Origin of the sequence: Rhodococcus sp. ZPP, assembly GCF_017656075.1 — a bacterium.
GTDB lineage: Bacteria > Actinomycetota > Actinomycetes > Mycobacteriales > Mycobacteriaceae > Rhodococcus_F > Rhodococcus_F oxybenzonivorans.
Genome location: NZ_CP058638.1, coordinates 6,023,997 through 6,081,315, shown reverse-complemented (window position 1 = coordinate 6,081,315; position 57,319 = coordinate 6,023,997). Strand labels below are relative to the sequence as shown.

Below are 57,319 nucleotides of genomic sequence, written 5' to 3'. Positions count from 1 at the left end.
GCGACGAGGGCCGTCACCGCCGACGGCGAAACGGGATTTCCCAGCTCGTCCACGACGAAGCAGCGGTCGGCGTCACCGTCGAATGCCAGACCGATGTCGGCACCCGTCTTCCGCACATGCTCCTGTAGATCGACCAGATTGGCGGGGTCGAGCGGATTCGCCTCGTGGTTCGGGAATGTGCCGTCGAGTTCGAAGAACAGCGGTTCCAAGGTCACCGGCATTGGCTCGAGCACGGCAGGCACAGTGTGCCCGCCCATCCCGTTCCCCGCGTCGACCGCGACCTTCAAAGGTCGCATGTCGGCGAGATTGACCAGGCCGCGGACGAAGCTCGCGTACCGCTCGAGTACGTCCTCGTCCGTCACCGCGCCGGGCGCTCCGTCGAACTCGGGAACTCCCTCGATTACCTCGGCGGCGATCGTCGCCAGGCCGGTCTCCTGACCGACCGGCTTGGCTCCGGCACGGCAGAGTTTGATCCCGTTGTACTCGGCGGGATTGTGGCTCGCAGTGAACATCGCACCCGGGCAGTCGAACAACCCCGACGCGAAATACAACTGGTCGGTCGACGCCAGGCCGATGAGAACCACGTCGACACCCTGCGCGGTGACACCGTGGGCGAACGCTTTCACGAGGTCCGGGGAGGATGCCCGCATATCGTGGCCGACGACCACCTTTTTCGCCCCGTCGTCGCGCACGAGTCGCGCGAAGGCGCCGCCGACATCCTGAACGAACGCGGCATCGATGAGTTCACCGACCACACCACGCACGTCGTAAGCCTTGATCACGGCATGTACGGACTCGGCTGATCGCGCCACTTCTGTTTTCTCCTTTACGAGCACCAGTGCTGGCGCCAGCCTAATGCCTGCCCGGCGCGGGCACGTCCCGGCAACCGCGAGACGGCGCTCACGCCAAGGACGGACGAGCGGGAAGTCAGTTGGCCGGGTCGGGAAGAACCCGCAGGTGACCACGGCGACCGGTTCGGACCGGTGGAGTGTGCATGCCGGTGTCGGCACGTTCCTCGGCGGAGGCGGCTCGTTCGGAACGCCCGCGCTCGCCCAACCCAGCCTCGCGCACGGCCTCCGCCAACGCGGTCAGATCATCCTCGTCCGGCGTGCTCGAGGAGAATCCGCCCTCGTACCGGACCAGTTCCCATCCCTTCGGTGCGGTGATCCGCGAAGCGTGGGTGTCGCACAGATCCCAGGAATGAGGCTCGTCGACGGTGGCCAGAGGACCCACGACAGCGGTGGAATCCGAATAGACGTACGTGAGCGTCGCGACAGCGGGGTTCTTGCACCCGGGGCGGCAGCATCGACGCAGAGATCTCACAGCTAGGGAGCCTAGCCCACGGAGGCCCGGCACCTACTCGGACACACCGAGAGTGTGCGGCTGTCGTAATGTCCAGTCCATGTCCAGAGCACGACGCAGGCGTCCGGTGACCACCCGATCAGTCGACCGTCGGGGACGCGGAATTCGCGGGTCGGTGTTCCCGCCCGACGCGCCCGCACGGCGCAGTCGGGCGGAGAAATTCGATCTCGTGGTGCTCGAAGCGTTTGCGCCGATCGACGCACAGTGGCGTGAGCGCCTCACAAAGCTGGACATCGCCGTGGACGAGGTCCCGAAAATTCATGCGCTCGATCCGGATTCGGTGAACTGGCCGCCGGAGGTCGTGGCGGACGGACCGGTGCCGCTGTCGCGGCTGATACCCGCAGGCATCGACCGGCACGGCACCGCTACCCGCGCGCGGGTCGTCCTGTTCCGCCGTCCGCTCGAACAGCGTGCTAAAGACCCGGACGATTTGACAGACCTGGTGCACGACGTGCTCGTACAGCAGGTGAGCACCTACCTCGGCGTCGAACCAGAGATCATCGACCCCGATTTGCCGGGCGAGGAGGACTGACTAGACGATCCCCCGCTTGAGCCGACGGCGCTCGCGCTCCGACAGGCCACCCCAGATGCCGAACCGCTCGTCGTTGGCCAACGCGTAGTCCAGGCACTCGTCCTTGACCTCACAGCCCAAGCAGATTCGCTTCGCTTCCCGCGTGGAGCCGCCCTTTTCCGGGAAGAAGGCCTCAGGATCGGTCTGCGCGCACAGCGCGCGTTCCTGCCACTGATCCTCGATGGTCTCGAAAAGATGGTCGAAACCCGTCACCACGCTCAACGCCGGGCGAGTGCCCGTCGTCTCGATCTCCTGCGCGACGAGTTGTCGCACCGGATCCTCACTTACTTTGTCTTCTTGCACACAGACTTCTTGAACACAGACGCCGTCTGCTGCGCCTGCTTCGGAATTGGTCTGCGGTTCGTCGCTTACTGTGCTCCAGCGAGTCTCCGACTCGACCTGCTCATTGGGCATCGCTCCGCCTCCTCACCTGTGATAGCGCAGAAAATTTCGATCGTTCACGTACCCCGAACCGAACACCCCTGCCATCCGTTCGAACAACCGTTCGAATTGATCCCCGCTGCAAGCGATTCCACGCCCACAACGTCGGAATGACATATTTGTGATTAGACACGCCCAGCGTGTCGCGGTCAAGCTAAGCCCAAAATGTCCATTACTATTTCGCGCTCGAAATCGCGGGGGGAAGCGGCCGATCGCCTCCCTCGGAGCACCGCCTAGGCTTTGCTTCGTGAACGTGACTGTATTGGTTGGCGGAGTCGGTGGGGCTCGATTCCTGCAAGGCGTACGCAGACTCCTCGGCACCGACGGGGCGCAGGAGGACGACTCTCCCACCCCTCGGATCACCGCTGTCGTCAATGTCGGTGACGACGTGTGGATGCACGGCCTGCGCATCTGCCCCGACCTGGACACCTGCATGTACACCCTCGGCGGCGGCATCGACACCGAGCGTGGATGGGGTCATGCGGGAGAGACCTGGAACGCCAAGGAGGAACTTGCGGCGTACGGTGCCAAACCCGATTGGTTCGGTCTGGGCGACCGCGACATCGCCACACACCTGATTCGCAGCCAGATGCTGCGCACGGGGTACCCGTTGTCGGCTGTGACCGAGGCCCTGTGCAATCGCTGGCAGCCGGGTGTCGCCCTGTTGCCGGTCACCGACGACCGCAGTGAGACGCATGTCGTCATCACGGATCCGGAAGACGGTGAGCAGCGCGCAATCCACTTCCAGGAATGGTGGGTCCGGCACCGCGCCCAGGTCCCGACACACAGTTTCGCGCACATCGGCGCCGAGCAGGCGAAGCCTGCCCCCGGAGTGGTGGAGGCGATCGAGTCCGCGGACATCGTCCTGCTCGCCCCGTCGAATCCGGTGGTCAGCATCGGGGCGATCCTCGCCGTCCCGGGTATTCGCGGGGCCTTGCGCACGGCCGCCGCGAAGGTGGTCGGCGTCTCCCCGATCATCGGCGGAAAGCCGTTGCGCGGCATGGCGGACGAATGCCTGGACGTCATCGGGGTCGAGACGTCGGCGGAGGCGATCGGACGCTTCTACGGGGCGCGCAGCGGGACAGGAATTCTTGACGGCTGGCTGGTCCACGACACCGACACCGCCGACCTACCTGGGGTCGAGGTCCGGAGTGTGCCGTTGATCATGACCGACCCCGACGCGACCGCGGCAATGGTCCGGGCCGCTCTGGACGTGGCAGGGGTGCCGCTGTGAACGATCACGCACCGGGCGGCCCGCTCGAAATCCTGCCGGTCCTCGGTCTGCCCGAGTTCCGCCCCGGCGACAATCTCGCCGCCGCCGTGGTTGCGGCGGCATCGTGGCTTCGCGACGGCGACGTGCTGGTGGTCACCAGCAAGGTGTTCTCCAAGGTGGAGGGCCGCATCGTCGCCTCCCCCACCGATCCCGACGAACGAGACGCAGCCCGGCGGCGCCTCGTCGAACAGGAAGCCGTCCGCATCGTCGCCCGGAAGGGACGCACACTGATCACCGAGAATCGCCTCGGGATCGTCCAAGCAGCCTCGGGGATCGACGGTTCGAACGTCGAGGGGTCCGAACTCGCTCTTCTGCCCGAGGATCCGGACCGCAGCGCTCGTGGTTTCCGGGACGCGATCAAGGCCGCCCTCGGTGTCACCGTCGCTGTCGTCGTCACCGACACGATGGGACGGGCGTGGCGTAATGGTCAGATCGATGCCGCGATCGGTGCGGCCGGTCTTCCCGTCCTGCACGCGTATGCCGGGGCCCGCGACGGCCAGGGCAACGAGCTGATCGTCACCGAAGTGGCGATTGCCGACGAGATCGCCGCAGCAGGCGATCTCGTGAAGGGAAAGCTCGGCGGCGTGCCCGTCGCTGTCGTGCGTGGCCTCGACGTCGGCGACGACGGATCCCGCGGGGCGGATCTGATCCGGCGCGGACCGGAAGACTTGTTCTGGCTCGGCACCGCCGAATCGCTGGCTCAGGGCCGATCCGAGGCCCTTCTGCTGCGGCGCTCGATCCGGCAGTTCTCCGACGAGCCTGTCGACGCCGACGCCGTTCGCGCATCGATCTCAGAAGCGCTCACCGCTCCTGCGCCGCACCACACTCGCCCGGTCAGGTTCGTCTGGATCCGGACCCGCGCGATCCGGGACGAACTGTTGTCCCGCATGCGGGATCAGTGGCGGGCCGACCTCACCTCCGACGGCATGGACGCGGCGGCCGTCGAAGCCCGGGTGGCGCGGGGGAACATTCTGTTCGACGCCCCCGAGGTCGTCATCCCCTTCTGTGTTCCCGACGGCGCCCACAGCTATCCCGACGCGCGCAGGCAAACGGCCGAATCCACGATGTTCACCGTGGCCGTCGGCGCGGCTGTGCAGGGATTGCTCGTCTCCTTGGCCGTCAAGGGGATCGGCAGTTGCTGGATCGGCTCGACAATTTTCGCCGCCGACGTCGTGCGCAGCGTCCTGGAATTGCCCGCCGACTGGCAGCCTCTCGGTGCCGTCGCGATCGGCCATCCCCTGGAGCCGCTCGCGCCGCGAGATGTCCCCGACCCCGCCGACGCCCTTCTCGAACGGTGATCGCCGCGACATGAGCGCCGAATCTCTGCACCGGTCTGCGACCGAGGTTCTCGAGTCCTGGAAAACAGGGAGCGAGAACGACGAATCGCTACGCCACACCATGCTTGCGTTCCTCGGTTCCGCACCCCTCGGCTGTCTCCGCGAGTACGCCCCGGGTCACATCACGGCGTCGTCGCTGGTGCTGGACGAAGGCGGATGCCACGTCCTCCTCACATTGCATCCCCGTGTCGGCCGGTGGATCCAGTTGGGCGGGCACTGCGAGGCCACCGACGAGACCGTCGTCGACGCGGCCCTGCGCGAGGCCTGCGAAGAGTCGGGTATTCCGGATCTACGGATCGACCCCGAATTGCTTTCGGCGCACACACATCCCATCACCTGTTCACTGGGACAGCCGACCCGGCATCTCGATCTGCGCTTCCTCGTACGGGCCCGGCCCGACGCACACATCGTGCGCAGTTCCGAATCCACAGACCTGCGCTGGTGGCCGGTGGACGCGCTGCCGCCCGCCGCGGAGAAGTCGACGATCGACCACCTGGTCCATCTCGCCGGGCTGCGCTGAACAGGACTACCTGCGCCAGGCGGCGCAGTAATCCTGTGTGCCTACGCCTTTCACACGTCGGTGCTGAACCGCACTCCGCCGTCGGGAAGCGTCACACCCGGCCACACCCGCGCCCCACGCAACAGCTCACACCGGGCACCGATGTCGGCTCCATCGCCGATCACCGCATCGCGGACCAGAGCCCGCGGACCGATGCGCGCACCGAAACCGATGATGGACCGTTCCACGGTCGCCCCTGCCTCGACGACCGCACCGTCGAACAGCACGGCGCCGTCGAGGCGTGCACCCGCCCCGACCTCGGCCCCTCGGCCGACCACGGTGCCGCCGATCAGCAAGGCACCCGGGGCGACACCCGCTCCTGGGTGAACCAGGGATTCGCCGCGGGGCCCGTCGAGTGCCGGCGAGGGGGCAATGCCCCGGACGAGGTCCGCCGAGCCGCGGACGAAGTCCTCCGGAGTGCCCATGTCACGCCAGTACGACGAGTCCACGTGCCCGTAAACTCGGGCGCCGTCCGCCAGCAGAGCCGGGAAGACCTCGCGCTCCACCGACACCGGCCGTCCCGACGGGATCTGTTCGATGATGTCGCGCTTGAACACGTAGCAGCCAGCGTTGATCTGGTCTGTCGGCGGGTCCTGAGTCTTCTCGAGGAACGCCGTGACGCGTCCGTCTGCGTCGGTGGGAACGCAACCGAACGCCCGCGGATCGCCCACCCGCACGAGGTGCAGTGTGACGTCGGCTTCGGTGGTTCGGTGTGTGTCGAGGATCCCGCCGAGGTCGGTGCCACCGAGCACGTCACCGTTGAACACCATGGTGTTCTCACCGCGCAGTTTCGGGAGCACGTTGCGGATGCCGCCACCGGTTCCGAGCGGCTCGGTCTCCGTGACGTAGTCGATCTCGAGACCCAGCTTCGACCCGTCACCGAAGTATTCTTCGAACACCTCCGCTTTGAAGGACGTGCCCAGGACGACGTGGTTGATTCCCGCCGCCGCGATACGCGCGAGCAGGTGGGTGAGGAACGGCAGACCTGCCGTCGGCAGCATCGGCTTGGGCGCCGACAAGGTCAGCGGGCGAAGCCGAGTGCCCTTGCCCCCCACCAGCACCACTGCATCGGTCTTCTGTTCACCTGTCATCGGACGTCGCCCCCTCGTTGGTCATTCTTGTGTCGTTCGCGCACTGCCGCGGCCACCGCCAACCTCGACCGCACCGCCAATCCTCCCCGGAGGGCCCACCGCAACGGCGCCTGCCACCAATGCGGGTGCCGGTCTGCCTGGAAGCGATAGGCACTTTGGTGATGGGCGGGCAACATCAACTCTGGATGCTTCCCGGCTGCATGCCCCTTGGCGTGCGTGACCTCGGCGGACGGGACGTAGACGTTGAGCCACCCCGCCTTGCCCAGCCGGTCACCGAGATCGACATCCTCCATGTACATGAAGTAGCGGGAGTCGAAACCGTTGATCGAATCGAATGCCGCCCGGCGCATCAGCAGGCATGAACCGGACAACCAGCCGACCGCGCGCTCGCTGAGTGACTCGTTCTCCTGGCGGTAACCGGCGGTCCAGGGATTGGACGGCCACACCGTGCCCAATACCGCGTGCCCTGCCCCCGACACCAGGTCGGGCACCTGGCGCGCCGAGGGATACACGCTTCCGTCGGGTTCGAGCACGAGGGGACCGAGGGCTCCCGCCCGTGGCCACCGCTCCGCAGCCGCGAGAAGAACGTCGATCGATCCGGGCGCCCACCGAACATCCGGATTGGCCACGACGACGAACTCGATCTCTTCGTCGATCTCCGCCACAGCCCGGTTGACGGCACCGCCGTAACCGATGTTCCCGCCGGTGCGTAACAGACGCACATGGTCGTACGCCTTGTCCGCAGCCTCGGGAGCGCCGTCCGTCGAACCGTTGTCGGCCATCACGACCTGCGGCTCTTCTTTCGTCGCCTCGGCGAGAGTGTCCAGGAAATGCTCCAGATGCTCGCCTGGCGAATAGGTCACCGTCACCACGGCCAGCTTCGAACTCACGCGGGCAAGCGTAGCCGTTCCGGCGCGCTCCGCCTCACACGACCGTTGTCAGCGCTGCGCGCAAGGCGTCACGCCACGGCCGCATAGGTGTGAGCCCTGCGCCTACCCAGGCGTTCTGTGACAGAACAGAGAACGCCGGGCGCGGGGCGGGGCGCACGAACTGCGTACTCGAGCATGGGCGAACCCGCTCCGGGTCGGCCCCTGCCTCCTCGAAAACCGCCCGGGCGAGGTCGTACCAGCTGGCCTTCCCTGCGTTGGTGGCATGCAGCACCGGGACCGTGACATCGGTGCGGAGTACCAGTTCCAGGAGGGCAGCCGCGAGGTCCCCGGCGAAGGTGGGCGAACCCACCTGATCGTTCACCACGTCGATCGTGTCGCGCTCACGTTCGAGGCGGAGCATGGTGGCCACGAAATCGGCACCCGCACCGCTGTAGACCCATGCGGTCCGCACGACGTGGGCGGTGGGAAGCGCTGCGTGTACAGCGCGCTCACCCGCCAGTTTGGTGCGCCCATACGCTGTCGCCGGCCCGGTCGGAGAATCCACCTCGTACGGCGTGTCCGCCTGGCCGGCGAACACGTAGTCGGTGGAGATGTGCACCAGCCGCGCACCCGCACGGGCACACGCCGCCGCGAGATTCGCCGGGCCTCGCTCGTTGACGGCGAGTGCCGTCGCCTCGTCGGATTCGGCGGCGTCCACTGCGGTGTACGCAGCACAGTTGATCACGACCGATCCGCTCTCCACCTGCGCGTCCACGGCGCCGCGGTCGGTGATGTCGAGTTCGTCCGATCCCACGCCGCGCACCGCGATTCCTGCCGCCTCCGCGCATCGGACAAGGTGTCTGCCCAGTTGTCCCCGGGCACCGGTCACCAGCATTTCCGTCACGCGGTCAGTCTGGCACGCCGATCGCCGCGTCCCGACTCCGAACGCGCCGACCAGTAGCCTGGTTTGCGTGTCACACGAGCAACCCGTTCCGGGCGACCCCCCGAGGACGCGCCAGCATCCCGTCCACATCGCGGCGGCCGTGCTGTCGGTGCTCGCACTCGTCGTCACGGGCTTCGCGTGGCGGAGCATCGATTCGTTGCGGAACAATCTGGCGACGGCGGGCGGTCTCGGACTCGGCGGAAGCGCCGACGGCGCCGTCGACATCCTCATGGTGGGTACGGACAGCCGCACAGATGCGCACGGCAACCCGTTGTCCCAGGAGGAACTAGATTCACTGCGGGCCGGCGAGGAGGTGGCGTCCAATACCGACACCATCGTCCTGATCCGCGTCCCGAACGACGGCAGTTCCGCCACCGCCATTTCCATCCCCCGCGACTCCTACGTCAACGTTCCGGGAATCGGCAAATCCAAGATCAATGCGGCATACGGCGCCACCAAGGAAACGGAGCGGTTGAAGCTCGTCGAGGGCGGCGCGACCGATGAAGAGGCCGAGGAGCAGTCGACGGAGTCCGGCCGGGAGGCACTCATCAAATCGGTCGCGGATTTGACCGGCATCACCGTCGACCACTACGCCGAGGTCGGGTTGCTCGGATTCGTCCTCCTGACCAACGCGGTGGGCGGCGTCGACGTGTGCCTCAACGAGCCGGTGGACGAGGACATGTCCGGGGCACATTTCCCCGCTGGTGAGCAGTCGCTGAAGGGCGCCGACGCGTTGAGCTTCGTCCGGCAACGCCACGACCTTCCCCGTGGAGACCTCGACCGCATCGTGCGCCAGCAGGTGTTCATGGCGTCGCTCGTCGGCAAGGTTCTGTCCGCGAAAACTCTCAGCGATCCGGGCAAGCTGAACGAACTGAGCGCTGCGGTCCAGCGTTCCGTCGTCCTCGACGACGACTGGGACATCATCGAATTCGCCACCCAACTCCAGGATCTTGCCGGTGGCAAGGTGCAATTCGACACCATTCCGGTGGCCGATCTCAACGGCATGACCGACTACGGCGAGTCCATCGTCGAGGTCGATCCGAAGGCCGTGAAGAAGTATGTGGCAGGTCTCGTCGGTGAAGAACCGAGCGACTCGGACGACACGTCCACCACCACACCGAACATCGACGCGTCCACTGTCACCGTGGATGTCGCGAACGCCAGCGACATCGGGGGCCTCGCCACCGGTGTCTCCGATGCGCTCACCGCGCTGGGCTACGTACAGGGTGAGGTGGGTAACTACACCGGCACCTCGGTGAGTTCCACCACGGTCTTCGCCCACTCCGCGGACGACGACAGCGCCAAGGCGGTTGCATCGGCACTCGGGGGGCTGCCCACCGACACCGATTCGTCTCTGCCCGAAGGCTCGGTTCGCGTGGTGCTGTCCGACGACTACAACGGCCCGACCTCCGCGGAGACCACCGCCACGAGCGGAACGACCGAGACCGCCGGCACGTCCTCCGCGGCAGGCACCTCGCCCACTCCGGCACCGTCCGGCCCGCCCATCGACGCCGGCTCCTCCGGCCCGCGCTGCGTGAACTAGAGAACGAGAAACGAACTGTGTCCATGAACCATGCCTCCCGCACGCTGACCGACGCCCTTCTCGACCCCATCCTGGCGAGCGACCCGGCGGGCCCACGAGTGACGTTCTACGACGACGCCACCGGCGAACGGGTCGAACTCTCCGCGCTCACCCTGACCAACTGGGCGGCGAAGACCGCCAATCTGCTGCGGGACGAGTTCGCCCTCGAACCGGGAGCACGGGTGTGCGTGCTGCTGCCCGCGCACTGGCAGACCGCCGCAGTTCTCCTCGGTGCCTGGTGGGCCGGGGCCGAGGTCGTCCTCGAGCCCGACGAGCGGGCGGAAGTCGCACTTGTCTCGGTGGACCGTCTCGACGACGTCGACGACGTACCTGAGGTCGCGGTGCTTTCTCTCGACGCATTCGGACGCCCCGTCCCCGATCTCCCGGTCGGCATTACCGACTACGCCACCTCCGTCCGCGTCCACGGCGACCAGTTCCGGCCGACCGTTGCCGGACCGGCGCTCGCCGGGGCCGGCGTGGACGACGTTCTCGAGGCCGCACGAGCGTCGGCCGAAGCGCAGGGAATCACGTCGACGGATCGGGTGTCGTCCGATGCCGATTGGAATTCGCCCGATGCACTGATCGCCGGGCTGATCGCCGTCTTCACGGCCGGCGCGTCGCTGGTGCAGGTGGCCAACGCCGACCCGTCGGCTCACGCGCGGCGGATCGATACCGAGAAAATCACGCGTCAGCTGACGCGATAGCCACCGTCCGCCAGTCCCGCGGCGATCTCGAATCTGTTGCGCCTCCCGGGGTGGCGTAACTCCTCGAACAGGTACCGCAGCGCGAAGGTCCACCCGTAGCTCGCCCACTGGTCGGCATGCACCGACTCGTGTCGCAGTAGCGGTCGCGCCGGCATCCGGCCCGTGAGGAACGCGCCACCGATGGTGGTGCCCCCACGCGCGAAGCCGCCCCTCATGTCGCTGCACACGAAGATGCCGAACTCTTCGTCGAAGGCAATCCGTCCACCCCACGCCCGCCCATACACCAACGCCAAGCTGGTGATCGCCGCCGACTGTGCATTCCCCCGTGACGCACGGATGACCGCGATCCCACGACTGCGTCTCATCCGTGGAGGATAGGTGCTTGCGGCGAGCTTCATCCACAACATCACGCCCATCCACAGACCAACCGGAAGTCCCAGTTCGCGCGCAGGAGTGACCCATCGTCGAACCCGACACGTATATCCGGTGCGCCGCGGTGTCCGAGTGGCGCCGGGACGGGGTCCTGAGTCACCGCACAGCAGCCTGGCTGTACGGGTGGTTACCCGAGCCAGTGGTATTCGAGGCGACGATCCCCAGGGCGCTCCGGGTGACGCCCCCGGACTGGTTACGGCTGTACCGCCGCGACCTCCCTACACCGTCGGTATCGATGGTGTCGCTGCTCCCTGTGGTCTCGTCTGCTCAAGCGCTCTTCGACTGCGCCGTCGTCATGCCAGAGCGCGACGTCGCGTCGCTTGTCGACGCCGAACTCAACCGAAGCGTCGATCCCGACGAATTCCGGGACCTCTGCGTCACCCACCGCGGTCGGCACGGCGCACCCGCAGCACGGCTACTTCTACGCCATGCGGCCCTCCGCGCCGCGTCGGAACCCGAGCGGGTACTCGGTAGAGAGCTCAGCCTCCGCGGTTGTCCGCCCGGGGCCAACCACCCGATCGGTCCGTACTCGGGTGATTTCGTCGATGAGCAGGCGCGGATCGTCGTCGAGGTCGACGGCCGCGAATTCCACAGCGATCCGAAGGTGTTCCGGAACGACCGACGGCGTCAAATTGGCTTGTCCGGGAGGGGTGGGTGGTGCTCCGCTTCGCGGCCTACGACGTCCTGGCGCATCCCGATGTGATCGCCGACGAGATCGTCACTGCGGTGCGTCGGCGCCGGCGCCGGCGCAGTCGGCGCTGACAGTGCACTCAGCCGCCACTCCTTGCCCATCGAAGGCCGCTTCGGCCACCCAGAACCACATAGTGGCGGCTCAGTACGAACTCAGCCGAGGAGCTTCTCGCGCAGGGCTTTGTCCTTGTCGAGCACCATCGATTCGAGCCCGTCCTGGAACGCGGCCATCTGCCGTTGCAGGGTGGGGTCGGCGGCACCGAGGATGCGGACGGCGAGCAGACCCGCATTACGGGCCCCCCCGATGGAGACCGTCGCAACGGGAACGCCCGCAGGCATCTGCACGATCGAGAGCAGGGAATCCATGCCGTCGAGGTACTTCAACGGAACCGGCACACCGATGACGGGCAGTGGGGTTGCCGAGGCGACCATGCCGGGCAGATGGGCCGCGCCGCCGGCACCGGCGATGATCACCTTGATGCCGCGACCGGCGGCGGACTTCGCGTAATCGAGCATCCGCTGCGGTGTGCGGTGGGCGGAGACCACACCGACCTCGAACCGGACACCGAACTCCGCGAGGGCCTCGGCGGCGGCTTCCATGGTGGGCCAGTCGGAGTCGCTGCCCATGATGAGCCCGACCTGCGCGCCCTGCTGTGCTGCCGATTCACTCACCGTGTACATCCCATCCGTCGGTCCATTCCGCGTGTGAAAGCCAATGCGCCGCCCGCTCGGCCCGCTCGCGCACCGCGGCCACGTACTCGGGGTCGTCGACGGACCCGGGGCCGCCCACGATGTTGACGTGGCCGATCTTGCGGTCCTTGCGTTCGCCCTTGCCGTAGAGGTGCACCTTGGCGTCGGGCATCCGCGCAAACAGGTGGTGGACCCGTTCGTCCATGCTCATCTCCGGAGCGGTGGGCGCCCCGAGGACGTTCGCCATGACGGTGAGCGGCGCGATCGGCGCGGTATCACCGAGGGGATAGTCGAGGACGGCACGCAGATGCTGCTCGAACTGCGAGGTGCGGGCGCCGTCCATGGTCCAGTGGCCCGAGTTGTGCGGGCGCATCGCCAGTTCGTTGACCATGAGGGTGCCGTCGGAGGTTTCGAAGAACTCTACCGCCATGGCGCCCACCACACCGAGTTCGGAGGCGAGCCGCAACGCCAGTCCCTCTGCCGCTGCAGCGAGTGACTGGGGCAGCTGCGGAGCCGGAGCCAGGACGACGGCGCACTGGCCGTGCCGCTGAACGGTTTCCACGACCGGCCACGTGGCCCCCTGGCCGAACGGTGACCGTGCCACCATCGCCGACAGCTCGCGGCGCATGTCGACCTTCTCCTCCACGAGGAGGGCGACACCGTTGTCGAGTTGCTGTGTGACGATGCGCTCGGCTTCGTCCGAATCGTCAGTGATCCAGACACCCCGGCCGTCGTATCCGCCGCGGACGGCCTTGATCACCAGCGGCCATCCGTGCTGCGCGCCGAACTTCACGACGTCCTCGGCCCACGTCACTTCGGCGAAGGCCGGGACGGGCGCACCGAGCTCGCCGAGCTTGCGCCGCATCGCCAGCTTGTCCTGCGCATACACCAGAGCCTGCGGCGGCGGCTGCACATTGACACCCTCGGCGACGAGGACGTCGAGGTGCTCGGTCGGGACGTGCTCGTGGTCGAAGGTCAGCGCATGCGAACCGACTGCCGCCTCACGCAGCGCGTTGAGGTCGGTGTGGCTGCCGAGAACGACGTCGGGGCTCACCTGCGCGGCAGGTTCGTCGAGCGCACCCGAGAGCACGCGCAGCGTCTGGCCGAGCGCAATCGCGGCCTGGTGCGTCATCCGCGCGAGTTGGCCACCGCCGATCATCGTCACGACGGGTTGCCCGGCGTGCAGATCGCGGGGTGTCGTGGGACGCGGTGAGGAGTCAGAGTTGCCGGTCACGGGTCATAAGTTTGTCACGTCCGGTGCCGGGTCCCCGCGCCGAGGTGGCAGCACGTCAGTTTCTGTGATTCTCCTGATGATTTCACCGCCAGTTAGTGGTATTGCGTCCTGCTTTCGTAAACTTCTCCGTTGTGTCATTCGTCGATGGTGTCCTCGCACGCGTACCCCAGCCTTTCCGGGCTCTCGCGTTGCGGCATCACGAGCTGATCAAGTTCGCCATCGTCGGCGGCACCACCATGGTGTTCGACCTGGCCATCTTCTACTCGCTCAGCCTCACGATCCTGGAAGAGAAGCCGGTCGTCGCGAAGGTTCTTTCCGGCGTCCTGGCGACAGTGCTGAGCTACATCCTCAACCGCGAATGGTCCTTCAAGAATCGCGGTGGACGCGAGCGCCACCACGAGGCGTTGCTGTTCTTCACCATCAGCGGCATCGGAGTTCTCATCGCCGCTGCACCCTTGTGGACCGCCAACAACGTCTTCGATATCCGTGCCAACCAGGAAAATCTCACCACTCTGGTGATCGTCGACTTCGTGCTCAACTACATCATCGGGAATCTTCTGCAGATGGTCTTCCGGTTCTGGGCGCTGCGCCGGTTCGCCTTCCCGGAACAGACCGTCCGCATCGATCCAGATCTGGTCGACGAGGCCGCCGAGGAAGAAATCGGCCACGCTTGAGCCGAGGGCGCGCTCCTACCGTGGCTCCCTGATCCCGGCCACCCGGGTCGGCACGTGCTCCCGCGCGACCGGGACGAAGATCGCGAACAACGCCGGCCGGCGCCGCTGCAACTCGAGCCGGCCCCCGTCGGCCTCTATCAGCGCCCTGGCCAGCGCGAGCCCGACTCCGGTGGATCCGGCCCCGGAGAACCCGCGGTCGAAGATATGCGGCGCGAGGTCGTTGCTCACCCCGTCGCCTTCGTCGGAGACCTCCACGCACACCGTCGCTTCGCGGATGGAAGCATCCGGACCCGCCGCCCTGAGCGTCTGCCCGTGAATCAGCCGCACCGCGACAGTGCAGGTACCGGCGCCGTGCATGAGGGCATTGTCGACGAGCACCGCGACGGCCTCACGCAGCCGTGAGCCCGTGGTCGACGCCATCACCGTGGCATCACCGCGCAGCACCAGGTCGCGGGAGGCATCCTCGAAAGGCCGTTTCCAGTCGGCGATGACGACGCCGAGTTCCCGGATCACGGAAACGTGGTTTTCGGTACCGCTGTTGCGCGAGGAGCGCACCAGTTCGTCGATCGCGACGGTGAGGCGGTCCACCTGCGCCATCGCCTCGTCCGCTTCGACCACGACGGCGGGGTCGGAGTGCTCCGACAGTTCGTCGAGGCGCAGGCGCACAGCGGTCAGGCGGCTGCGCAACTGGTGGGACACATCGGCGACGAGGGCGTGCTCACGCTGCAGCCTGCCGGCGATCTCGACGGTGGCGGAATCGAGGACATCGGACACCCTGTCCAGTTCGGGAATGCCGTGGCGACGACTGTCCGGGCGAAAATCGCCCTCGGCGAGACGGGCAGCGCGGCCGGCCACGTCCCGCAGCGGGTCGGCGAGCCGGTTGGCCGTGACGACCGCGACCACGGTTCCGGCTGCGACCGACACCAGGACCAGCAGCGCCACGGCGCCCACCGCCTGGCGTTGCTGAGTGCGCATCTCGTCGGACGGCACCTCGAGGCGCAGGGAACCGGACGTGCCCATCGCCAGAGACTCGACCAGCGGTGAGGGGACGACGGGTTCCCCGATATCGACGCGGGCGGCGCCGTCGTCGGGGGTCGGATATACCACCACCAACCGGCCGTCCGACGGGGTCAGAAGACGCAGCGAATCGATGTCGAGGACCCCCTCCACCACACCGTCCGCACCTTCTTGAGCGATGATTTCCGTCGCCATCCGGTCGAGGCGGATTTGGAGGTCACTGCGGGTGAAGTCCTCCACCCACAACCAGGCGGTGTAGATCAGCGGGACACCGAGCAGTAACGCCGTGAGGATGACGACAGCGAGGATCGACTGGAGAATTCTGCGGCGCACGAACCGGCCTAGTCGGTGTTGATCCGGAAACCGACGCCGCGGACCGTCGCGATCCGACGTTCGGCGGCGGGCCCCTCGTCACCGATCTTTCGGCGCAGCCACGACATGTGCATGTCCAGCGTCTTGGACCCTCGCAGTTCGACGTCGCCCCACACCTCCGCGAGGATGGTGTCGCGCGAGACCACCTGTCCCGCATGCTCGAGCAGGACCCGAAGCAGCTCGTACTCCTTGTTGGCCAGCGCGATTTCGGCGCCGTTCACCATTACTCGCCGGGCGGCAGGTTCGAGACGGATGCCCCCGACCTCGACGACGGAATCCTCGCCGCCGCCGCGGCGACGCAGGAGGGCACGGACCCGCGCCATCAGCTCCGCCAGCCGAAACGGTTTGCCGACATAGTCATCGGCGCCGGCGTCGAGACCGACGACGAAATCCACTTCGTCGGTGCGGGCGGTGAGCATGAGCACCGCCAGGTCCGAACTGTGGGCGCGGACTTGCCGGCAGACCTCGAGACCGTCCATTCCCGGTAATCCGAGGTCGAGGATCAACAGGTCGTACGCACCATCGAGCGCCTGTTCCAACGCCGCCGGCCCCGTGTGCTCGATGGTGACGTCGTATCCCTCCCGACCCAGTGCCCGCGACAGCGGGGCGGCAATGGCTTCGTCATCTTCGGCAAGCAATACGGCGGTCACCTACACAGGGTACGGAGATGCGCGAACAGCTGTGACCGGTTATCAGCCTTTGCCGGGATCGACGTCCCCGCGAGGGTCTTCGCGCTCGCGACCACGGTGCAGATCCATCGCGTCGAACACCTGGTGGTACAGGAGCGAGTGGACACGCTGTACGTCGGGAATGTCGTCGAACTCGAGGGGGTCGTCGGAGGACGAGACGATGACCAGTGTGCCGGTACGCAGCATCCGGTCGAGCAGGCCGTGCCGGAACTGGACGTTGCTGATTCGTCCCATCGGAATGTCGATGCCTGTGTGGGTCAGCACGCCGTGCCGGATGAGTACCCGACGGTCGGTGGCGATGAAGTGTGTGGACTTCCAGCTGAGGAACGGCGCCAGGCATCGCCAGGTCACGACCGCAAGCCAGAGCGCGATCACCACGATCATTGCGACGTTCAGCGACGACCCGTCGAGTTTGTTCCCGGCGAAGCCGAGCGCGAATCCGGCAACAGCCGTTGCCGCTACCAGGGTGACGGCAGGCAGCAGCAACATCTTCCAGTGCGGATGACGATGGAGTAAGAGTTCCTCGTCGTCGGCGAGGGCATCCTCGGGGTATCCCATACGGAAGAGTCTGCCCTCACCGCATACGGCTCAGCACGATCGGGGTGATGACGATGATGATGCCGTACAGCACCATCCATACTCCGACGACGATGACGAATACCTCGAGCGAGAGTTCGGGTTGCAGCAGCACGATCGCTCCGGCCACGACACTGATGACGCCGAGCACGATGCTCAGGCCACGGTCCGCCGCAGTTCCCGACGCGCCCTCGACAATCTCGAGCACGCCACGGAACACCCACCACGCACCGACGACGAGGGCGATGATCACCACCGTCTGGAGGGGGCTCCGCAGCACGAGGAACGCCAGAAGTATTGCGAGCGCACCGGATACGCCGACGAGCGTTCGAGCGGCCCCGCCGGCGTCGACGTCGGCAAACGCCCGGATGATCTGAACCAGACCGAAACCGAAGAACTGGATGGCGATGAGGACGGCGACCACGGTGAGCGTGACGTCCGGCCATACCAGCATCGCGACCCCGAGACCCAGTGTCAGCAGTCCGAGTACCACGGTGAGACCGGTCATTGTGCGCCGAACGGTGAGGTCGGCCGATTCGGGAGTCGAGGTACTCATGTACCACAGTGTGGCATCACTCCTTGCGCACCGGACGCAAATGTGTAATGTCGCCGGCGGAGACCGCTACCGTGTCGGCTCGGCCCTCCGGCGCGATCACCACCCGCCCTTCGGTGTCGATGTCCGTCGCGATCCCGAGAAGTTCGGTGCCGCCGGGCAATTCGGCGCGCACCCGCTGACCGAGTGTGCCGCATCGGGCACGGTAGGCGTCCGCGAGATCGGTGACGTCCCAGTTCGTGTCGTGCCATTGCTGCCACCGATCCGCGATGGCGCGCAGCACCGCCCGCACGAGCGTGTTCCGGTCGGTGACCTCCGCGCCTTCGAGCAACAACGACGTCGCGTGTGGAACAGGCAGCTCGTCCCGGGCCAAAGTGACGTTGATCCCGATTCCGACGACGACCGCCGGATCAGGCGTCGTGGTGGCCACTTCGGCAAGAATTCCGGCCACCTTGCGGCCGTCGATCAGCACGTCGTTCGGCCACTTCAACTCGGCGGGCACCTTCGCGACGGCGCGGACCGCGTCGACCACCGCAACTCCGGTCAGCAACGGCAGCCAGCCCATGTCGCCGACGCTCATCCCGGGCATCGTCAGCAGCGCGGAGACGGCGATCTGCGCCTGGGGAGGGCTGACCCAGGCGCGCGAGTGGCGCCCACGCCCGCTCCCCTGAAATTCGGCCAGCAGGACGTGCCGGTCACAGTCCTCGTGGGCAGCCCGCGCAAGGAGGTCCGCGTTGGTAGAACCGGTCTCCTGCACGACGTCCAGCCGCGACCAGAACGCGCGCGGATCGCCGCCGGCGGATCCTTCGCCGTCGCCGCGGACGAGGGCTTTACGCAGTGCGTCGGCGTCGAGCGGGGGTCGGTTCAGATCAGTCCACATATCTCCAGCCTATGGTGGGCCCGAAAATGTACTGGTCAGTAGCCGGGTTCGGACGCCCACCTCCCTTGGCCACGGCCCCGCCACTCTCGTTAAGCTGACCTGTCATGACCACTGTTCAGGAGCCGAGCGCGCCGGAGTCGGCGAGCACGCCCGATATTCACACGACCGCGGGAAAGCTCGCCGACCTGCGTAATCGTCAGGCCGAGGCGCAGCACCCCAGCGGTGAAGCAGCGGTCGAGAAGGTCCACGCCAAGGGCAAGCTCACCGCCCGCGAACGCATCACCGCATTGTTGGACGACGGCAGCTTCGTCGAACTCGACGCCCTCGCCCGCCACCGCAGCGTGAACTTCGGCCTCGCCGACAACCGCCCCGTCGGCGACGGCGTCGTCACCGGCTACGGCACCATCGACGGCCGCGACGTGTGCGTCTTCTCCCAGGACGCCACCGTCTTCGGCGGCTCCCTCGGCGAAATCTACGGCGAAAAAATCGTCAAGGTCATGGACCTCGCCCTCAAGACCGGCCGCCCCTGATCGGCATCAACGAAGGCGCCGGCGCCCGCATCCAGGAAGGCGTCGTCTCCCTCGGGTTGTACGGCGAAATCTTCCACCGCAACGTCCAGGCCTCCGGCGTGATCCCCCAGATCTCGCTGATCATGGGCCCCGCCGCCGGCGGCCACGTCTACTCCCCCGCCCTCACCGACTTCGTCGTGATGGTCGATAAAACCTCCCAGATGTTCGTCACCGGCCCCGACGTGATCAAAACCGTCACCGGCGAAGACGTCACCATGGAAGACCTCGGCGGCGCGCACACCCACATGGTCAAATCCGGCGTCGCCCACTACGTCGCCTCCGGCGAACAAGACGCATTGGACTACGTCAAGGACCTGCTGTCCTATCTACCCAGCAACAACCAGGCCGCCGCCCCCCGCACCCAGCCCACCGACCCGATCCCCGGCGCCATCGAAGACTTCCTCACCGACGAGGACCTCGAACTCGACACCCTGATCCCGGACTCGGCGAACCAACCGTACGACATGCACGAGGTGATCCGCCGGATCCTCGACGACGACGAATTCCTCGAGGTCCAGGCCGAACGCGCCGGCAACATCGTCGTCGGCTTCGGCCGCGTCGACGGCCGCAGTGTCGGGATCGTCGCGAACCAGCCCACCGTCTTCGCCGGCTGCCTCGACATCGACGCCTCCGAAAAAGCCGCCCGCTTCGTGCGCACCTGCGACGCGTTCAACGTCCCGATCATCACCCTCGTCGACGTCCCGGGCTTTCTGCCCGGCACCGACCAGGAGTTCAACGGCATCATCCGCCGCGGCGCGAAACTGCTCTACGCCTACGGTGAGGCCACCGTCGGGAAGATCACCGTGATCACCCGCAAGGCCTACGGCGGCGCCTACGACGTGATGGGCTCCAAACACATGGGCGCCGACGTCAACCTCGCCTGGCCCACCGCCCAGATCGCCGTCATGGGCGCCTCCGGCGCCGTCGGCTTCGTCTATCGCAAACGCCTCCTCGAGGCCGCGAAGAACGGCGACGACGTCGACGCACTGCGCCTGCAACTGCAACGCGAATACGAAGACACCCTCGTCAACCCCTACGTCGCCGCCGAACGCGGCTACGTCGACGCCGTCATCCCGCCCTCCCACACCCGCGGACAGATCGTGGCCGCCCTGCGCCTCCTCGAACGCAAAATGGTCACCCTCCCGCCCAAGAAGCATGGGAACATCCCCCTATGACCGCTTTCACTGAAGAGCGCACGGAGAACGGTTCGGACACGGCGGCCGAGAGGACGTCGGTCAACGGTTCCGCCGCCGAGGCCGCCCTCGCGGACGCGGACACCGCGCTGTTGCCGGGTGCGGAACCGGGTGCCACCGCCACCGAACCCTTCGTGACGGTAATCAAGGGCTCGCCCACCGACGAGGAGATCGCGGCCCTGGTCATCGTGTTGACGGCCGCCGCGAACAGCGGCAGCGGAGACCCCGATTCGCATCTGCCACCGGAGTCCTGGGGTGCTCCCACGCGTATGCACCGCAGTGTGGCGCCCTTCTCGCCGTACGCGTTCCCGAACGTGTCGGCATCCCCGCGTTGACGGTGACGCTGCCGGTCGTCGTGAGGCGCCAACTGTGACAGCGTTCGTACTTGCCTCGGCCTCCCCGGCGCGGCTCGCTGTGCTGCGCAGCGCCGGGGTCGAGCCGATCGTCCGGGTGTCCGGCGTCGACGAGGACGCGCTCATCGCGGCACTCGGTGCCGAGGCGTCCCCGGAGCACGTCGTCACCGAACTGGCCCGCGCCAAGGCCAAGGATGTGCTGCCCGGCCTGACGAGCGAGGGCCTCTCCGACTTCGTGGTGGTCGGATGCGACTCCATGTTGCTGCTCGACGGCGAGTTGCAGGGCAAACCCGGGTCGGTAGAAGTTGCGCGCTCTCGCTGGGCGTCCATGGCCGGCCGTAGCGCGACCCTGCTTACCGGCCACAGTGTTCTGCGGGTGGTGAACGGCTCGGTGATCGGCGACGCCCACGAGTCGAGCGCCACGGTGGTTCACTTCGCGAGCCCTGAGGACTCCGACCTCGAGGCGTACCTCGCCACGGGAGAACCCCTGCAGGTTGCGGGCGCGTTCACACTCGACAGTCTCGGTGGGTGGTTCGTCGAGCGCATCGACGGCGATCCGTCGAGCGTGATCGGGATCGGTCTACCCCTCGTGCGCACTCTCCTCGGCCGGGTGGGCGTCGGTATCGCCGAATTGTGGGCGACGTCGGGCCGTACCGCCTGACTCTGCTTCACCCTGCCGGTTCCGCCGCGGAAGGGTGAGCGACGCCACGCCGATTGCCGCGGCCACCGCCGAGATGATCCAGAGGATGCGCCGCTCCGCCTGCAGGAAGGCCTCACCCGCCGCCGCACGCGTGGATTCTCGGGCGGCGACCAGGGCGGAATCTGCGATCTGCTGCCCCGAAGCACCCCAGGCCGTAGCGCTTCCCGGCCCGAGCGACCGGCAATCGTCAGGCACCTTCATCGGCGAGGTGGATCCGAGCTGGTCCGTGGCACACCGCACGAAGGTCTCCTCGGCCCGCGGAACGAGGGGCGCCGGCACACCGACTCGTACCAATTCCGCGGTGAGGGAAGATCTCTCCGCCTGGACAGCCTCCGACGACTGCGTAGCCACCAGGTTGAAGAACACCACCCCGATCACGGCGAGGCCGAGGGAACTGCCTACCTGCTGGACCGTGGGGAGCAACCCGGACACCGAGCCCGCATTGTCGGGTCGCACAGTGGCGAGGATCGCCGTCTGCAGGGGGGCGACGAACAACCCGAGCCCGGCACCTCCCATGAACAACGGACCTGCCAAGGCCCCCCACCGTGGATCGGTTCCCTCGTGCTGTAACTGCGCGGCCAGCACGACGAGCGAGCCCGCGAACAGGAGCATGCCCAGCGGAAGTACGAGGTTGCCGATTCGCCGGTAGACCACCGAAGACGCCAGCGCGGCGATACCCGTACCCAGCGCCCACGGCAACGTCATCACCCCAGCCCGCAACGGGGAGAATCCGAAGCCGAACTGGAGCGTCAGCGAGATGGTGAAAATCAGCGAGGTAAGTGTCCCGAAGAATACGAAGGCGATGGCGGCGCCGATCGAAAACGCCCGATCGGCGAACAGTTCCACCCGCAGCACCGGGTCACCACCCCGGCGCCCGAGACGCCACTCGTACACGACGAAGGTGATGAGCACCGGCACGGAGCAGGCCAGCATCACCACGATCGAGGTCGGCCAGTCCCGCTCGCGTCCCTCCGCCAGTGGGAAGATGAGCAGGAAGAGGCCCACCGCCGACAGGACGGCGCCGCCCACGTCGAGTCGCCGGACACCGTCAGCCTTGGCGTCGACGAGATAGAAGTACCCGAGCACCAGCGCGGCGATGCCGAGCGGGATGTTGACGAAGAAGATGAGGCGCCATCCCCACCCGAGCAGATCCCACTGGATGAGAAGGCCCCCGACGAGTGGACCTGAGATCGTCGCAAGCCCGATGGTCGCCCCGTAGATGCCGAAGACCCGCGGGTGGGCACGTTGGGGAAACAGGCCCGAGATGATGGCGAAGGTCTGGGCAGACATCGATCCGGCAGCGAGGCCCTGCACGGCCCGCGACAGGACCAATTCCATCGGCGTCTGTGCCAGCCCGCAGAGCAGGGATGCGAGAACGAACACGGCCAGAGCGGTGAGGAAGATCCGGCGCCTGCCGAGCAGATCACCCAACCGAGCGGCCGTGATCAGCGAACATGCGAACGAGAGGGTATACACGCTCACCATCAGCAGCTGGGCAGACACCGAAGCGCCCAGTTCGACGGCGATGCTCGGCAGCGCGACGTTGACGATCGTGGCGTCGAGGAGTTGCATGAACACGGCAGCGAGACTGGTGGTGAGACCCAGCCACGGGGCCCATCGACCAAGCTCTCTGCGGTCGGGGACTTCAAGCTGTGTCACAGGCATCCGCACAGGCTAGTAGCCCGATGTGTGCCGCGGGTTGTGAGGTAGCTCAAAAAACCGAGATAGTACGCCAGGAAGTTGCAGCGTAGGGGGCGTTTGATCGACACTTGACTGGGCAGAAACCGACCTGTAATCAATCTCCGTACTCCGTTACCTCTCGCGGTAAGGCACTCAGTGCCGCATCCTGTTGCGAGACGCGCGTGCACGACCGAACTCGCACACCTCGACATTCGACAACCTCAGGAGCCGCTCGATGGACTTGAACTTGATCACCCACTGGAGACCACAGCCTGGGAGGGTCGTCGAGTGGAAAGTAACGGACATGAGTGCACGAGCGGCTGCACAGGCTCCGGTCGACCCTGCCCTGCCGACCACCATGCAGGAACGACACCTGAGGCGGGCACGACTCGCCGCGCAGAACGGGGAGACGCAGTCCCCCTGGATCGGTATCGCGTTCGATTTCCCCGGCAGACTCGACAGGGCCGCCATGACGCGAACCCTCGAGCGGTACGTTCTGCGGCACGACACCCTCCACAGCTGGTTCTCGTTCGCCGACCCAGTAGCAGATCCCACGGATACCACGAATCCCATTCGGCGACACGTCGTTCCGACCGAGTCCATCAACCTCGCCCCAGCCGAGAGCGCCGTTCTGGACAGGCCTGAGCAGGTACGCGACCACGTCGCGGCGCGCTTCGCGAACGACACCAGTGCACTCGCCTGGCCGGCCTTCGTATTCGGTGCAGTAGAGCACTACGCGACTGACGCACCCGACGCCGAGGAGAGCTTTACTCTCTTCCACGCGATCGACCATGCGCACACCGACATGCAGTCGATGATCCTGATGTTCGCCGAGACGAGGATGATCTACCAGGCCGAACTCGACGGCGTGGAGCCGGAATTGCCGGACCCCGGCAGCTACGTGGACTACAGTCGGCGCGAGCGTGAGAAGGCCGCGACATTGACGATGGCGTCTCCGGAGGTGCACGGCTGGATCGGTCACCTCACCCGTAACGGAGGAAGCTTCCCGAGCTTCCCCCTCGACCTCGGAGCGTCCGACGCGCCGAAGCCGGCCATCGGCAGCCGGTTCGAGCTGGCCGACGCACGGGACTGCGAACTGTTCGGGGTCGCATGCAAGGCCAACGGTGCCAATTTCATCGGTGGTGTGTTCGCGGCACTGGCCATCACCGAACACGAGCTCGTCGGACGCGACCGTTACATGGCGCTCTCCCCGGTCACCACCCGCAACGATCCGCAGTTCTACTGGTCACAGGGGTGGTTCATCAATCTTGTTCCGGTCGGATTCGAATTGGACGGCGACACCACGTTTTCCGGGCTCGCGCAGCGCGCGCAAGAGGCATATCGCTCCGGTAAGACACTCGGCGAAGTGTCGGTGCAACAGGTGATCGACACGGTGCTGGCCGCCTCGGGCCCGGGCACCCTGTCACAGCACACGACACTCACCCCTCCCCCGATCGTGTCGTACATCGACGGACGCAGGTTGCCCGACACCGAGAACTTCTCGTCCACCCGCGCCACCGGCATCGTGGGAGGGAAGGCAACTCAGATCGCCTCCATCTGGATCAACCGGGTCCTCGAGGGAACGTGGATGGCCATCTCCCATCCCGATACCCCGGAAGCACATCGCTCCGTCGCCGCCTATGCCGGACGCCTGTCGACCATCATGAAAACCGTAGCCCGCGAGGGTGATTACCGCTCGCCGGAGGGGGTGCGCTAGTGCACGTCACGTCCATCGACAAGTACATGCTCGAACCCGGCATCGTGACCGAATGGTCCGTGGACCCGGGTGTGGTGTCGCAGTCGGCGGTGCCGCCGTCCTACAACCAGCTATTTCACCTCGACACCGCGCGCACCCACGGTATCGGCCGGAGTGTATGGATGGCAGCGGCTTTCGATCTTCCGGGGCGGCTCGACAAAGAGGCCCTGGAACTCGCGCTCGTTCACTTCATCCGGCGTCACGACACCCTGCAGACCGGGTTCGATGTCACCTCCGACGCGTTGATGCGTGTCGATCTCGACCCCGCCCTCGCCTCGGTGGTCGCCTCCGATCCGGTGCCCACGTCGTCACCGGACGAGCTTCGTGACCACCTGCGACGCCGCTTCACCGAGGCCTGCGATCCGTTGACGTTTCCCGCGTATCTCTTTGCGACCATCGAGCGCGACGACCACTACACCGTTGTCAGTGCCTTCGACCACACCCTGGTCGACGGCTACTCGCTGGTCATTGCGCTGGGTGAACTCCGACAGATCTACCAGAAGCTGTTGTCGCACAGCGTGTCCCGCGGCATCACCGCGGCGGAGTTGACCGAGGGACTCGGCGCTCCCGGCAGCTTCCTGCGGTATTGCGAACTCGAGGCCGAGACGCCGGCCACCGAGCTGGGTGACCCCCGGGTTCGTGAATGGGCACGGTTTTACGAGCGGTGCGGCGGCACCGCGCCGAGTTTCCCGTTGGACCTGGGTGTCGAAGCCGGCAAACCCGCACCGCAGGGCGCCGACGTCCGCCCGCTTCTGGGCACCGCCGACGCCGAACGCTTCGAGGAGATCTGCTTCGACTCCGGCGGAAGTCTGTTCACCGGCACGCTTACCGCGATGGGGTTGGCTGTCCAGTCGATCAACGGCACATCCCGGATGCCGCTGCAGTTTCCGCTGCACATTCGCCAGGACCCGCAGTGGGCAAACGCACTCGGATGGCTCACGACGAGTGCCCCCCTGACCGTAGAGGTGACCCCCGACGGCGACTTCCAGTCCTCGCTGGCGCACACGCATGCGTCCTTCCGCACCGCCCTGACCTTGAAGGGCGTCACGATGGCCCAGGTCCGCGAATCGCTCGGCGACGCGTACCGGCGAACCCGGACGGACGTGTTCATGGTGTCCTACATCGACTACCGCCGACTCCCGGGCACCGACGATCACGACGAGTTGAACGCCCACCACATCAGCAACGTGACGGTGGCCGACGACGCACAATTCTGGATCTCACGAACAGGGAGGGGCCTTGCGCTGCGCTCCCGATTCCCCGAAACCCCGACGGCAAGGCGTGCGGTCACCGACTTCCTCGAACGGCTGCGCGAGATCATGCTGAACATTTGTGAGAACGGTGTCGCACCCATCGCCGAACTGACCACCCAGCTGCACCTCGAGGGCACTCCCGTCATCTGACGCCTGCCCAGCTCGGTCGGACGGATCGACAATGCGTTGCCGCATGGTCAGCGCGATGTCGACCGCCCGCATCCGTGCACGGCCTGCGACCTCGCCGCCGAACAGGTCGTCGACACTGGCGGTCCACAACTCGACCCATCGGTCGAAGTGCCGGGCGGTGAACCCGTGCTGCCCGTGCAGCGCGCGGTGGACGGCGAGGACGCCGCCGCGGTAGCTGCCGGACCCCAGAAGGACCGACTCCCAGAAGTCGCACATCACGGGGAGATGGTCGTCGAGTCCGACGGTCGCGAGTGTGTCGAACGCTGTTCGGAGGATCGGATCGGCGAACGCCCGTGCGTAGAAGTGCCGCAGCAGCAACTCCAGGTCGGCGCGGGTCGAGATGTCGGGCATGAAACCTCCGTTCACGGGGCGAATCTCCGCATGCCGAACGCGCTGCGGCGAACCCCCGGTCGGTTACTGTGAACGCCGTTCGGACGAACTCGAGCCGTCGGCCTAGAATTGGCTTTCGTCCCACCGAGTCTGCCCCGTCGTCCAATCCCGCAGGAGCCCGCCCGTGCCCGTAGCGCCAGATCCCACGCCCTCCTTCGCCGAGTACGCCCACCCCGAACGGCTGGTGTCGACGGAGTGGCTCAACGCACATCTGGGAGCGCCCGGCCTCAAGGTGGTGGAGTCCGATGAAGACGTCCTTCTCTACGACGTCGGTCACATCCCCGGTGCCGTGAAGGTCGACTGGCACCTCGACCTCAACGATCCGGTCACCCGCGACTACATCGATGGCGAGAAGTTCGCGGAACTGATGAGCCGGAAGGGCATCAGCCGCGACGACACCGTCGTGATCTACGGCGACAAGAGCAACTGGTGGGCCGCATACGCGCTCTGGGTGTTCACCCTCTTCGGGCACGAGGACGTCCGCCTCCTCGACGGTGGCCGCGACGCGTGGATCGCCGAGAACCGGGACACCGCGTTCGACGTACCCGACATCACTCCCACCGACTACCCGGTGGTGGAACGCAACGACGCCCCGATCCGGGCGTTCAAGGACGACGTGCTCGCCCACCTCGGCAAGGGCCCGCTCATCGACGTGCGTTCTCCTCAGGAATACACCGGCGAGCGCACACACATGCCCGATTACCCGGAGGAGGGTGCACTGCGCGGCGGTCACATCCCGAGTGCGCAGAGCATTCCGTGGGCCAAGGCGGCGGCGCCGGACAGTCGTTTCCGCTCCCGCACGGAATTGAACGAGATCTACAGCGGCGTGTCCGCCGCCGACGACATAGTCGCGTATTGCCGTATCGGTGAACGCTCGAGTCACACCTGGTTCGTGCTCACCCACCTGCTCGGTTACCCGCAGGTCCGCAACTACGACGGATCGTGGACCGAATGGGGCAATACCGTGCGCGTTCCCATCGTCAGGGGTGAGGAGCCGGGCGAGGTCCCCGGCTCGTCGTCATGACACTGATGCCCGATTCGCTTGCCGAGATCGTCGACGACTTCGCTGCCGTCGACGGTTCCGACAAGCTGCAGCTGCTGCTCGAGTTCAGCCGTGAACTGCAACCTTTGCCCGCCGAGCTCGAGCAGGACGCCATGGAGCCCGTGCCGGAGTGCCAGTCGCCGCTGTTCCTGTCGGTGGACAGTTCCGACCCCGAGCACGTGCGACTGCATTTCAGCGCACCCCCGGAGGCGCCGACGACGCGCGGTTTCGCGTCGATCCTTCAGCAGGGTCTCGACGGCCACAGCACGGCCACGATCCTCGGTGTACCCGACGACTTCTACTCCGCCCTCGGGCTGGCGGACGCCGTCAGCCCGCTCCGGTTGCGCGGCATGTCCGCGATGCTCGCACGCATCAAGCGGCATCTGCGCGGCTAGGCCGATTTAGCCGACAGCCTATGGAATTCACAGAACTCGCCGATTACCCCATACCCGTGGGAGCTCTCACCGAGTGGTTGCCGTGTGCGCGCTCGGCGTGGATCGACGATCCACGCCCGGCGTCGTACATCCACGAGGCGCACCTGCGCCGCTGCGCCGCTGCCGACGGGCGTGAGTCCTGGCTCGGGACCGCTTTCGAGATCGAGGGCCGCCTCGATGTCGCCGCTTTTCAGTCTGCACTCGAGAAGTGGACCGACCGGCACGAGGTGCTGCGCTCACACACCTCCTTCGATCCCGCCCACGACACCATCCGACGGCGCACAGTACCGGCCGGCGGATTACACATCGGCGTCATCAGCCACGGTTACGACGCTGCGGGCGGTGACAACTTCGCCCACCTCCAGCAACTGTTCGACGAGTACGCGTCTCCGCACAGCTGGCCTTCCTATGTGTTCGCGACGCTCGAACCGGTGGAGCGCGATCGGTTCACCGTGTTCTTCGCTGCCGACCACTCGATCATCGACGGGTTCTCGATCGTGCTGGTCGCGCACGAGTTGACGGCGCTGTACGAAGAAATCCTGTCGGGTCGGGCCGCCAACCTGTTTCCGGTCGGTAGTTACGTCGATTTCGGGCGGGACGAGCGGGAGTCACCTGCCGACGCCGACGTGCAGCGCGAGGCACTCGACGTGTGGCGGGGTGCTCTCGCCGATCGAGGACTGCCGGAGTTCCCTCTCGAGATCGGGCCGCGCACGCACGATGCGCAGCAAAACCTGTCGGCGTGGATTCTCGACGCCGATCAGGCAGCGGCCTTCTCTACGGCTTGCAGAGACGCCGATGTGGGGTTCTTCTCCGGGCTCCTGGCGTGCTTGGGCCTGGCAGGCGCGGAAGTCGCCGGGCAGCAACGTTTCCGCACCATCACGCCGGTCCACACCCGGCATGCGCCCCAGTGGGCGTCGGCGCTCGGATGGTTCGTCGGGCTCAGCCCGGTCGATTTCGAGCTCCCCTCCCACGAGTTCGGGGAGGTGGCCCGCGCCGCGGAAGCGAACACGGCCCGGACCAAGCCGATCGCCGTCGTCCCGTTCGACCGGATCGAGCGAGAACTCCACCTCCCCATCCGGCCTCGCTTCGTCGTCTCCTACATGGACGTCCGATTCGTCCCGGATGCGGGCCAGTGGGTCGACCGTAATGCCCGGGCGCTGCGAAGCCGGCAATACACCCACGATGTCTATGCATGGATCAATCGCACACCTCGGGGAGTCAATCTGGCGGTCCGATATCCGGGCAACGACATCGCTGCGGCGAGCGTCCACACCTGGGTGGCGAGCCTTCGGCGGCAACTAGAACAGGTTGCAGTAACCTACCCGTCGGTAGGGCGTGAAGTGTCGCTGAAGCCCTGACGAAAACCTCGATCCGGTGACGACCGCGTTCGGTTCAGTGCTTAGACTCCGAAGTGATGCCCGTATCCCACCGCTGGTGCGACTTCACGGAACCACCGCGGCGACCGACCACATGAACCACAGGAGGCTCAGTGCCCAGTCATGCCAGCGCGCACATCACGAAGGTGCTCGTCGCGAACCGCGGTGAGATCGCAGTGCGGGTGATCCGGGCCGCCGCCGATGCCGGGTACACCAGTGTCGCGGTCTACGCCGAACCCGACGCCGATGCCCCGTTCGTGCGCCTGGCCGACGAAGCATTCGCGTTGGGTGGGCAGACCTCCGCCGAATCGTATCTGGTGTTCGACAAAATCCTCGACGCCGCCGCCAAGTCCGGCGCCGACGCCATCCACCCCGGCTACGGCTTCCTCTCCGAGAACGCCGACTTCGCCCAGGCCGTGATCGACGCCGGCCTGATCTGGATCGGCCCCTCCCCGCAATCGATCCGCGACCTCGGCGACAAGGTCACCGCCCGGCACATCGCCGAAAAAGCGAAGGCCCCGATGGCCGCCGGCACCAAGGACCCGGTCAAGAACGCCGACGAGGTCGTCGCGTTCGCCAAGGAATACGGGGTTCCGGTCGCGATCAAGGCCGCCTTCGGCGGCGGCGGCCGCGGCATGAAGGTCGCGCACACCATCGAGGAAATCCCCGAACTGTTCGACTCCGCCACCCGCGAGGCCGTCGCCGCGTTCGGCCGCGGTGAATGCTTCGTCGAACAATATCTGGACAAGGCCCGCCACGTCGAAGCCCAGGTCATCGCCGACCAGCACGGCAACGTCATCGTCGCCGGCACCCGCGACTGCTCCCTGCAACGCCGCTTCCAGAAACTCGTCGAGGAGGCCCCCGCCCCGTTCCTCACCGACGACCAACGCAACCGGATCCACACCTCCGCCAAGGCCATCTGCAAAGAGGCCGGCTACTACGGCGCCGGCACCGTCGAATACCTGGTCCAGGGCGACACCGTCTCCTTCCTCGAAGTCAACACCCGCCTGCAGGTCGAACACCCCGTCACCGAGGAAACCGCCGGCATCGACCTGGTGCTGCAACAGTTCAAGATCGCCAACGGCGAGGAACTCGACATCCTCGAGGACCCCACCCCCCGCGGGCACGCCTTCGAGTTCCGGATCAACGGCGAGGACGCCGGCCGCGGGTTCCTGCCCGCCCCCGGCCCGGTCACCAAGTTCGTCCCGCCCACCGGCCCCGGGGTGCGGATGGACTCCGGCGTGGAAACCGGATCGGTGATCGGCGGCCAGTTCGACTCGATGCTCGCCAAACTCATCGTCACCGGCGCCACCCGCGACGAGGCCCTCGCCCGCGCCCGCCGCGCCCTCGCCGAATTCCAGGTCGAGGGGCTGGCCACGGTCATCCCGTTCCACCGGGCCATCGTCTCCGATCCCGCCTTCATCGGTGACGGCACCGGCTTCGACGTCTACACCAAGTGGATCGAAACCGAGTGGAACAACCAGATCGAACCGTTCACCGGCGGCCAACCGGTCGACGAGGACGACTCACTGCCCCGGCAGAACGTGGTCGTCGAGGTCGGCGGCCGCCGCGTCGAGGTGTCCCTGCCCGGCCAGTTCAGCCTCGGCGCCCCCACCACCGGCGGTAACGGTGCCGTCCGGAAAAAGCCCAAGGCCCGCACCCGCGGCGGCGCCGGCGGGGGCGCCGCGTCCGGTGACGCCGTCACCGCCCCCATGCAGGGCACCGTCGTCAAGGTCGCCGTCGAGGAAGGCCAGGAAGTCGCCGAGGGCGACCTCATCGCCGTCCTCGAGGCCATGAAGATGGAAAACCCGGTCAACGCCCACAAGGCCGGCATCGTCACCGGACTGACCGTCGAACCCGGCGCCGCCATCACCCAGGGCACCGTCCTCGCCGAACTCAAATAGGTCCGAGATCACTCACATGTCCGACCTCCCCGACATCCGTATCGGCACGGCCGAACGTGAGCAGGCCCTCGACCTGCTGAGCGAGCATTTCGCGGCCGGCCGCCTGACGGTCGTCGAGTTCGACGAGCGCAGTGCCACCGTGGCCGGGGCGACCACCCGCGGCGAGCTCGATCGAGTGTTCGCAGACCTCCCGACTCCCGCCGTCGCCGCCCCGGCCACACCGCGCCCCACGTCGACGAAACCCGACGGTGACCACAACTGGCGTCGCATCGTGATGTCGGTGATCCCATTGGTGGCGCTCGTGCTGTTCTTCGTCGTCCCGGTCGACAACAGTTGGTTGTTCTTTCTGATGATCCCGGCCGCCGGAGCAATCCTTTTCGGGACGCGGAACGACCGCGAGCGGGATCGCTGACATGGAACCCGTCGAAGTCAATGCCGGCGGCTGGTATCTGCGGGCACTCCGCGCGGATGAACGGGTCGACGACCGGCCGGCCCTCGCCGACGGCGGTATCGACGACGCCGACTACATCGCCCGACGGACCGCGCAGTGGTCGAGCGACGAGCACTATTCGTGGGCGATCTGTCAACCCAACACCGGTGAGATGCTGGCCGAGGTCGGACTGACTCGATCAGGTGATACCGCGGTGCTCAGGGGATGGGCTCGGACCGGGCACGACGCCGCCCTTGCCAGTGGCGCCGATGCCGTACAACGCTTCGCGGAAGGCGCGTTGGGGTTGACGGTCCAGCGGTGACGATGCGGTCCGTTCCCGTAGTCGCGCTCACGGGGTTGGCGCTGATCATGCTGCTGTCGCCGGCCTCGGCAACGCCAACGGGTCCCGAACACGCCGACAAGGTGGTGCATGCCCTGCTGTTCGCGGCGCTCGCAGGCGCCTCCCGCTACGCACTGCTGCCGGTTCGGGTCACGGTGCTGTGGCTCGCAGCGTTCGCTGTGGTCACAGAGGTCCTGCAGGGCATTCTGCCGATCGGGAGACACGGATCCGTGTGGGATCTGCTTGCGGACACGCTAGGTGTAGGAATCGGCCTCGCCGTTCACTCCGCAGTCATGCGCTCCCGCAGCAACGCCTGACGCTCCGCGTCGAGGCCCAGGCCGTCGGAGAAATAACCCTCGATTGTTCCGAAAGACGTCCGCATCGTGGCGAGGGACACCTCCAGATATTGCCGGCGTACACCGAGCACCGGTTCCAGCAACGAGGGGTCTCCACCTGCATCGGTAAACTTCTCGAAGACCCCGGCGAAGGACGGCAGTAGAAGTTCATTGGTCAGCAGGTAGTCGTCGAACACGTCCTCTTCACTGACACCGAGCAACAGCAGCAGGGCTGCGGTAGCCCACCCCGTCCGGTCTTTGCCGGTGGTGCAGTGCACGAGGCCGGGTGTGCTGTCATCCGCCGCAAGGTCCCGGAAGAGCTCCCGGTACGACGACACCGCGCTCGGCATCGATACGAAATCACGGTAGCTGCCCTCGAAGTATTCGATCGCCCGACCGCCGCCGAGTTCACGTTCGGCAATCATCGGGTCGGCGATCACCTGGAGCATCTGCGCGGGGATCGATCGGATCCCCTTGTCGGCGAGAACGTCCAGGGCAACTGCTCGTGCCCCGTCCGGCAGCTTGTCGGGTGCGACTTCGCGTTCGTCGGCGGTACGGAGGTCGTAGACGGTCCGAATTCCGAGGTCCGCGAGTAGCGGCATGTCTGTGTCCGCTACCCGACCGAGATCGGTCGAGCGATACAACACGCCGGTGCGCACCTTGGCCCCACTCTCTGTCCGATATCCGCCGACGTCTCTGAGGTTGGGCACGGAGGTGAGCGCAATGGGGGTCATCCGTCGACGGTACCGCCCACCACTCGGCCCAGCGCATCGACGGCGGCGTCGAGTTCTGCGGTAGTGACGTTCAACGGAGGACGGAACCGTATCCCGCACTTACCTGTCGGGAGAACAAGTACCCGTTCGCGCTCTCGCAGTGCCGTGACCACTTGGTCCCGCCGAGATGTCGTCGGCAGGCTGATCGCGCACATCAGACCGCGACCACGAGGCTCGGTGATCTCTGGCACTGCCGCGGCCAGCTGGCGGAGCCGCTCGAGAAGGTGCGCCCCTGTCAACCGGGCGCGGTCCACCAGGCGATCGTCCTCGATGACCTCGAGGATCCGGCGCGACCGCACCATGTCGGTGAGGTTGCCACCCCAGGTGGAGTTGATGCGGGAACTCACTGCGAACACGTGGTCCGGGATTTCGTCCACCCGGCCACCGGCCATGATTCCGCACACCTGGGTCTTCTTGCCGAATGCCACGACGTCGGGGCGAACACCCAGTTGCTGATACGCCCAGTTGGTTCCGGTCAGTCCACACCCGGTCTGCACTTCATCGAAAACGAAGAGGGCGTCGTTCTCACGGCACAACTGCTCCATCGCCTGGAAGAAGTCCGGCCGGAAGTGGTGATCGCCTCCTTCGCCTTGGATGGGCTCGGCAATGAAACATGCGATGTCGGAGGGATTGTCGGCAAACGCGCGCCGCGCTTGTTCCAGGGCACGGCGCTCGGCCACCTCGACGTCGCGTCCCTCGGACAGGTAGGGGGCGTCGATCCGCGGCCACTGAAATTTGGGGTATCGCGCTACTTTCCCCGGTTCGGTGTTCGTCAGCGACATCGTGTATCCGCTTCGGCCGTGGAAAGCCTCGGTCAGATGCAGCACCTTCGTTCCGAGCGCCGGGTCGATTCCGCGGCGTTCGTTGCATCGGCTCTTCCAATCGAAGGCCACCTTCAACGCATTCTCGACCGCGAGGGCGCCGCCGTCGACGAAGAACAGATGCGGCAGTGCGGGATCCCCGAGTACGCGGAAGAAGGTGTCGACGAAGCGCGCCATCGGCACCGTGTAGATGTCCGAGTTGCTCGGCTTGTTGATCGCCGCTTCCACCAGCTCCTCGCGGAAGTCGTCGCTCTCTGCCAGCGCCGGATGATTCATGCCGAGCGCGGATGAACCGAAGAACCCGAACATGTCGAGGTAGTCCGTTCCGTCCCGCTCGTCCACGAGGTGCGTTCCTCGAGACTGCTCGAGATCGAGCACCAGGTCGAAACCATCGACCAGAATGCGCGCACGCAGTACGTCCTGGACCTGGTCGGCGGACAACTCGCCCTCGCCGCCGGGAAATCGAATCGCTGTGCTCATATCGAGAGATTACGTCATATTTCCTGCCATACGCATGTCAACCGAGAAAACATACGGTGCGTCCGCTAGCTGTCGTAAAATGTTTGGAGAATGATCGTGCTGCGGGTGTGTACGTTGGCGGTGGCGCGGATCTCCTGAAGAAGATGTTCGAGTTCCCGGGGGGACGCCACCCGCACCAGCAGAACGTAGCTTTCGTCACCCGCCACCGAATGACACGCCTCGATGGCGGGCAAGTGGCGCAGACGGGCAGGCGCATCGTCCGGTTGGGACGGATCGAGAGGAGTGATGGCGACGAACGCCGACAAACCGTGCCCCAGCGCTTCGGGGTCGATCTTCGCGGTGTACCCGCGGATGATCTTTCGGGCTTCGAGCCTGCGGACCCGGGACTGGACCGCAGAAATCGACAATCCCGCCTTCTCGGCGAGAGTCGCCAGGGTCGCACGGCCGTCGGCAACCAACTCCTGCATCAGAACCCGATCGATGTCATCGAGAGGAGTATGGGGTGTGTCGCTGCGAAAAGATTCCACCACCAGCGCAGGCTAGCCCAGCGGAGGTGCGTCATGGTTGAAACGTGGGAGCTCCGAGCCCGGTTCGCCCGTGCACTGTCGGTAATGTACAGCCGTGAGGTACCGATTTATACTACGCTCCGACAGGTGACCGGGGAGGTCAACGCCGATTTCGCCGCACGCGAGCCCGCGGAGGCGGAGCGATGGGGCAGCCTCGATCGAGTCACCGCGGAGCTGCACGGCGAGATCCGCTTGGGTAGTGCCGCAGAAATCCGTCAGGCCGCGATACTGTTTGCCGGATTCGGGATGCACCCCGTCGGCTTCTACGACCTGCGCGATGCCGCCACCCCTTTACCCGTCGTCGGGACCGCCTTCCGTCCGATCGATTCGTTCGAACTGAACCACAACCCGTTCGGCATGTTCACCTCGGTGCTCACGACTGCGGATCACCGGTTCTTCGACGCCGATCTGCACGCACGCCTCGAAAGGTTTCTCGCCGGGCGGTCGCTCTTCCCGACGGAGCTGTTGCATCTCGCCGCGCTCGCCGCCGAAGAGGAAGGTTTGACTGCTCCCTCGGCCGAGCGGTTCGTGTCACTCGCGGCCACGGTGTTGGTGCGGACGGAACTACCGGTCGACAAGGGGTGGTACTCCGAGCTCGAAGCGGTGTCGCCGGTCGCCGCGGAAGTCGGCGCAAGCGCCGGCACCCATATCCACGCCCTCAGGCCCCGCGTGCTGGATATCGACGAGTTGAACCGCCGCATGCGGGCGCTGGGCTTCACGATGGTCGACGGCATTTACGAACCTCCCGAGTGGGATGGGCCCGCCGTTCTCCTCCGTCAGACCTCGTTCCGTGCGATGTCGGAGCCCCACCAGTTCATCTCGAGCGGCGGAACAGTCGTGGGAGAAAGGTTCGCGGGGGCCGAGGCTCGTGGCCTCGCCCTGACGCCTCCCGGACGCGAGCTCTACGACCGGTTGGCTGCCGCGGACGCCGACGCGGCCGAGTGGGAGCGCCGGTTCCCGCGCACCGAAGCCGAACTCGACAGTCGAGGGATGGCGTACTTCACGTATCGACGCGAGGGTGGCCGGCACATCGCCGAACCGATCGTGTATGAAGACTTCCTCCCTGCGCCGACGGATCACGCCTGTACCCGCGCCGAGGTCGACTGCGGCGCCCGGTACCACCTACCCTGGCTCGCCGAGACACTCGGCCGGGCCGTGCACGACCCGTACGCGCTCTATCAGGAGCAGCAGGACAGATCCCGAGAGAGGACAGCATCGTGAACCTTCCCGCCCCCGAGGAGTTGCGCCGACGCGCCGAGGAAGCACTGATCAGGTGCGGTGCCGACATCGGTGCTCCCAGCGGTGCACTCGTGGCCCGAAGCCCCATCACCGGAACCGACCTGCGGACGGTCGATACGAGTAGCGCCGACGACGTCGACGCGGCGATCTCCGCGGCACACGAGGCCTTTCTCACGTGGCGCTCGGTTCCGGCGCCCCAGCGTGGTGCCGTCGTGCGGCGGCTCGGACAGCTACTGACAGAACACGAACGCGACCTGGCGGAACTTGTCACCCTCGAGGCCGGAAAAATTCCCTCCGAGGCGCGGGGCGAGGTGCAGGAGATGATCGACATCTGCGAGTTCGCCGTCGGTCTCTCCCGGCAGCTGTACGGCAGGACGATGGCATCGGAACGTCCGGGGCACCGCTTGATGGAGACCTGGCATCCGCTGGGTGTCGTCGGTGTGATCTCCGCCTTCAACTTTCCTGTCGCGGTGTGGTCCTGGAACACGGCGATAGCGTTGGTGTGCGGGGACACCGTGGTGTGGAAGCCCTCGGAGAAGACTCCGCTGACGGCGATCGCCTGCGACGCCCTGCTGGCGCAGGCCGCACACGATGTGGGAGCGCCCACGGGCCTGCACGCACTGGTGCAGGGATCTGTGGACGTCGGCGAGCAACTGGTGGACGACGCCCGGGTCGCCTTGGTCAGCGCCACCGGATCTGTGCGGATGGGCCGCGCCGTCGGACCGCGGGTCGCGGCGCGTTTCGGCAAGAGCCTGCTCGAATTGGGCGGCAACAACGGCGCGGTCGTGGCCCCGTCAGCCGATCTCGACCTCGCTGTGCGCGGCATCGTCTTCTCGGCTGCAGGGACTGCAGGTCAGCGCTGCACATCGCTCCGCCGGTTGATCGTGCACTCCTCCATCGCGGACGAGCTGCTGAACCGGATCTCCGCGGCCTATCGAACATTGACGGTCGGAAACCCCTTCGACGACGGCGTACTCGTCGGCCCCCTCGTGGACTCGCAGGCATTCGACGCCATGCAGACGGCCCTCGACAAGGCTCGTGCCGACGGCGGAACAGTAATCTGCGGCGGCGAACGTCGCGGGACAGACAACCCCGCCTACTACGTCTCACCCGCATTGGTACGCATGCCGGCACAAACATCGGTGGTGCGGGAAGAAACGTTCGCACCCATCCTCTACGCCCTCACCTACGACACATTCGACCAGGCCATCGCGATGCACAACGAAGTCCCGCAGGGGCTTTCGTCGTCCATCTTCACCACCGACCAGCGTGAGGCCGAGCGGTTCCTCGCCGCGGACGGTTCAGACTGCGGCATCGCCAACGTCAACATCGGCACGTCGGGGGCGGAGATCGGCGGGGCGTTCGGCGGAGAGAAGGACACCGGCGGCGGACGGGAATCCGGATCCGATGCCTGGAAGGCCTACATGCGTCGCGCCACGAACACCGTCAACTACTCCGACCAATTGCCGCTGGCGCAGGGTGTCGAGTTCACCTGATCGCGCCGGTGGAGCGGTTACGCTCGGGAGGTGAGCAACTGGGCCGAAATGGCGCGAGAGATCGCCGAGAACGTCCTGTTCCCGGTGGCGGACAGCGTCGATGCCGATGGTGAGGTCCCCGACAGCCATTTCGAGACTTTGGCCGCCGACGGCTTCTACGGTCTCGCAGCGCCTGACGACGAGAGCGTGACACCGTCCGTCCTGGTCGATGTACTGGAAACATTGTGCGGCGGGTGCCTCGCGACCGCCTTCACGTGGATGCAGCATCACGGAGTGGTCGCCGGTCTCGCGGCCTCACCCAACACCACCCTGCAGGGACGGTACCTCGACGGGCTCGTCGACGGCACCGTGCGAGCCGGAGTCGCGCTGGCCGGAGCCATTCCGGTACCACCCACGCTGTGGGCGCGCCGGGTCGAGGACGGGTACGTGCTGGACGGCGTCGCACCGTTCGTCACCGGTTGGGGCATCGTCGACCTGCTTCAGGTTTCGGCCCGCGACGAGTTCGACGACACCATCGTGCACGTCATCATTCCCGCCCAACCGCTTCGCGGGCTCACCGCAGCAGACCTACCGCTGATCGCCGCCCGCGGTTCCAACACCGTTCGCCTCACCTTCGACGGCCTCGCAGTGCCAGGCGAACTGGTAAGCGCCGTCGTCTCGCCCGACGACTTCGCGAAGAGCCAACTGTTCGGCTCCTGGATCAACGGGTGCATGGCCATGGGCATCACCCGCCGCGCGATCAGCGAACTCGAAACTCTGGGAGTCGATTCGGACCCGTTCGAGGAGCAAGCTGCCCGAGCACGACTCGACCTCAACGCGGCATTGGAGGGCAGAGCCGACATCGCCGACGCGCGGGCACGGGCATCCGAACTCGCCGTGCGGACCGCGACGGCGCTCGTCACCGCCAAGGGCAGCTCCGCTCTGATCGCGGGCAATACCGCCGAGCGGTTGATGCGCGAAGCTACCTTCACTCTGGTCGCCGCCGGACGTCCCGCAATCAAAGCCGCACTGCTGGAACGCCTGAACCGCGACTGACCGTCCCACTCCGACGTGTCGGTACCTTCGTCTACGGTCTGACGATTGCCCTGCGAAGCCGGGCCCTCCGACCGAAGCGAGTCAACGTGTTCAGGATCGTCCGCGCAGTGGCAGTGGTGTTGCTCGCGTGCGTCATCGGTGCGTATGCCGCGGCGGCCGCACTGCCGCCCGACACGGTCGAAGTGCCGTGGCCGTTCGCGCCGGCGTCCGCAGATTCCGATGTCGTCTGACCAAGCTTGGCAGCGGCCACAACTTCGCTACGGCACAGCATCACCCCCTTCTCGTGGTGCACGCATTCCACGCCGTGCGTGGTCGATCAACTCGCCGGGATGATGGCGATGATTGATGCGAGGCCTTCGGCCGGGGTCGACGTGCGGTGGCGGAATCCATTCGGTCCTGCCGGGATATCGACCCTCAGCAGTCCTGGTGACCCACCCGGCGGCGCTGTCATCGACCCGAGCGTGGCAGGCATCGCAAGCTAGAGTGAGGCCGTCGATGTCGGTGGTACCGCCTTTCTGCCAGTCCGTGACGTGGTGGACCGCGCACATGCTGGCCGGCGTCGCGCATCCTGGGCGGGTGCATCCGCCGTCGGCGGCGATCAATGCAAGCCGCTGATCCGCACTGGCCAGACGCCGGCGGCGTCCCAGATGCAGGGGACGGCCGTCATGGTCGAACAACACCAAGACCGGGTGGGCCTGCTCGGCCAGCGCCAACGCATCCTCGATCGGTAGAAGGCCCCCGCTGGCTGTGGTGGCAATCCCTCCGATCGCCCTCTCGAGTTGCTCGAGCGTCATGGTGATGATCATGGTGGCAGGCAGACCCCGGTGCCGGCCCAGGATTCCTGATTCCAGCACGGCTCGAAACATGGCACTGAACGCGTCGTGGTTGCGTTGCGCCGTGGTGCGCGTGTCCCGGGCGGCCGCGGCGGCGAGAACGTCCGAATCCACAGTGGGGTGCTCGGCATCGCCCGTGGGCGAGGATGGATCGGCCGGATTGTTCATGCCCGGTCGCGCCCACTTGGCGAGAATCGGATCGAGCAGTGCCCGCGCCGTGGGGTCGAGTTCACCGGAGATTCGCGACATCAATTCCGTGTCCTGCCGGCCGAGGGTGAGTGCCCGGCGGCGGGTGCGGTCGATGTCGTCGCCGAGATTCCCGTCCGGATTCAGATACGCGAGAAGTCGGTGCCCCGCCTGCTCGACGTCCTCGGGCGTCCCGTCACGAGCCACTCGCGCGAGAGTCGATTCCGCGGCCTTGGTGTCGTCGGCGTCGACCGCGTGTGGGATCTTGCGCAGAATCCTCGACACGGCTCGGGCATGATCGGCGCCTATGTCGCCATTCCGTTGCGCGGCCGCGGTATCCGGAAGAGCGGCCGGGAGAGATTCTCCGGTCGAGGCGTGCCACACCCCGAGTTGCCGGGCCGCGCTGACCCGGGCTGATGCGTCGGCCGCGGATATACGCAGGACGTCGACCAGGAATTTGTGGGGCGAACGGTAGCCGAAGGATGCGGGCAGGGACCGTTCCACGCTCTCCACAACCAGCCGGTGCGACACCGCACCGGCGCGGCGAAGGGCGCGTTCCAGGTTCCTGATCGCGTCGACCACCTCGGCGTCCGACAATCCCACCACGTCGGCGCCCAGCAACCCGTCCACCGCAGCGGTGAGCAGCGACAGCTGCCCCGCCACCCGGCTCTCCGCCGACCCCCCAGTCGAACTCATGTGCGAAACCTAGCTCAGCGCTCCGACACACTTTTCCAACTGCACCTGTCGTCCTCTCGGCCGTTCGGGCAGACGTGCGGTGTCTGTCGGACCTCCGGTGCACTATGGAACGGTGACCGAAGTCCTCGGCAAGTTCTCTGCCGCCACCAGGGAGTGGTTCGACGGCGCCTTCCCCGCGCCGACGGACGCGCAGCTCGGTGCTTGGGAATCGATCGCCAGCCGCGCCAACACGCTGGTGGTCGCACCCACGGGGTCGGGCAAGACCCTCTCAGCCTTCCTGTGGTCCCTCGACCAGCTCGCGGCGACGGGCGAGAAGGACCGGTCCACCAAGGTTCTGTACATCTCACCGCTGAAGGCACTCGGCGTGGACGTCGAACGCAATTTGCGCGCCCCACTGGTCGGCATTACCCAGACAGCGAAACGGCTCGGCCTGACACCGCCCGAGATCTCGGTCGGTGTCCGCTCGGGCGACACCCCGCCCGCCGACCGCCGCGCGCTTGTCAAGAATCCGCCGGACATCCTCATCACCACCCCCGAGTCGCTGTTTCTCATGCTCACCTCGTCGGCGCGGGAGACGCTGACCCGGGTCGATACCGTTATCGTCGACGAAGTTCACGCTGTCGCAGGAACCAAGCGTGGGGCGCACCTGGCGCTGTCGCTCGAGCGACTCGACCGGCTCCTCGACACCCCCGCGCAGCGCATCGGACTGTCGGCGACGGTGCGCCCGCACGAAGAAGTGGCACGCTTCCTCTCCGGTTCGGCGCCGATTCGGATCGTCGCTCCACCGTCACCGAAGACGTTCGACCTTACCGTTCAGGTTCCCGTCGAGGACATGACGGAGCTGGGTCTCGCCGAGCCCGCCGAGGGCTCGGCATCGTCGACTCCGCAGGCCGGGTCGATCTGGCCACACGTCGAGGAACAGATCGTGGATCTCGTCCTCGCACACCGATCGTCCATCGTGTTCGCCAACTCGCGGCGGCTCGCGGAGCGACTTACCGCACGACTCAACGAGATCTATGCCGAGCGTAGTGGTGCCGACGTCGACAGGAACCCGAAGCCCGCCTCGCAGATCGGCACCCCTTCCGAGGTCAACTTCGGCGCCGACCCTCTGCTCGCGAGGGCTCACCACGGTTCGGTCAGCAAGGATCAACGAGCCCTCATCGAGGACGACCTCAAATCCGGACGGCTCCGCTGTGTCGTCGCGACGAGCAGCCTCGAACTCGGAATCGATATGGGTGCAGTGGATCTCGTGGTCCAGGTGGAGGCTCCGCCCTCGGTGGCGAGCGGCCTGCAACGTGTGGGCCGCGCCGGACACCAGGTCGGGGAGATCTCCCGCGGTGTCGTGTTTCCCAAGCACCGCACCGACCTGATCCACTGCGCCGTCACCGTCGAACGCATGGTGACCGGCAAAATCGAAGCACTCGCGGTGCCGGCAAACCCACTCGACATCCTCGCTCAACACACCGTTGCGGCCACCGCACTCGAACCGCTCGACGTCGACGACTGGTTCGAGACGGTCCGCCGCAGTGGCTCCTTCGCCTCCTTGCCGCGCTCGGCTTACGAGTCCACGCTCGACCTGCTGGCAGGGCTGTATCCTTCCGACGAGTTCGCGGAACTGCGCCCCCGACTCGTCTGGGATCGCGAAGCCAACACACTGACGGGTCGTCCCGGCGCGCAACGTCTCGCGGTCACCTCGGGCGGTGCCATCCCCGATCGCGGACTGTTCACCGTCTACATGGTGGGCGAAAAAGCTTCTCGGGTCGGCGAACTCGACGAGGAGATGGTGTACGAGTCTCGGGTCGGGGACGTCTTCGCGCTCGGTGCCACCAGCTGGCGGATCGAGGACATCACCTTCGATCGGGTGCTGGTCAGCCCGGCGTACGGTCAGCCCGGCCGTCTCCCCTTTTGGCACGGCGACGGCCTCGGCCGACCGGCGGAACTCGGTGAGGCGCTCGGACAGTTCCTCCGGGAGATTTCGCTCGGCCACGAGACGGAGGTGAAGGAACGGTGCCTCACCGGGGGTCTGGACGGCAATGCCACGAACAATTTGGTTCAGCTGGTCAACGAACAGAAGACCGCCACCGGTCAGGTTCCCACTGATCGCACCCTGGTGGTCGAACGATTTCGCGACGAGCTCGGCGACTGGCGTCTGATCCTGCACTCACCCTATGGACAGCGTGTGCACGCACCGTGGGCGCTGGCCGTCAGTGCCCGGCTCAGCGAGCGCCACGGTCTCGACTCCAACGCGACCGCATCGGACGACGGCATCATCGTCCGCCTTCCCGACACGGAGGACACACCGCCCGGGGCAGACCTCTTCGCCTTCGATACCGACGAGATCGAGGACATCGTCACGGAACAGGTGGGCGGGTCGGCGTTGTTTGCCTCGCGGTTCCGTGAATGTGCCGCTCGCGCTCTGCTGTTGCCGCGCCGCAATCCTGGAAAACGGGCGCCGTTGTGGCAGCAGCGTCAACGTTCGGCGCAGCTCCTCGACGTCGCCCGCAAGTACCCGACGTTTCCGATTCTGCTCGAGACCGTGCGCGAATGCCTGCAGGATGTGTACGACCTTCCGGCGCTGAAGGATCTGTTCCGCCGGATGGCGCGGCGGCAGATCCGCATCGTCGAGGTCGAGACACAGTCGCCGTCGCCCTTCGCCGGCGCGTTGCTGTTCAACTATGTCGGTGAATTCATGTACGAGGGCGACAGCCCGCTGGCGGAGCGCCGGGCCGCCGCCCTGTCCCTCGATTCTGCCCTACTCGCAGAACTGCTCGGCCGTGTCGAGCTGCGCGAACTTCTCGACGCCGATGTCATCGCGCAAGCGGAGCTGGAATTGCAGCGCCTTCTCCCGGACCGCAAGGCGAGAGACCTCGAAGGCGCGGCCGACCTGCTCCGCATTCTCGGCCCCCTCACCACGGACGAGGTCACCGCACGCTCGACGCAGGATCCCTCACCGTGGCTGGACGAGCTGGTTCGCGCCAAGCGCGCGCTCGCGGTCTCCTTCGCCGGCGCCCACTGGTGGACGGCGATCGAGGACGCCGCGCGCCTGCGAGACGGACTGGGTGTTCCGTTGCCCATCGGTACGCCGGCCGCATTCATCGAACCCGTCGACGACCCACTCGGTGACCTGCTCAGCCGATACGCGCGCACCCACGGACCATTCTCGCTCGGTGATGCAGCCGGGCGCTTCGGCATCGGGTCCGCTGTCGCCCGCGACGTTCTGCAACGACTCGCCTCGGAAAAACGGGTCATGGAAGGGGAATTCCGCCCTGGTGCCTCCGGTAGTGAGTGGTGTGACTCGGAGGTCCTCCGTCGCCTCCGCAGGCGTTCACTCGCTGCAGCCCGTCAGGAAGTGGAGCCCGTCAGCACTGCCACCCTGGGCCGCTTCCTCCCGAGTTGGCAACATGTCGGCGGCACTCTGCGCGGAATCGACGGAGTCGCCACAGTTGTGGAACAGCTTGCCGGCGTGCCGGTTCCCGCGTCGGCGCTCGAGTCGCTGATCCTGCCGTCCCGCGTCGCCGACTACTCCCCCGCCATGCTCGACGAGCTGACCTCCACCGGAGAGGTGTTGTGGTCGGGCGCGGGAAACATTTCGGGAAAGGACGGGTGGGTGTGTCTTCACCCGGCCGACACCGCCCCCCTGACGCTGACGACCCCCGCCGAGTCGGATCTGTCCGACCTGCAGCGTCGGATCCTGGACACGCTGTCCGGCGGCGGTGCGTACTTCTTCCGTCAGCTCGCCGACACGCTGGAGATGTCCGAGGACAGTGCATTGGCCACTGCTCTGTGGGATCTCGTGTGGCTCGGGCACATCGGCAACGACACCCTCGCTCCGTTGCGCGCTCTCCTGTCGGACACGTCGAGAACCACCACCAGCCATCGCTCACCGCGGCGCCCACCGCGCGCCCGTGCGTACCGCAGCCTCGCGACCCCGGTTCGCACGGCGCCGCCCACTGTCGGTGGCCGGTGGTCGATTCTTCCGGGCGCCGAGACGGATGCCACCCTGCGTGCCAGCGCTACTGCCGAACTTCTCCTCGAACGCTACGGCGTGGTGACACGCGGATCCGTGACGACCGAGAACGTTCCGGGTGGATTTGCTCTGATGTACAAGGTGCTCGGCACCTTCGAGGACAACGGGCGGTGCCGCCGTGGGCACTTCGTCGAGTCGCTCGGCGGCGCACAATTCTCCACTCCCCACGTCGTGGACCGGTTGCGCAGTTACGGTGATTCGTTGGAGGGCCGGCACACGTCGCTGCCCGCCGTGACACTCGCCGCCAGCGACCCCGCCAACCCGTACGGCGCGGCGCTGCCATGGCCGAAGCGCGGCGACGACGCACCAGGTCATCGCCCCGGGCGCAAGGCAGGCGGCCTCGTGGTCCTGGTCGAGGGCGAGTTGATCCTGTTCGTAGAACGCGGCGGGCGAACAGTTCTGACGTTCACCGACGATCCCGGTGTACTACGCACTGCGGCGTCTGCTCTCGCCGGAGTGGTCAAACGTGGGGGAATCGACCGAATCGTCGTGGAGAAGGTCGACGGCGAGACCATCCATGGCAGCGATTTCGCGCCGATTCTCACGGAGGCGGGGTTCGCGCCGACGCCCCGCGGCTTCCGGTTGCGAGCCTGACATGCCCGAAGGCGACACCGTCTGGCGCACGGCCAACTCGCTGCGTGACGCACTCGAGGGTCACGTACTGACCACGTGTGATGTGCGGGTTCCGCGGTACGCCACCGTCGACCTGTCCGGGTTGAAGGTCGACGAAGTCGTCAGCCGTGGTAAACATCTCCTCATCCGGGTCGGTGGGTACTCCATCCACACCCATCTGAAGATGGAAGGTGCGTGGCATATCTACCGGGCGGACGCACGGTGGCGTCGCCCAGCCCATCAAGCCCGTATTGTGCTGGCCACCGAAGAACGTGTCGCTGTGGGCTTCTCCCTCGGCATCACCGAGATACTCGACCGGAGTGCGGAAGCCGCCGCGGTCGGTCACCTCGGGCCCGACCTTCTCGGGCCGGACTGGGATGCAGACACGGCCGTCCGCAATCTCCGGGCGGCCGGTGATCAACCCATCGGTGTTGCCCTCGTCGATCAGCGCAACCTCGCGGGTCTCGGCAATGTCTACCGAAACGAGGTGTGCTTCCTCCGTGGCGTCGATCCCCACACTCCCGCGCGCGAGGTGACAAACCTGCCGGCCATGGTCGCGCTTGCCCATCGCATGATTCACGCAGACAAGAACAATCCGATCCGGCACCGTCCGTGGGTGTACGGCCGTGCGGGCAAGCGTTGCCGCCGGTGCCGAACGGTGATCCGAAGCCGGGAACTCGGGCAGCAGGACATCTTTTTCTGCACCTACTGCCAGCCACCGTTCGACCGCTAGCGCAACACCGTGGTCGGCGGTCCGAGCGGTGGGGGCTTGCGTGTCACTCGGCGGCCGAACAGCCAGGCGGTGACGTCCGGTATCCACAGCACTGCCGCGGTCGCCAGCGTCAGCAGGTAGGTCGGTGCGACCACCGGAAGGAGTATGCATCCGAGCAGTGCCACGGGAAAGTCCCTGCGCCACAGGAGTGAGAGGACACACGGAAGCGCGAGGAGACCGACCGCTGCTGGGTAGTGGGAGGTGGCGATCGCCCACGGCACTCCCACCACCCAGCACACCATTCCGAGGATGTGGTGGGCGATCAGCAGGAACCTCGTGTACGTGGTGAAAGTCCAGATCCGCCCGACCTCTACCCCGACCCAGAAGATCCGGCTGCGAAACGGTCCGACGCCCTCGTCGAGCAGCGCAGTCCGGAACAACTCGTCGGCCCGGCGGCGTAGCGCCATGCCAGATTTTCCGTGAGCTTCCGCATGGTGACACAGATCGTCGTGCATGATCGCGGGAAGCAGCTGGCGGCCATACGGAGCGAGCAGCCCCCGAAGCGGCGCGGGAACGGAGGCGAGGTCGGTCCGGAGTACGCACGGCTCCGGCGCGCAACCGGGCACCGTCACCACCGTCTCACCGTGGACGTACACGAAGTGGTCGGTGAGCTGAAAGTATTTGTGGTCGAGCACCCGAAGGGCCGGCTGTGGACGAGCCGGGTCGTCCGCTGATACCTGAAACGGCATGCTCACCTCATTCGTGGCCGGACCGGTTGGCCTCCATCACCAGAGTGACGCAATGGGCGACGAATTGCTCGCGCGACGCGGCAACGGTTCCGTCGAGATATCCGATGAACAACGTCGTGAGCGCGCCGACGACGCCGATCGCGACGAGTTGCTTCTCCACCTCGTCATCCACGGCCGAGAGTTGGTCGTGGACGAGCGTTACGAACCCGGGCATGAGGTCCATTCCCCGCCGACTCAGCGCGGGCTCGGACAGCGGCGCGAGCAGCAGCACACGACCCCTCTCGGGGTTGTCGACCATCAGCTCGACGAACGCTTCGACGGCGGCCTCGGCTCGCGCCCGCGCAGTGTGGGCCGACGCCACCGCGCCCAGAAGCGCCGCCTGTGCCTCGTCGCCGACCGTGGAATAGACGGATCGGACGAACTCGTCGCGGTCGGCAAACGACTCGTAGAAGTAGCGCTCGGTCAACGAGGCCGCACGGCAGACGGCCCGGACGTTGACTGCAGGCCCTGCAGGGGCGCCTAGGAGCGTGATTCCTGCCCGCAGGAGCGCCGCTCGCCGGGCTTCGCGGCGGTCTTCCAACGTCACGTCCCCAGCTCCCACTCTTGACTACGCACGTTGTCAGATCCTAGTCTGACAACGTGCGTAGTCAAACGAACTCGGAGGGTGCGTCCGTGCAGGCCACCGCTCCCACACCGCTCGGACCTGAGTCGCTGACCTGGAAGTACTTCGGCGACTGGCGGGGAATGCTGCAAGGCGTCTGGGCCGGCTCGATGCAGAACATGCATCCGGGCCTCGGCGCTGGAGTCGAAGAGCATTCCGAGTTCTTCGACGAACGGTGGGAGCGCCTGTACCGCTCGCTCTACCCGATCGGGGGCGTGGTCTTCGACGGTGACCGCGCCCAGCAGACTGCAGAGCAGGTCCGGGGATACCACAACACCATCAAGGGCGTCGACAAGCACGGACGGAAGTATCACGCCCTAGATCCCGACACCTTCTATTGGGCGCACGCCACGTTCTTCATGGGCACAATCCTCACGGGCGACAATTTCATGGGCGGCCTCACCGAGGAGCAGAAGCGGCAACTGTTCACCGAACACATCCAGTGGTACCGCCTGTACGGAATGAGCATGCGCCCGGTCCCGGAGACCTGGGAAGCGTTCCTGGAGTATTGGGACCACATGTGCCGCAACGTCCTCGAAGACAACAAGGCTACCCGTGACGTCCTCAACCTTTCCGGCCTGGGCGTCCCACCGTTTCTGACGTGGCTCCCCGACCGGGTGTGGGCGATCCTGCGCATCCCGGTCGCCAGGGGATTCGTCTGGCTGACAGTGGGGATGTACGACGAACCGGTACGCGAGCGCCTCGGATACCGCTGGACGGCACGCGATGAGCGACTGCACACCCTGGTGGGCCGGACGGTGAATGCCCTGTTCCGCCTCGTCCCGTGGCGCTACCGTTACCATCCTCGCGCCCGCGCCGGGTGGGACCGTGAGACCGGGCGCACCCGCCGGGACGCCCCGCTGGTGCATACGCCGCCGCGGAACCTGCCGCCCCTCGGGCGTCGCGACGACCCGAAGCACTACAGCCCGCGGGTGTGATTCCCAGGGAGAACACAGGCAAATCGTGACATGCTCGGAGGATGGAGTGGGACCTTCCGAGGCTCTTGAATCGCCCGCCGCTGATGAGCGAAAAATCGCTGTCGCCCGACCATGCGGCAAGCCGCATCAGCGCGTATATCTACGGCAACATTCTCGTGCTCGCCGCGCTCATTCCCGTCACCAAATCCCAGGAAACCCTGGGCATTGCCATCGTGGTGGGCGCCGCTCTGTCCACGTTCCTCGCCCACGCTTTTGCCGAGTCCGTGGGCCAGACGCTCCGGCTCGGCAGATCGCTGTCCAGAACCGAAAGAGTTCGGGAACTGCGGGACGGTCTCCCCATCCTGACCTCCGCGGTGGTGCCCACCGTGATCCTCGGCACAGCCTATGTGGGTTGGCTCGAGCCGCGAACGGCGCAACTGACCGCGGAGATCGTGATGATCGTCCGCATCGGCTCGATCAGCTACGTGATCAGCCGGCTGCGGCGCGAAAAGGTCACCCACATGACGCACTGGGCGGCGATCGGCCTAGCGTTCGTTGCCGCAGTGATCGTGGTGGTCAAGGTACTTCTGACACACTGACAGGCGGTTCGAGCAATTCGACGCGAGATTCGGGTGCCGCCGCCCGCAACGCGTCCGCGGAGAGGTCGTCCGGCTGCGCTTGGGACTGCACCTCCGCCTCCACACGCGCACGGTAGGTCTTCAGTTCGCGGTCGATCATGTCGGAGTCCCAGCCGAGGACGGGGGCCACCAGCTGTGCGACCTGCTCGGCGCAGTTCACACCACGATGCGAGTATTCGATCCCGATACGCGTCCTTCTGGTCAGAATGTCGTCGAGGTGCAGCGCACCCTCTGCCGCAGCGGCATAGACGGCCTCGACCTGAAGGTAGGCCGGTGCGTCGGTAATAGGCTGCAGCAGTTCGGGTTTACCCTCCGCCAGATCGAGCACTTCACCGATGAGCGAACCGTACCGGTCGAGGAGATGCTTGACGCGGTAGGGGTGAAGTCCGTACAGCTGACCCAGGTGCACGGTCTGGTTCACCAGCGCGTAGTAGCCGTCCGCACCAGCCAGCGGCACCTTCTCGGTTATCGAGGGCGCGACCCTGGCCGGAATGTCATCGGCAGCAAGATCCACCGCGTCCTCGGCCATCACCCGGTACGTGGTGTATTTGCCGCCCGCGATCGCGACCAATCCGGGCGCCACGCGCGCGACGGCATGCTCGCGCGACAGCTTGGAGGTCTCGTCGCTTTCCCCTGCGAGGAGGGGGCGCAGACCTGCGTAGACACCGTCGATGTCCTCGTGCGTGAGGGCCGTCACCAGGACCTTGTTGACGTGGCCCAGAATGTAATCGATATCGGCTTTGGTAGCTGCCGGATGGGCGAGGTCGAGATTCCAGTCCGTGTCGGTGGTTCCGATGATCCAGTGGCTACCCCACGGGATCACGAACAGCACCGACTTCTCGGTCCGCAGGATGATGGCGGCATCGCTCACGATGCGATCCCGCGGTACCACGATGTGCACACCCTTGGAGGCGCGGACACGGAATCGGCCGCGCTGCCGGGAAAGCGCCTGTATCTCGTCCGTCCAGACACCGGTCGCGTTGATGACGACGTGCGCCTGCACCTCTGCGGTTCGCCCGTCTTCACAGTCACGGATCCGAACGCCGGACACGCGATCCGCTTCCCGCAGGAAACCCACGACCTGAGTGGACGTGCGCACCACCGCGCCGTAGTGGGCAGCGGTTCGGGCGACGGTCATGGTGTGGCGCGCGTCGTCCACGACGGTGTCGTAATACTGGATGCCGCCGGTCAGCGAGTTCCGTTTGAGTCCCGGTGCCATCCGCAAGGCACCTGCCCGGGTGAGGTGTTTCTGCGCGGGCACCGATTTGGCTCCGCCCATCCGGTCGTAGAGGAAGATCCCCGCCGCCATGTAGGGGCGTTCCCATACCCGATGGGTGATGGGAAACAGGAACTTGAGCGGCTTCACGAGATGGGGCGCCAGCGTCGTCAGCGACAATTCACGTTCCCGCAGGGCCTCCCGCACCAGCCCGAACTCGAGCTGCTCGAGATAGCGCAACCCGCCGTGGAACATCTTCGACGAGCGGCTCGACGTTCCGGACGCATAGTCCCGCGCCTCGACCAGGGCAACCTTGAGGCCGCGGGTGGCTGCGTCGAGGGCCGCACCGGCACCGACGACACCGCCGCCGATCACGACGACGTCGAACTGTTCGGTCTGCAGCTTCTCCCACGCAGCGTCGCGCTGCGTGGGACCGAGGAACTGCACACCTGGCGAACTACTCAACTCGGGCTCCTGTGAGATGACGACGGATTCATGCCCAGGCTAGTAGCTTCATGCGTGTGATTCAGTACATCGCTGCGATAGACCAGGGCACCACCTCGAGCCGCTGCATGATCTTCGATCACGACGGAGCGGTGGTCAGCGTCGCTCAGAAGGAACACCAGCAGATCCTTCCCCGTGCCGGTTGGGTGGAGCACGACCCGAAAGAGCTGTGGATCAATACGCGCGAAGTGGTGGCATCCGCCCTTGCGAAGGCGGATCTCACCAAACGCGACATCGCCGCCATCGGTATCACCAATCAGCGCGAGACTGCGGTGGTGTGGGACCGGAAAACCGGAGAACCGGTGTACAACGCCATCGTCTGGCAGGACACCCGGACCGACGAGCTGTGCACCCGGCTCGGCGGCGACGAGGGGCCCGGGCGTTATCAGAAGCGTACGGGCCTGCCGCTGTCGACCTATTTCGCAGGACCCAAGGTGCGATGGATCCTCGACAACGTCGACGGCGCCCGTGCGCGAGCAGATGCCGGCGAACTGTGTTTCGGCACCATCGACAGCTGGATTCTGTGGCATATCATGGAAGGCACGCACGTGACAGATGTCACCAACGCCTCCCGTACGTTGCTGATGAATCTGGAGACACTCGACTGGGATCCGGACATCTGCGCCGACTTCGAGATCCCACTGTCGATGCTTCCCGAAATTCGCAGCTCCTCCGAGATCTACGGCGTGGGCCGTCCCCACGGCACCCTTCCCGGAGTACCGGTCGCAGGGATCCTCGGTGATCAGCAGGCCGCGACATTCGGGCAGGCCTGCCTGTCCGAGGGAGAAGCGAAGAACACGTACGGGACGGGGAACTTCTTGCTCCTCAATACGGGAACCACCCCCGTGCACAGTAAGCACGGCCTCTTGACCACGCTGTGCTACAAGATCGGGAACGCTCCTGCCGTGTACGCGCTCGAGGGGTCGGTGGCGGTCACCGGTTCACTGGTCCAATGGCTGCGGGACAACCTGGGGATCATCTCGTCGGCCGAAGACATCGAGCCGCTGGCGAATTCGGTCGACGACAACGGAGGTGCCTATGTCGTCCCGGCGTTCTCCGGGTTGTTCGCACCTCGGTGGCGACCGGACGCGCGCGGTGTGATCGCAGGCCTCACCCGTTTCGTGAACAAGGGTCACCTCGCCAGGGCGGCTCTCGAAGCCACCGCCTATCAGACCCGGGAAGTGATCGAGGCCATGCGTGCCGACTCCGGAGTCGAGCTCGCCTCACTCAAGGTGGACGGCGGCATGGTCGTCAACGAAACACTGATGCAGTTCCAGGCCGACATCCTAGGAGTTCCGGTCATCCGCCCCGTCGTCAGCGAGACCACCGCGCTGGGCGCCGCCTACGCCGCGGGACTGGCCGTCGGCTTCTGGTCCGGTGAACAGGATATTCGCGACAACTGGGCCATGGACAAGCGGTGGGAACCCGGGATGGACGAAGCGGAGTCCACCAGGCTGTTCGCCGAGTGGAACAAGGCCGTCGAGCGCACCTACGACTGGGCGTGAGCCAGGTAGGCGCTGCCGAGTCTCTCGCAGGCGCCTGCCAGAACGTCCTCCGGGCAGGTGGCGAAGCACAGTCGTAGTGCGGCGCCGAGGTCTGCACCGACACCGAACGCCGACCCGGGTACGAACGCCACACCGTGCTCGACCGCCGTCGGCAGCAGATCCGCGGTGTCGATGGTGTCGTCGGTGAACTCGACCCAGCAGAACATCCCGCCCTGCACGTCGGACAGCGTCGCAGCATTACCGAACGTGGTCGTCGTCGCGGCGGTCAAGGCTCGGGCCCGGGCACCGTAGCGGGTACGGAGCGTGTCGAGGTGAAGTGCCAGCCACGCCTCGTCCGACAACATCGCCGCCGTGATCTGGTGAGTGAGCGACGAGCCGCACAGGTCCGCGCCCTGTTTGAGAAGTTCCACCGCCTCGCACACAGCGCGATCACCGTGCAACCAGCCGACCCGCAACGCCGGAGCCAGAATCTTCGAGGCACTGGACAGGCGGATCACCCGGTCCGAGAATGTAGCGACCGGAGGGGGCGGCGGAGCGTCGAAAAACAACTCGCCGTACGGGTCGTCCTCGATGACCCAGAAACCGTAGCGGTCGGCCAGCGCCGCCAGGTGCCGCCGCCGATCGGCGGCGAGAACGACACCACGGGGATTGTGGAAGTTACTCACCGTGTGGACGACAGTCGGGCGCACGCCCGCTTCGAGAAGTTCCTGCAGCGCGGTCGTGTCCATGCCGTCGCGATCGAGCGGCACCGCGCGGATGTCCGCCTGAGCCGCCCGAAATACCTGCAGCGCACCGGTATACGCGGGCTCTTCGACAACCACGATATCGGCCGGGTCGAGTAGAACCTGAGCGAGGAGGCTCAACGCCTGCTGCGATCCGTGGGTGACGACCACCTGGCCCGGGTCCAACGCCCGTCCGATCCGGGCGCCCTCACGGGCAGCGAGCACGTCACGCAATCGGCGCAGGCCCGTGGTTTCGCCGTACTGGACCGAGGCGGGATCGGCGAGCCCGCACTCCGCTTCCTTCCGAATTCGTTCTCGCGGAATGAATTCGGGATCGGGGAGACCGCCGGCCAGGCTGACGACGTCCGGCCGGGCGGTAAGGGTGAGGAGGTCACGGATGGCGGAACTGCGCAGGCCGTCCATCCGGCGGGAAAATGTGTGCGGCATATCGACTCCCAGGGGCACGACGAGACAGAGGTCAGGAGAAGAACACCCTGTCCGTCCTGGGTCTGCGGGGCGGTAGAGCGCCGAGGCACGGCCGATGATTGTGGACCGTGCCTCGACTATCCCACCACCGCTGTCAGTATGTGAAATGCATTTCCCGGATAGCGGGATCAGTCCAGATCGTCGTGGCGCATCAGCTGGCGGGCGGCCTCGGTGATCGAGCCGGTCAGCGAGGGGTACACCGAGAACGTCGCTGCCAAGTCGTTGACGGTCAGGTTGTTCTGGACAGCGATCGCGATGGGCAGGATCAACTCCGACCCGTTGGGCGCCACCACGACGCCACCGATCACCACACCGGTGGCAGGTCGGCAGAAGATCTTCACGAAGCCGCGCCGCAGGCCGGACATTTTTGCCCGCGGATTGGTGTTGAGCGGGAGCATGACGGTGCGGGCCGGCACTTCGCCGTTGTCGATCGCGGCCTGACTGACGCCCACCGTGGCGATTTCGGGCCGGGTGAACACCGCCGAGGCCACCGTCTTCAACTTGATGGGACTCACGCCCTCGCCCAGAGCGTGGTACATCGCGATGCGACCCTGCATGGCGGCAACCGAGGCCAACGGCAGCAGCCCCGTGCAGTCACCCGCGGCGTAGATGCCCGAGACCGGCGTCCGCGACACTCGGTCGACTCGCAGATATCCGCCCTTGTCCAGTTCGATGCCGACCTTCTCGAGTCCGAGGTTCTCGGTGTTGGGAACCGAGCCGACCGTCATCAAGGCGTGACTGCCCTCCACGGTTCGTCCGTCGGCGAGCACGACGACCACACCGTCTTCGGTGCGCTTGACCGCGTCGGCCCGCGCGTGCTTGACGAGGGTGACACCACGTTCGGCCAGAACGTCCTCGAGTACGAGTGCGGCGTCGGCGTCCTCACCGGGGAGCACCCGGTCTCGGCTCGACACCAGCGTTACCTTGACACCCATTTCGGTGTAGGCGGACACGAACTCCGCGCCGGTCACACCGGAACCTACGACGACGAGGTGGGTGGGCAATTCGTCGAGGTCGTAGAGGTCACGCCAGGTGAGGATCCGCTCACCGTCCGGCTCGGCCCCGGCGATCACCCGAGGACTGGCACCGGTGGCGATGAGGACGACGTCGGCATCGAGCGTCTTCTGCTCGCCGTTCGCGAGGCTGGCGCAGACCTGATGTGATGCCATGCCGAGACGCGGGTCGGTGAGCTCCGCAGTACCGGAGAGCAGCTCGACACCGACCGTCTGGAGCCTGGTTCGGATGTCGGCGGACTGAGCCTGAGCGAGACTCTTCACTCGGGCGTGGATCTGAGGCAGGGCAATGGTGGCCTGCGCCGGATCGAGAGCGATACCCAAATCGGTGGCACGGCGCATGTCCGTGCGTACACCCGTCGAGGCGATGAATGTCTTGGAGGGCACACAGTCGTACAGAACGCACGCCCCGCCCACCCCGTCCGAATCGATCAAGGAGACGGCGGCGCCGTGCTGAGCGGCCACCAACGCTGCCTCGTATCCGGCAGGCCCGCCACCAATGATCACGATTCGGGTCATCTGTCCTCCAAATAGACGTGCCGACCAGGGTCTCCGGTCTGCAACTCGAGCATCACAGCGCGTCGTGTCGTGCACTGCCAGGGAACAGATTACTAGCCGCAGATCGGGGCCGTCGCCGCGTAGACCTCGGGCGGCGACTCGGCGCGGGATCGAGCGGTCAGGTCAATGGAGTGCCGCCGGTGACGCCGATGATCTCGCCGGTGATGTAGCTCGATTCCTGGGAAGCCAGGAAGACGTACGCGGGCGCCAGCTCCGCCGGCTGCCCCGGGCGGCCCAACGGCACGTCACCTCCGAACGACTCGAACTTCTCGGTCGGCATGGTCGCCGGAATCAACGGCGTCCAAATCGGCCCCGGGGCAACGGCGTTGACCCGAATGCCCTTCTTCGCGACATCGGCGGCGAGCCCCTTGGTGAAATCGATGATGCCGGCCTTGGTGGTGGCGTAATCCAGCAACTCGGGGGATGGGTTCGCGCCCTGGATCGAGGACGTGTTGATGATGGTCGATCCCGGCTCCATCACCGCGACCGCAGCCTTGCACAACCAGAACATCGCGTAGAGGTTGGTCTTCAGAACACGGTCGAACTGTTCCGTACTGATCTCGGCGATTCCGCCCATCTGCACCATCTGATAGGCAGCGTTGTTCACCAAAATGTCCAGCCCACCGAGTTCGGATACGGCAGTGTCGACGAGCGCTCGGCAGTGATCCTCCGACCTGATGTCACCGGGCACCGGCACCGCCTTGCGGCCGGCGTCTTCGATGAGCCGAACCGTGTCCCGGGCATCCGGTTCTTCCGCTTCGAGGTAGCTGATCAGCACATCGGCACCCTCGCGCGCGAACGCAATTGCGACCGCTCGCCCGATACCCGAATCACCTCCGGTGATGAGAGCCTTCCGCCCTTCCAGCCGCCCGCTCCCCCGGTAGGTCTTCTCACCGTGGTCGGGTGCCGACACCATGTCCGAGGTGAGCCCCGGATGTTCGATCTCGCTCTGCCCTTCGCGGTCCGGCATCGGGTACGCGGTGGTGGGATCCTGTTTCGTGTACTGATCTGCCATTGTTCTCACCCTTTCGCTACGCCGACCCGGTCCCCTCCGATGTACCCAGTTTCGCGGATCGAAATCGAGTGAACGACAGGTGAGCTGCGCCTCGCGCGTCTCCCGCGCGGTCGTGCAACTCCTCGCGGTTCATGCCTACGCCTTTGCATCCCTGAGCAACCCGGTATGTAGTCTGACCTGCGTGAGTTACTACGCCGCCTATGGGTCCAACATGCATCCGGAGCAGATGCTGCAGCGCTGCCCTCACTCGCCGATGGCGGGAACGGGCTGGTTGCACGGTTGGCGGCTCACGTTCAGCGGCGGTGACATCGGCTGGGAAGGCGCGCTCGCCACGGTGGTCGAAGACCCCGATTCCAAGGTCTTCGTGGTGCTGTACGACGTACCGGAGGAGGACGAGGTGAGCCTCGACCGCTGGGAGGGCTCCGAACTCGGAATTCACCGCAAGATCCGGGTACGGGTCGACACCGACGGAGAACCGGTGCTGGCCTGGCTGTATGTGCTCGATGCCTACGAGGGTGGGCTGCCGTCTGCGCGGTACCTCGGTGTCATGGCCGATGCCGCCGAAATCGCCGGGGCACCCGCCGACTACGTGCGCGACCTGCGTACCCGCAACAGCCGCAACGTCGGCCCGGGCACCGAATAGGGCGTCCCGGAGCAGTCAGCCCAGCACGAGGCTGGACAACACCCGCACGCCGACACCGAGCGCCCGCTCGTCCAGATCGAATGTGGGTTGATGGATGTCGAGCTGTTCACCGACGCCCGACCACACGCCCAGCCTGGCCATGGCACCCGGAACTTCCTCGAGATACCAGGAAAAGTCCTCGCCACCACCGGACTGCGGGGTGTCGGCGAGGGCGTCCGCACCCACGGTGCGGATAGCATTCTCGAACATTCGGGTCGACACCTCGTCGTTGACGACGGGCGGCACGCCCCTGCGGTAGTTGAGTTGGTATCGCACTCCCGTGGGCGCCAGCAGTCCGTGCACGATGTCGCGAACGAGCGGCTCGAGCATTTCCCACGTCTCGTGGTCACCGGTCCGCACCGTGCCGGTCATCATGCCGGTCTGCGGAATGGCGTTGGGGGCCCGGCCCGCGCTGACCGCTCCCCACACCATGACGGTGCCTGTACGTGGATCGATTCGCCGGCTCAGCATGCCCGGCAGGCCGGTGACCACAGTGCCGAGTGCGAAGACCAGATCGGTGGTGAGGTGCGGCCGCGATGTGTGACCGCCGGGTGAGTCGAGCACAACCTCGATCGTGTCGGCCGCAGAGGTGATGGCGCCAAGTCGAATTCCGACGCGCCCGGCCGCGAGCCGGGGATCGCAGTGCAGCGCGAAGATGCGGGAGACGCCTTCGAGTCGCCCTGCCGCGACCACC

Annotated in this window: 56 protein-coding genes and 1 pseudogene (2 of these 57 only partly in view); 31 read left to right on the top strand and 26 right to left on the bottom strand. The window is 66.3% G+C overall.

What is annotated here, in order from left to right:
* Together HYG77_RS27965 and HYG77_RS27960 are read right to left on the bottom strand one after the other, a co-directional pair.
* On the bottom strand, positions 1-812 hold the 5' portion of the coding sequence (locus tag HYG77_RS27965) for a phosphomannomutase/phosphoglucomutase (RefSeq protein ID WP_208961253.1). It extends 556 nt beyond the left edge of the window; the window shows 812 of its 1,368 coding nt (coding positions 1-812); the start codon lies at positions 810-812; its stop codon lies off the left edge, out of view.
* Between the two features lie 115 nt (positions 813-927).
* Positions 928-1,323: a DUF3499 domain-containing protein gene (locus HYG77_RS27960; RefSeq protein WP_109331273.1), complete on the bottom strand. Its 396-nt coding sequence runs from the start codon at positions 1,321-1,323 to the stop codon at positions 928-930.
* Between the two features lie 79 nt (positions 1,324-1,402).
* On the opposite strand from HYG77_RS27960, the gene HYG77_RS27955 reads away from it, so the two are divergent.
* Positions 1,403-1,894: a metallopeptidase family protein gene (locus HYG77_RS27955; protein WP_201453459.1), complete on the top strand. Its 492-nt coding sequence runs from the start codon at positions 1,403-1,405 to the stop codon at positions 1,892-1,894.
* Here HYG77_RS27955 and HYG77_RS27950 read toward each other — a convergent pair whose 3' ends face one another.
* Complete coding sequence (locus tag HYG77_RS27950) at positions 1,895-2,155, bottom strand: WhiB family transcriptional regulator (RefSeq protein WP_201453656.1); 261 nt, start codon at positions 2,153-2,155, stop codon at positions 1,895-1,897.
* Between the two features lie 466 nt (positions 2,156-2,621).
* On the opposite strand from HYG77_RS27950, the gene cofD reads away from it, so the two are divergent.
* Genes cofD through HYG77_RS27935 form a run of 3 tightly spaced genes read left to right on the top strand, consistent with a single transcriptional unit; the run spans position 2,622 to position 5,504 of the window.
* Positions 2,622-3,608, top strand: a complete 987-nt coding sequence (cofD, locus tag HYG77_RS27945; protein ID WP_208961252.1) for a 2-phospho-L-lactate transferase — start codon at positions 2,622-2,624, stop codon at positions 3,606-3,608.
* On the top strand, positions 3,605-4,945 hold the full coding sequence (locus HYG77_RS27940) for a coenzyme F420-0:L-glutamate ligase (protein WP_208961251.1): 1,341 nt from the start codon (positions 3,605-3,607) through the stop codon (positions 4,943-4,945). The genes cofD and HYG77_RS27940 overlap by 4 nt, the downstream gene beginning before the upstream one ends.
* Positions 4,946-4,955: 10 nt before the next feature.
* Positions 4,956-5,504, top strand: coding sequence for an NUDIX domain-containing protein (locus HYG77_RS27935; protein ID WP_109335206.1), 549 nt, complete (start codon positions 4,956-4,958; stop codon positions 5,502-5,504).
* Positions 5,505-5,554: 50 nt separating this feature from the next.
* Here the strand turns inward: HYG77_RS27935 and HYG77_RS27930 are convergent, their stop codons facing one another.
* Genes HYG77_RS27930 through rfbD form a run of 3 tightly spaced genes read right to left on the bottom strand, consistent with a single transcriptional unit; the run spans position 5,555 to position 8,407 of the window.
* Complete coding sequence (locus HYG77_RS27930) at positions 5,555-6,634, bottom strand: NDP-sugar synthase (protein ID WP_208961250.1); 1,080 nt, start codon at positions 6,632-6,634, stop codon at positions 5,555-5,557.
* A complete protein-coding gene (locus HYG77_RS27925) occupies positions 6,631-7,524 on the bottom strand; it encodes a glycosyltransferase family 2 protein (protein WP_109331288.1) in 894 nt (297 codons plus the stop codon). Before HYG77_RS27925 ends, HYG77_RS27930 begins: the two co-directional genes overlap by 4 nt.
* A gap of 34 nt (positions 7,525-7,558) precedes the next feature.
* On the bottom strand, positions 7,559-8,407 hold the full coding sequence (gene rfbD, locus HYG77_RS27920; protein WP_109331289.1) for a dTDP-4-dehydrorhamnose reductase: 849 nt from the start codon (positions 8,405-8,407) through the stop codon (positions 7,559-7,561).
* Between the two features lie 127 nt (positions 8,408-8,534).
* Between rfbD and HYG77_RS27915 the strand changes: the two genes are divergently transcribed.
* Together HYG77_RS27915 and HYG77_RS27910 are read left to right on the top strand one after the other, a co-directional pair.
* Positions 8,535-9,989, top strand: a complete 1,455-nt coding sequence (locus HYG77_RS27915) for an LCP family protein (RefSeq protein WP_109335207.1) — start codon at positions 8,535-8,537, stop codon at positions 9,987-9,989.
* A gap of 23 nt (positions 9,990-10,012) precedes the next feature.
* The gene (locus tag HYG77_RS27910) at positions 10,013-10,732 is read left to right on the top strand and encodes a TIGR03089 family protein (RefSeq protein WP_109331290.1); all 720 of its coding nucleotides are present in this window, start codon (positions 10,013-10,015) and stop codon (positions 10,730-10,732) included.
* Here the strand turns inward: HYG77_RS27910 and HYG77_RS27905 are convergent.
* Positions 10,717-11,097 (bottom strand): hypothetical protein, encoded by a 381-nt coding sequence (locus tag HYG77_RS27905; protein WP_208961249.1) that lies wholly within the window; start codon positions 11,095-11,097, stop codon positions 10,717-10,719. The two genes, HYG77_RS27910 and HYG77_RS27905, sit on opposite strands and share 16 nt — an antisense overlap.
* 131 nt (positions 11,098-11,228) lie before the next feature.
* Here HYG77_RS27905 and HYG77_RS27900 point away from each other — a divergent pair, with 131 nt between their 5' ends.
* Positions 11,229-11,867, top strand: coding sequence for an endonuclease domain-containing protein (locus HYG77_RS27900; RefSeq protein ID WP_244373284.1), 639 nt, complete (start codon positions 11,229-11,231; stop codon positions 11,865-11,867).
* Between the two features lie 140 nt (positions 11,868-12,007).
* Here the strand turns inward: HYG77_RS27900 and purE are convergent, their stop codons facing one another.
* Together purE and HYG77_RS27890 are read right to left on the bottom strand one after the other, a co-directional pair.
* Complete coding sequence (gene purE / locus HYG77_RS27895; protein WP_109331293.1) at positions 12,008-12,535, bottom strand: 5-(carboxyamino)imidazole ribonucleotide mutase; 528 nt, start codon at positions 12,533-12,535, stop codon at positions 12,008-12,010.
* The gene (locus HYG77_RS27890) at positions 12,519-13,778 is read right to left on the bottom strand and encodes a 5-(carboxyamino)imidazole ribonucleotide synthase (RefSeq protein WP_208961248.1); all 1,260 of its coding nucleotides are present in this window, start codon (positions 13,776-13,778) and stop codon (positions 12,519-12,521) included. The genes purE and HYG77_RS27890 overlap by 17 nt, the downstream gene beginning before the upstream one ends.
* Positions 13,779-13,909: 131 nt before the next feature.
* Between HYG77_RS27890 and HYG77_RS27885 the strand changes: the two genes are divergently transcribed.
* Complete coding sequence (locus tag HYG77_RS27885) at positions 13,910-14,452, top strand: GtrA family protein (RefSeq protein WP_109331307.1); 543 nt, start codon at positions 13,910-13,912, stop codon at positions 14,450-14,452.
* Positions 14,453-14,467: 15 nt separating this feature from the next.
* Here the strand turns inward: HYG77_RS27885 and HYG77_RS27880 are convergent, their stop codons facing one another.
* The 5 genes from HYG77_RS27880 to HYG77_RS27860 are packed head-to-tail and all read right to left on the bottom strand — an operon-like array spanning position 14,468 to position 18,539.
* Positions 14,468-15,802: a HAMP domain-containing sensor histidine kinase gene (locus HYG77_RS27880; RefSeq protein WP_109331308.1), complete on the bottom strand. Its 1,335-nt coding sequence runs from the start codon at positions 15,800-15,802 to the stop codon at positions 14,468-14,470.
* A gap of 8 nt (positions 15,803-15,810) precedes the next feature.
* The gene (locus HYG77_RS27875; protein WP_109331309.1) at positions 15,811-16,491 is read right to left on the bottom strand and encodes a response regulator transcription factor; all 681 of its coding nucleotides are present in this window, start codon (positions 16,489-16,491) and stop codon (positions 15,811-15,813) included.
* Between the two features lie 42 nt (positions 16,492-16,533).
* Positions 16,534-17,088 carry a PH domain-containing protein gene (locus HYG77_RS27870; protein ID WP_208961247.1) on the bottom strand — a complete coding sequence of 185 codons (555 nt, stop codon included), beginning with the start codon at positions 17,086-17,088 and terminating at the stop codon, positions 16,534-16,536.
* Between the two features lie 16 nt (positions 17,089-17,104).
* Positions 17,105-17,662, bottom strand: coding sequence for a DUF308 domain-containing protein (locus HYG77_RS27865; protein WP_208961246.1), 558 nt, complete (start codon positions 17,660-17,662; stop codon positions 17,105-17,107).
* 16 nt (positions 17,663-17,678) lie between these two features.
* Complete coding sequence (locus HYG77_RS27860) at positions 17,679-18,539, bottom strand: biotin--[acetyl-CoA-carboxylase] ligase (RefSeq protein WP_109331313.1); 861 nt, start codon at positions 18,537-18,539, stop codon at positions 17,679-17,681.
* Between the two features lie 104 nt (positions 18,540-18,643).
* On the opposite strand from HYG77_RS27860, the pseudogene HYG77_RS27855 reads away from it, so the two are divergent.
* The 3 genes and pseudogenes from HYG77_RS27855 to HYG77_RS27845 all read left to right on the top strand — a co-directional run bounded on the left by HYG77_RS27855 (position 18,644) and on the right by HYG77_RS27845 (position 21,315).
* A pseudogene (locus HYG77_RS27855) lies at positions 18,644-20,283 on the top strand (acyl-CoA carboxylase subunit beta).
* Positions 20,280-20,636, top strand: a complete 357-nt coding sequence (locus tag HYG77_RS27850; RefSeq protein WP_109331319.1) for an acyl-CoA carboxylase subunit epsilon — start codon at positions 20,280-20,282, stop codon at positions 20,634-20,636. The pseudogene HYG77_RS27855 and the gene HYG77_RS27850 overlap by 4 nt, the downstream one beginning before the upstream one ends.
* 34 nt (positions 20,637-20,670) lie before the next feature.
* Positions 20,671-21,315: a nucleoside triphosphate pyrophosphatase gene (locus tag HYG77_RS27845; RefSeq protein ID WP_109331321.1), complete on the top strand. Its 645-nt coding sequence runs from the start codon at positions 20,671-20,673 to the stop codon at positions 21,313-21,315.
* Here HYG77_RS27845 and HYG77_RS27840 read toward each other — a convergent pair.
* Entirely contained in the window at positions 21,235-23,019 is a 1,785-nt protein-coding gene (locus HYG77_RS27840; RefSeq protein ID WP_208961245.1) for an MFS transporter, read from the bottom strand. The two genes, HYG77_RS27845 and HYG77_RS27840, sit on opposite strands and share 81 nt — an antisense overlap.
* Positions 23,020-23,269: 250 nt before the next feature.
* Between HYG77_RS27840 and HYG77_RS27835 the strand changes: the two genes are divergently transcribed.
* The 10 genes from HYG77_RS27835 (at position 23,270) to HYG77_RS27790 (ending at position 32,465) form a co-directional block, all read left to right on the top strand.
* Positions 23,270-24,751, top strand: coding sequence for a condensation domain-containing protein (locus HYG77_RS27835; RefSeq protein ID WP_208961244.1), 1,482 nt, complete (start codon positions 23,270-23,272; stop codon positions 24,749-24,751).
* A complete protein-coding gene (locus HYG77_RS27830; protein WP_208961243.1) occupies positions 24,751-26,193 on the top strand; it encodes a condensation domain-containing protein in 1,443 nt (480 codons plus the stop codon). The genes HYG77_RS27835 and HYG77_RS27830 overlap by 1 nt, the downstream gene beginning before the upstream one ends.
* Before the next feature lie 36 nt (positions 26,194-26,229).
* Positions 26,230-26,655, top strand: a complete 426-nt coding sequence (locus HYG77_RS27825; protein WP_208961242.1) for a hypothetical protein — start codon at positions 26,230-26,232, stop codon at positions 26,653-26,655.
* A 91-nt stretch (positions 26,656-26,746) separates the two neighbouring features.
* Complete coding sequence (locus HYG77_RS27820) at positions 26,747-27,646, top strand: sulfurtransferase (protein ID WP_208961241.1); 900 nt, start codon at positions 26,747-26,749, stop codon at positions 27,644-27,646.
* Positions 27,643-28,059, top strand: a complete 417-nt coding sequence (locus tag HYG77_RS27815) for a SufE family protein (protein ID WP_109331326.1) — start codon at positions 27,643-27,645, stop codon at positions 28,057-28,059. Before HYG77_RS27820 ends, HYG77_RS27815 begins: the two co-directional genes overlap by 4 nt.
* A gap of 20 nt (positions 28,060-28,079) precedes the next feature.
* Entirely contained in the window at positions 28,080-29,456 is a 1,377-nt protein-coding gene (locus HYG77_RS27810; RefSeq protein WP_109331342.1) for a condensation domain-containing protein, read from the top strand.
* Between the two features lie 131 nt (positions 29,457-29,587).
* Positions 29,588-31,378 (top strand): acetyl/propionyl/methylcrotonyl-CoA carboxylase subunit alpha, encoded by a 1,791-nt coding sequence (locus tag HYG77_RS27805; protein ID WP_208961240.1) that lies wholly within the window; start codon positions 29,588-29,590, stop codon positions 31,376-31,378.
* A 16-nt stretch (positions 31,379-31,394) separates the two neighbouring features.
* Entirely contained in the window at positions 31,395-31,790 is a 396-nt protein-coding gene (locus tag HYG77_RS27800; RefSeq protein ID WP_109331344.1) for a DUF1707 domain-containing protein, read from the top strand.
* A 1-nt stretch (position 31,791) separates the two neighbouring features.
* The gene (locus HYG77_RS27795; RefSeq protein WP_208961239.1) at positions 31,792-32,130 is read left to right on the top strand and encodes a hypothetical protein; all 339 of its coding nucleotides are present in this window, start codon (positions 31,792-31,794) and stop codon (positions 32,128-32,130) included.
* A 2-nt stretch (positions 32,131-32,132) separates the two neighbouring features.
* Entirely contained in the window at positions 32,133-32,465 is a 333-nt protein-coding gene (locus tag HYG77_RS27790) for a VanZ family protein (RefSeq protein ID WP_109331365.1), read from the top strand.
* Here HYG77_RS27790 and HYG77_RS27785 read toward each other — a convergent pair.
* From HYG77_RS27785 to HYG77_RS27775, 3 genes are all read right to left on the bottom strand, one after another.
* Positions 32,429-33,217, bottom strand: a complete 789-nt coding sequence (locus HYG77_RS27785; protein ID WP_208961238.1) for a tyrosine-protein phosphatase — start codon at positions 33,215-33,217, stop codon at positions 32,429-32,431. The genes HYG77_RS27790 and HYG77_RS27785 overlap by 37 nt on opposite strands.
* Positions 33,214-34,557 (bottom strand): L-lysine 6-transaminase, encoded by a 1,344-nt coding sequence (gene lat, locus HYG77_RS27780; RefSeq protein WP_208961237.1) that lies wholly within the window; start codon positions 34,555-34,557, stop codon positions 33,214-33,216. Before lat ends, HYG77_RS27785 begins: the two co-directional genes overlap by 4 nt.
* Before the next feature lie 65 nt (positions 34,558-34,622).
* Entirely contained in the window at positions 34,623-35,087 is a 465-nt protein-coding gene (locus HYG77_RS27775; RefSeq protein WP_109331368.1) for an Lrp/AsnC family transcriptional regulator, read from the bottom strand.
* A gap of 30 nt (positions 35,088-35,117) precedes the next feature.
* On the opposite strand from HYG77_RS27775, the gene HYG77_RS27770 reads away from it, so the two are divergent.
* The 4 genes from HYG77_RS27770 to HYG77_RS27755 all read left to right on the top strand — a co-directional run bounded on the left by HYG77_RS27770 (position 35,118) and on the right by HYG77_RS27755 (position 39,123).
* Entirely contained in the window at positions 35,118-36,344 is a 1,227-nt protein-coding gene (locus HYG77_RS27770) for a DUF1338 family protein (RefSeq protein ID WP_208961236.1), read from the top strand.
* Entirely contained in the window at positions 36,341-37,858 is a 1,518-nt protein-coding gene (locus tag HYG77_RS27765; protein ID WP_208961235.1) for an aldehyde dehydrogenase family protein, read from the top strand. Before HYG77_RS27770 ends, HYG77_RS27765 begins: the two co-directional genes overlap by 4 nt.
* Positions 37,859-37,888: 30 nt before the next feature.
* Positions 37,889-38,893 carry an acyl-CoA dehydrogenase family protein gene (locus tag HYG77_RS27760; RefSeq protein WP_109331373.1) on the top strand — a complete coding sequence of 335 codons (1,005 nt, stop codon included), beginning with the start codon at positions 37,889-37,891 and terminating at the stop codon, positions 38,891-38,893.
* 86 nt (positions 38,894-38,979) lie between these two features.
* On the top strand, positions 38,980-39,123 hold the full coding sequence (locus HYG77_RS27755; protein WP_162603256.1) for a hypothetical protein: 144 nt from the start codon (positions 38,980-38,982) through the stop codon (positions 39,121-39,123).
* Positions 39,124-39,150: 27 nt separating this feature from the next.
* Here HYG77_RS27755 and HYG77_RS27750 read toward each other — a convergent pair whose 3' ends face one another.
* Positions 39,151-40,608, bottom strand: a complete 1,458-nt coding sequence (locus HYG77_RS27750; protein ID WP_244373280.1) for an HNH endonuclease signature motif containing protein — start codon at positions 40,606-40,608, stop codon at positions 39,151-39,153.
* Between the two features lie 112 nt (positions 40,609-40,720).
* Here HYG77_RS27750 and HYG77_RS27745 point away from each other — a divergent pair, with 112 nt between their 5' ends.
* Both HYG77_RS27745 and HYG77_RS27740 read left to right on the top strand, forming a co-directional pair.
* On the top strand, positions 40,721-45,229 hold the full coding sequence (locus tag HYG77_RS27745; protein WP_208961234.1) for an ATP-dependent helicase: 4,509 nt from the start codon (positions 40,721-40,723) through the stop codon (positions 45,227-45,229).
* A gap of 1 nt (position 45,230) precedes the next feature.
* Positions 45,231-45,980 (top strand): Fpg/Nei family DNA glycosylase, encoded by a 750-nt coding sequence (locus HYG77_RS27740; protein ID WP_208961233.1) that lies wholly within the window; start codon positions 45,231-45,233, stop codon positions 45,978-45,980.
* On the opposite strand, the gene HYG77_RS27735 is transcribed toward HYG77_RS27740, so the two are convergent.
* On the bottom strand, positions 45,977-46,708 hold the full coding sequence (locus tag HYG77_RS27735) for a DUF1353 domain-containing protein (protein WP_208961232.1): 732 nt from the start codon (positions 46,706-46,708) through the stop codon (positions 45,977-45,979). The two genes, HYG77_RS27740 and HYG77_RS27735, sit on opposite strands and share 4 nt — an antisense overlap.
* Before the next feature lie 7 nt (positions 46,709-46,715).
* On the bottom strand, positions 46,716-47,294 hold the full coding sequence (locus tag HYG77_RS27730) for a TetR/AcrR family transcriptional regulator (RefSeq protein WP_109331381.1): 579 nt from the start codon (positions 47,292-47,294) through the stop codon (positions 46,716-46,718).
* Between the two features lie 53 nt (positions 47,295-47,347).
* Here HYG77_RS27730 and HYG77_RS27725 point away from each other — a divergent pair, with 53 nt between their 5' ends.
* Positions 47,348-48,307: an oxygenase MpaB family protein gene (locus HYG77_RS27725; RefSeq protein ID WP_208961231.1), complete on the top strand. Its 960-nt coding sequence runs from the start codon at positions 47,348-47,350 to the stop codon at positions 48,305-48,307.
* Between the two features lie 41 nt (positions 48,308-48,348).
* Positions 48,349-48,885, top strand: coding sequence for a hypothetical protein (locus HYG77_RS27720; RefSeq protein WP_109331388.1), 537 nt, complete (start codon positions 48,349-48,351; stop codon positions 48,883-48,885).
* Here HYG77_RS27720 and glpD read toward each other — a convergent pair.
* Complete coding sequence (glpD, locus tag HYG77_RS27715) at positions 48,863-50,605, bottom strand: glycerol-3-phosphate dehydrogenase (RefSeq protein ID WP_109331393.1); 1,743 nt, start codon at positions 50,603-50,605, stop codon at positions 48,863-48,865. The genes HYG77_RS27720 and glpD overlap by 23 nt on opposite strands.
* Before the next feature lie 50 nt (positions 50,606-50,655).
* On the opposite strand from glpD, the gene glpK reads away from it, so the two are divergent.
* Positions 50,656-52,149: a glycerol kinase GlpK gene (glpK, locus tag HYG77_RS27710; RefSeq protein WP_208961230.1), complete on the top strand. Its 1,494-nt coding sequence runs from the start codon at positions 50,656-50,658 to the stop codon at positions 52,147-52,149.
* Here the strand turns inward: glpK and HYG77_RS27705 are convergent.
* The 3 genes from HYG77_RS27705 to HYG77_RS27695 form a co-directional block, all read right to left on the bottom strand.
* Complete coding sequence (locus tag HYG77_RS27705; protein WP_208961229.1) at positions 52,134-53,318, bottom strand: PLP-dependent aminotransferase family protein; 1,185 nt, start codon at positions 53,316-53,318, stop codon at positions 52,134-52,136. The two genes, glpK and HYG77_RS27705, sit on opposite strands and share 16 nt — an antisense overlap.
* A gap of 167 nt (positions 53,319-53,485) precedes the next feature.
* Complete coding sequence (locus HYG77_RS27700) at positions 53,486-54,889, bottom strand: NAD(P)H-quinone dehydrogenase (RefSeq protein WP_208961228.1); 1,404 nt, start codon at positions 54,887-54,889, stop codon at positions 53,486-53,488.
* 157 nt (positions 54,890-55,046) lie between these two features.
* The gene (locus tag HYG77_RS27695) at positions 55,047-55,943 is read right to left on the bottom strand and encodes a glucose 1-dehydrogenase (protein ID WP_109331397.1); all 897 of its coding nucleotides are present in this window, start codon (positions 55,941-55,943) and stop codon (positions 55,047-55,049) included.
* 181 nt (positions 55,944-56,124) lie between these two features.
* On the opposite strand from HYG77_RS27695, the gene HYG77_RS27690 reads away from it, so the two are divergent.
* Positions 56,125-56,586, top strand: a complete 462-nt coding sequence (locus HYG77_RS27690; protein ID WP_109335211.1) for a gamma-glutamylcyclotransferase — start codon at positions 56,125-56,127, stop codon at positions 56,584-56,586.
* Between the two features lie 15 nt (positions 56,587-56,601).
* Here the strand turns inward: HYG77_RS27690 and HYG77_RS27685 are convergent, their stop codons facing one another.
* A protein-coding gene (locus HYG77_RS27685) for a M20 family metallopeptidase (RefSeq protein ID WP_109331398.1) crosses the window boundary here: on the bottom strand, positions 56,602-57,319 show its 3' portion. 434 nt of this gene lie beyond the right edge of the window; 718 of the gene's 1,152 nt are visible here — the last part of the coding sequence; the start codon falls outside the window, past its right edge; the stop codon is at positions 56,602-56,604.

Bases quoted from the DNA above. Each gene is read 5' to 3' on its own strand.
- HYG77_RS27815 (WP_109331326.1), top strand. From the start codon at position 27,643: ATGACACTGATGCCCGATTCGCTTGCCGAGATCGTCGACGACTTCGCT.
- HYG77_RS27870 (WP_208961247.1), bottom strand. From the start codon at position 17,088: ATGGGATACCCCGAGGATGCCCTCGCCGACGACGAGGAACTCTTACTC.
- HYG77_RS27785 (WP_208961238.1), bottom strand. From the start codon at position 33,217: ATGACCCCCATTGCGCTCACCTCCGTGCCCAACCTCAGAGACGTCGGC.
- HYG77_RS27935 (WP_109335206.1), top strand. From the start codon at position 4,956: ATGAGCGCCGAATCTCTGCACCGGTCTGCGACCGAGGTTCTCGAGTCC.
- HYG77_RS27720 (WP_109331388.1), top strand. From the start codon at position 48,349: ATGGAGTGGGACCTTCCGAGGCTCTTGAATCGCCCGCCGCTGATGAGC.
- HYG77_RS27905 (WP_208961249.1), bottom strand. From the start codon at position 11,097: ATGAGACGCAGTCGTGGGATCGCGGTCATCCGTGCGTCACGGGGGAAT.
- HYG77_RS27835 (WP_208961244.1), top strand. From the start codon at position 23,270: ATGGACTTGAACTTGATCACCCACTGGAGACCACAGCCTGGGAGGGTC.
- lat (WP_208961237.1), bottom strand. From the start codon at position 34,557: ATGAGCACAGCGATTCGATTTCCCGGCGGCGAGGGCGAGTTGTCCGCC.
- HYG77_RS27705 (WP_208961229.1), bottom strand. From the start codon at position 53,318: ATGCCGCACACATTTTCCCGCCGGATGGACGGCCTGCGCAGTTCCGCC.
- HYG77_RS27810 (WP_109331342.1), top strand. From the start codon at position 28,080: ATGGAATTCACAGAACTCGCCGATTACCCCATACCCGTGGGAGCTCTC.
- HYG77_RS27735 (WP_208961232.1), bottom strand. From the start codon at position 46,708: ATGCCGTTTCAGGTATCAGCGGACGACCCGGCTCGTCCACAGCCGGCC.
- HYG77_RS27695 (WP_109331397.1), bottom strand. From the start codon at position 55,943: ATGGCAGATCAGTACACGAAACAGGATCCCACCACCGCGTACCCGATG.
- HYG77_RS27850 (WP_109331319.1), top strand. From the start codon at position 20,280: ATGACCGCTTTCACTGAAGAGCGCACGGAGAACGGTTCGGACACGGCG.
- HYG77_RS27770 (WP_208961236.1), top strand. From the start codon at position 35,118: ATGGTTGAAACGTGGGAGCTCCGAGCCCGGTTCGCCCGTGCACTGTCG.
- HYG77_RS27840 (WP_208961245.1), bottom strand. From the start codon at position 23,019: ATGCCTGTGACACAGCTTGAAGTCCCCGACCGCAGAGAGCTTGGTCGA.
- HYG77_RS27795 (WP_208961239.1), top strand. From the start codon at position 31,792: ATGGAACCCGTCGAAGTCAATGCCGGCGGCTGGTATCTGCGGGCACTC.
- glpK (WP_208961230.1), top strand. From the start codon at position 50,656: ATGCGTGTGATTCAGTACATCGCTGCGATAGACCAGGGCACCACCTCG.
- HYG77_RS27910 (WP_109331290.1), top strand. From the start codon at position 10,013: ATGAACCATGCCTCCCGCACGCTGACCGACGCCCTTCTCGACCCCATC.
- HYG77_RS27860 (WP_109331313.1), bottom strand. From the start codon at position 18,539: ATGTGGACTGATCTGAACCGACCCCCGCTCGACGCCGACGCACTGCGT.
- HYG77_RS27700 (WP_208961228.1), bottom strand. From the start codon at position 54,889: ATGACCCGAATCGTGATCATTGGTGGCGGGCCTGCCGGATACGAGGCA.
- HYG77_RS27750 (WP_244373280.1), bottom strand. From the start codon at position 40,608: ATGAGTTCGACTGGGGGGTCGGCGGAGAGCCGGGTGGCGGGGCAGCTG.
- HYG77_RS27955 (WP_201453459.1), top strand. From the start codon at position 1,403: ATGTCCAGAGCACGACGCAGGCGTCCGGTGACCACCCGATCAGTCGAC.
- HYG77_RS27740 (WP_208961233.1), top strand. From the start codon at position 45,231: ATGCCCGAAGGCGACACCGTCTGGCGCACGGCCAACTCGCTGCGTGAC.
- HYG77_RS27865 (WP_208961246.1), bottom strand. From the start codon at position 17,662: ATGAGTACCTCGACTCCCGAATCGGCCGACCTCACCGTTCGGCGCACA.
- purE (WP_109331293.1), bottom strand. From the start codon at position 12,535: ATGTACACGGTGAGTGAATCGGCAGCACAGCAGGGCGCGCAGGTCGGG.
- HYG77_RS27790 (WP_109331365.1), top strand. From the start codon at position 32,133: ATGCGGTCCGTTCCCGTAGTCGCGCTCACGGGGTTGGCGCTGATCATG.
- HYG77_RS27930 (WP_208961250.1), bottom strand. From the start codon at position 6,634: ATGACAGGTGAACAGAAGACCGATGCAGTGGTGCTGGTGGGGGGCAAG.
- HYG77_RS27800 (WP_109331344.1), top strand. From the start codon at position 31,395: ATGTCCGACCTCCCCGACATCCGTATCGGCACGGCCGAACGTGAGCAG.